This window comes from Enterocloster sp. 210928-DFI.2.20, from assembly GCF_020554465.1.
GTDB classification, from domain to species: Bacteria; Bacillota; Clostridia; order Lachnospirales; family Lachnospiraceae; genus Enterocloster; species Enterocloster bolteae.
Map to the genome: position 1 here is coordinate 115,343 of NZ_JAJCHK010000002.1, position 57,671 is coordinate 173,013.

The 57,671-nt window shown below is 50.6% G+C and carries 52 protein-coding genes and 1 pseudogene (2 of these 53 running past the window's edge); 47 read left to right on the forward strand and 6 right to left on the reverse strand.

Features of this window, described 5'->3' with window-relative positions:
• From LI015_RS03290 to LI015_RS03350, 13 genes and pseudogenes are all read left to right on the forward strand, one after another.
• Positions 1-4,494 carry the 3' portion of a hypothetical protein gene (locus tag LI015_RS03290; RefSeq protein ID WP_227124147.1) on the forward strand. It extends 789 nt beyond the left edge of the window, so the window shows 4,494 of its 5,283 coding nt (coding positions 790-5,283); the start codon falls outside the window, past its left edge; its stop codon occupies positions 4,492-4,494.
• Positions 4,495-4,546: 52 nt separating this feature from the next.
• Positions 4,547-5,377 carry a formyltransferase family protein gene (locus tag LI015_RS03295; protein WP_117625446.1) on the forward strand — a complete coding sequence of 277 codons (831 nt, stop codon included), beginning with the start codon at positions 4,547-4,549 and terminating at the stop codon, positions 5,375-5,377.
• A gap of 5 nt (positions 5,378-5,382) precedes the next feature.
• Entirely contained in the window at positions 5,383-7,032 is a 1,650-nt protein-coding gene (locus tag LI015_RS03300; RefSeq protein ID WP_227124148.1) for a PP2C family protein-serine/threonine phosphatase, read from the forward strand.
• Positions 7,029-7,436 carry an ATP-binding protein gene (locus LI015_RS03305; RefSeq protein WP_195632292.1) on the forward strand — a complete coding sequence of 136 codons (408 nt, stop codon included), beginning with the start codon at positions 7,029-7,031 and terminating at the stop codon, positions 7,434-7,436. Before LI015_RS03300 ends, LI015_RS03305 begins: the two co-directional genes overlap by 4 nt.
• A 45-nt stretch (positions 7,437-7,481) precedes the next feature.
• Positions 7,482-8,390 (forward strand): hypothetical protein, encoded by a 909-nt coding sequence (locus LI015_RS03310; protein WP_227124149.1) that lies wholly within the window; start codon positions 7,482-7,484, stop codon positions 8,388-8,390.
• Positions 8,387-9,025 (forward strand): hypothetical protein, encoded by a 639-nt coding sequence (locus LI015_RS03315; RefSeq protein WP_002575986.1) that lies wholly within the window; start codon positions 8,387-8,389, stop codon positions 9,023-9,025. Before LI015_RS03310 ends, LI015_RS03315 begins: the two co-directional genes overlap by 4 nt.
• The gene (locus LI015_RS03320; RefSeq protein WP_002568649.1) at positions 9,013-9,639 is read left to right on the forward strand and encodes a PrsW family glutamic-type intramembrane protease; all 627 of its coding nucleotides are present in this window, start codon (positions 9,013-9,015) and stop codon (positions 9,637-9,639) included. The genes LI015_RS03315 and LI015_RS03320 overlap by 13 nt, the downstream gene beginning before the upstream one ends.
• 79 nt (positions 9,640-9,718) lie before the next feature.
• A pseudogene (locus LI015_RS28680) lies at positions 9,719-9,946 on the forward strand (amino acid ABC transporter ATP-binding protein); the annotation flags it as partial.
• 556 nt (positions 9,947-10,502) lie between these two features.
• Positions 10,503-12,413 carry a hypothetical protein gene (locus LI015_RS03330; RefSeq protein ID WP_227124151.1) on the forward strand — a complete coding sequence of 637 codons (1,911 nt, stop codon included), beginning with the start codon at positions 10,503-10,505 and terminating at the stop codon, positions 12,411-12,413.
• Positions 12,414-12,695: 282 nt separating this feature from the next.
• The gene (locus LI015_RS03335; protein WP_227124152.1) at positions 12,696-13,400 is read left to right on the forward strand and encodes a DUF2848 family protein; all 705 of its coding nucleotides are present in this window, start codon (positions 12,696-12,698) and stop codon (positions 13,398-13,400) included.
• A gap of 51 nt (positions 13,401-13,451) precedes the next feature.
• A complete protein-coding gene (locus LI015_RS03340; RefSeq protein WP_002568645.1) occupies positions 13,452-13,856 on the forward strand; it encodes a cupin domain-containing protein in 405 nt (134 codons plus the stop codon).
• Between the two features lie 51 nt (positions 13,857-13,907).
• Entirely contained in the window at positions 13,908-14,672 is a 765-nt protein-coding gene (locus LI015_RS03345; protein WP_002568644.1) for a carbon-nitrogen family hydrolase, read from the forward strand.
• A 16-nt stretch (positions 14,673-14,688) separates the two neighbouring features.
• Positions 14,689-15,792 (forward strand): PTS transporter subunit IIC, encoded by a 1,104-nt coding sequence (locus tag LI015_RS03350; protein WP_002568643.1) that lies wholly within the window; start codon positions 14,689-14,691, stop codon positions 15,790-15,792.
• A 94-nt stretch (positions 15,793-15,886) separates the two neighbouring features.
• On the opposite strand, the gene LI015_RS03355 is transcribed toward LI015_RS03350, so the two are convergent.
• Positions 15,887-16,813, reverse strand: a complete 927-nt coding sequence (locus LI015_RS03355) for a LysR family transcriptional regulator (protein WP_227124153.1) — start codon at positions 16,811-16,813, stop codon at positions 15,887-15,889.
• A 113-nt stretch (positions 16,814-16,926) separates the two neighbouring features.
• On the opposite strand from LI015_RS03355, the gene LI015_RS03360 reads away from it, so the two are divergent.
• The 7 genes from LI015_RS03360 to buk are packed head-to-tail and all read left to right on the forward strand — an operon-like array spanning position 16,927 to position 23,238.
• Entirely contained in the window at positions 16,927-17,115 is a 189-nt protein-coding gene (locus tag LI015_RS03360) for a 4Fe-4S dicluster domain-containing protein (protein WP_002568641.1), read from the forward strand.
• A 2-nt stretch (positions 17,116-17,117) separates the two neighbouring features.
• A complete protein-coding gene (locus LI015_RS03365) occupies positions 17,118-18,248 on the forward strand; it encodes a 2-oxoacid:acceptor oxidoreductase subunit alpha (protein ID WP_227124154.1) in 1,131 nt (376 codons plus the stop codon).
• Positions 18,248-19,060, forward strand: coding sequence for a thiamine pyrophosphate-dependent enzyme (locus LI015_RS03370; protein ID WP_227124155.1), 813 nt, complete (start codon positions 18,248-18,250; stop codon positions 19,058-19,060). Before LI015_RS03365 ends, LI015_RS03370 begins: the two co-directional genes overlap by 1 nt.
• Positions 19,060-19,644 (forward strand): 2-oxoacid:acceptor oxidoreductase family protein, encoded by a 585-nt coding sequence (locus LI015_RS03375; RefSeq protein WP_002568638.1) that lies wholly within the window; start codon positions 19,060-19,062, stop codon positions 19,642-19,644. Before LI015_RS03370 ends, LI015_RS03375 begins: the two co-directional genes overlap by 1 nt.
• Before the next feature lie 24 nt (positions 19,645-19,668).
• Positions 19,669-21,207, forward strand: a complete 1,539-nt coding sequence (locus LI015_RS03380; RefSeq protein WP_227124156.1) for a sodium:solute symporter family protein — start codon at positions 19,669-19,671, stop codon at positions 21,205-21,207.
• Positions 21,200-22,117, forward strand: a complete 918-nt coding sequence (locus LI015_RS03385; RefSeq protein ID WP_002568636.1) for a bifunctional enoyl-CoA hydratase/phosphate acetyltransferase — start codon at positions 21,200-21,202, stop codon at positions 22,115-22,117. The genes LI015_RS03380 and LI015_RS03385 overlap by 8 nt, the downstream gene beginning before the upstream one ends.
• Positions 22,117-23,238 carry a butyrate kinase gene (gene buk / locus LI015_RS03390; protein ID WP_227124157.1) on the forward strand — a complete coding sequence of 374 codons (1,122 nt, stop codon included), beginning with the start codon at positions 22,117-22,119 and terminating at the stop codon, positions 23,236-23,238. Before LI015_RS03385 ends, buk begins: the two co-directional genes overlap by 1 nt.
• On the opposite strand, the gene sdaAA is transcribed toward buk, so the two are convergent.
• Both sdaAA and sdaAB read right to left on the reverse strand, forming a co-directional pair.
• The gene (gene sdaAA, locus LI015_RS03395) at positions 23,239-24,120 is read right to left on the reverse strand and encodes an L-serine ammonia-lyase, iron-sulfur-dependent, subunit alpha (RefSeq protein ID WP_227124158.1); all 882 of its coding nucleotides are present in this window, start codon (positions 24,118-24,120) and stop codon (positions 23,239-23,241) included.
• Entirely contained in the window at positions 24,110-24,802 is a 693-nt protein-coding gene (gene sdaAB / locus LI015_RS03400) for an L-serine ammonia-lyase, iron-sulfur-dependent subunit beta (RefSeq protein ID WP_002568633.1), read from the reverse strand. The genes sdaAA and sdaAB overlap by 11 nt, the downstream gene beginning before the upstream one ends.
• 175 nt (positions 24,803-24,977) lie before the next feature.
• Here sdaAB and LI015_RS03405 point away from each other — a divergent pair, with 175 nt between their 5' ends.
• The 6 genes from LI015_RS03405 to LI015_RS03430 all read left to right on the forward strand — a co-directional run bounded on the left by LI015_RS03405 (position 24,978) and on the right by LI015_RS03430 (position 32,824).
• Positions 24,978-25,892, forward strand: a complete 915-nt coding sequence (locus tag LI015_RS03405) for a LysR family transcriptional regulator (RefSeq protein WP_002568632.1) — start codon at positions 24,978-24,980, stop codon at positions 25,890-25,892.
• A gap of 77 nt (positions 25,893-25,969) precedes the next feature.
• Positions 25,970-27,313, forward strand: coding sequence for an ABC transporter substrate-binding protein (locus LI015_RS03410; protein WP_227124159.1), 1,344 nt, complete (start codon positions 25,970-25,972; stop codon positions 27,311-27,313).
• Positions 27,313-28,281: a cache domain-containing protein gene (locus tag LI015_RS03415; protein ID WP_227124160.1), complete on the forward strand. Its 969-nt coding sequence runs from the start codon at positions 27,313-27,315 to the stop codon at positions 28,279-28,281. Before LI015_RS03410 ends, LI015_RS03415 begins: the two co-directional genes overlap by 1 nt.
• Positions 28,282-28,450: 169 nt before the next feature.
• Positions 28,451-29,167, forward strand: a complete 717-nt coding sequence (locus LI015_RS03420; protein ID WP_054353978.1) for a 2-phosphosulfolactate phosphatase — start codon at positions 28,451-28,453, stop codon at positions 29,165-29,167.
• A gap of 25 nt (positions 29,168-29,192) precedes the next feature.
• Positions 29,193-30,641, forward strand: coding sequence for an ABC transporter substrate-binding protein (locus tag LI015_RS03425; protein ID WP_227124161.1), 1,449 nt, complete (start codon positions 29,193-29,195; stop codon positions 30,639-30,641).
• A gap of 8 nt (positions 30,642-30,649) precedes the next feature.
• Positions 30,650-32,824 (forward strand): sensor domain-containing diguanylate cyclase, encoded by a 2,175-nt coding sequence (locus tag LI015_RS03430; protein ID WP_227124162.1) that lies wholly within the window; start codon positions 30,650-30,652, stop codon positions 32,822-32,824.
• A gap of 59 nt (positions 32,825-32,883) precedes the next feature.
• Here LI015_RS03430 and LI015_RS03435 read toward each other — a convergent pair whose 3' ends face one another.
• Positions 32,884-33,774 carry a LysR family transcriptional regulator gene (locus LI015_RS03435; protein WP_227124163.1) on the reverse strand — a complete coding sequence of 297 codons (891 nt, stop codon included), beginning with the start codon at positions 33,772-33,774 and terminating at the stop codon, positions 32,884-32,886.
• Between the two features lie 292 nt (positions 33,775-34,066).
• On the opposite strand from LI015_RS03435, the gene LI015_RS03440 reads away from it, so the two are divergent.
• The 19 genes from LI015_RS03440 (at position 34,067) to LI015_RS03530 (ending at position 54,195) form a co-directional block, all read left to right on the forward strand.
• Positions 34,067-35,878 (forward strand): ABC transporter ATP-binding protein, encoded by a 1,812-nt coding sequence (locus tag LI015_RS03440; RefSeq protein WP_002590819.1) that lies wholly within the window; start codon positions 34,067-34,069, stop codon positions 35,876-35,878.
• Complete coding sequence (locus tag LI015_RS03445; RefSeq protein WP_227124164.1) at positions 35,875-37,854, forward strand: ABC transporter ATP-binding protein; 1,980 nt, start codon at positions 35,875-35,877, stop codon at positions 37,852-37,854. The genes LI015_RS03440 and LI015_RS03445 overlap by 4 nt, the downstream gene beginning before the upstream one ends.
• Before the next feature lie 140 nt (positions 37,855-37,994).
• Positions 37,995-38,444: a hypothetical protein gene (locus tag LI015_RS03450; protein ID WP_002568623.1), complete on the forward strand. Its 450-nt coding sequence runs from the start codon at positions 37,995-37,997 to the stop codon at positions 38,442-38,444.
• A gap of 115 nt (positions 38,445-38,559) precedes the next feature.
• Positions 38,560-39,945 (forward strand): serpin family protein, encoded by a 1,386-nt coding sequence (locus LI015_RS03455; protein ID WP_227124165.1) that lies wholly within the window; start codon positions 38,560-38,562, stop codon positions 39,943-39,945.
• Positions 39,946-40,088: 143 nt separating this feature from the next.
• Positions 40,089-41,195 carry a VCBS repeat-containing protein gene (locus LI015_RS03460; protein WP_227124166.1) on the forward strand — a complete coding sequence of 369 codons (1,107 nt, stop codon included), beginning with the start codon at positions 40,089-40,091 and terminating at the stop codon, positions 41,193-41,195.
• Positions 41,192-41,851 (forward strand): response regulator transcription factor, encoded by a 660-nt coding sequence (locus tag LI015_RS03465; protein WP_002568620.1) that lies wholly within the window; start codon positions 41,192-41,194, stop codon positions 41,849-41,851. Before LI015_RS03460 ends, LI015_RS03465 begins: the two co-directional genes overlap by 4 nt.
• Positions 41,848-43,260, forward strand: a complete 1,413-nt coding sequence (locus LI015_RS03470) for a HAMP domain-containing sensor histidine kinase (protein WP_227124167.1) — start codon at positions 41,848-41,850, stop codon at positions 43,258-43,260. The genes LI015_RS03465 and LI015_RS03470 overlap by 4 nt, the downstream gene beginning before the upstream one ends.
• Complete coding sequence (locus tag LI015_RS03475) at positions 43,257-44,108, forward strand: hypothetical protein (RefSeq protein WP_117625434.1); 852 nt, start codon at positions 43,257-43,259, stop codon at positions 44,106-44,108. Before LI015_RS03470 ends, LI015_RS03475 begins: the two co-directional genes overlap by 4 nt.
• A gap of 96 nt (positions 44,109-44,204) precedes the next feature.
• On the forward strand, positions 44,205-45,830 hold the full coding sequence (locus LI015_RS03480; protein WP_227124168.1) for an N-acetylmuramoyl-L-alanine amidase: 1,626 nt from the start codon (positions 44,205-44,207) through the stop codon (positions 45,828-45,830).
• Positions 45,831-46,036: 206 nt separating this feature from the next.
• The gene (locus LI015_RS03485) at positions 46,037-46,432 is read left to right on the forward strand and encodes a hypothetical protein (RefSeq protein WP_002568608.1); all 396 of its coding nucleotides are present in this window, start codon (positions 46,037-46,039) and stop codon (positions 46,430-46,432) included.
• 10 nt (positions 46,433-46,442) lie between these two features.
• Positions 46,443-46,772: a hypothetical protein gene (locus LI015_RS03490; protein ID WP_007036048.1), complete on the forward strand. Its 330-nt coding sequence runs from the start codon at positions 46,443-46,445 to the stop codon at positions 46,770-46,772.
• Entirely contained in the window at positions 46,756-47,601 is an 846-nt protein-coding gene (locus LI015_RS03495) for a CheR family methyltransferase (protein ID WP_002568606.1), read from the forward strand. Before LI015_RS03490 ends, LI015_RS03495 begins: the two co-directional genes overlap by 17 nt.
• Complete coding sequence (locus tag LI015_RS03500; RefSeq protein ID WP_002571991.1) at positions 47,594-47,959, forward strand: response regulator; 366 nt, start codon at positions 47,594-47,596, stop codon at positions 47,957-47,959. The genes LI015_RS03495 and LI015_RS03500 overlap by 8 nt, the downstream gene beginning before the upstream one ends.
• A gap of 19 nt (positions 47,960-47,978) precedes the next feature.
• Positions 47,979-49,655, forward strand: a complete 1,677-nt coding sequence (locus LI015_RS03505; RefSeq protein ID WP_002568604.1) for a methyl-accepting chemotaxis protein — start codon at positions 47,979-47,981, stop codon at positions 49,653-49,655.
• Between the two features lie 18 nt (positions 49,656-49,673).
• Positions 49,674-50,297, forward strand: coding sequence for a chemotaxis protein CheC (locus LI015_RS03510; RefSeq protein ID WP_002568603.1), 624 nt, complete (start codon positions 49,674-49,676; stop codon positions 50,295-50,297).
• Positions 50,290-50,766 (forward strand): chemotaxis protein CheD, encoded by a 477-nt coding sequence (locus LI015_RS03515; RefSeq protein ID WP_002568602.1) that lies wholly within the window; start codon positions 50,290-50,292, stop codon positions 50,764-50,766. The genes LI015_RS03510 and LI015_RS03515 overlap by 8 nt, the downstream gene beginning before the upstream one ends.
• 17 nt (positions 50,767-50,783) lie before the next feature.
• Positions 50,784-51,722 carry a GGDEF domain-containing response regulator gene (locus tag LI015_RS03520; RefSeq protein ID WP_002568601.1) on the forward strand — a complete coding sequence of 313 codons (939 nt, stop codon included), beginning with the start codon at positions 50,784-50,786 and terminating at the stop codon, positions 51,720-51,722.
• A 15-nt stretch (positions 51,723-51,737) separates the two neighbouring features.
• Positions 51,738-53,765, forward strand: a complete 2,028-nt coding sequence (locus tag LI015_RS03525) for a chemotaxis protein CheA (RefSeq protein WP_002568600.1) — start codon at positions 51,738-51,740, stop codon at positions 53,763-53,765.
• Positions 53,755-54,195, forward strand: coding sequence for a chemotaxis protein CheW (locus LI015_RS03530; RefSeq protein ID WP_002568599.1), 441 nt, complete (start codon positions 53,755-53,757; stop codon positions 54,193-54,195). The genes LI015_RS03525 and LI015_RS03530 overlap by 11 nt, the downstream gene beginning before the upstream one ends.
• A gap of 52 nt (positions 54,196-54,247) precedes the next feature.
• Here LI015_RS03530 and LI015_RS03535 read toward each other — a convergent pair whose 3' ends face one another.
• Complete coding sequence (locus tag LI015_RS03535; protein ID WP_002568598.1) at positions 54,248-54,586, reverse strand: hypothetical protein; 339 nt, start codon at positions 54,584-54,586, stop codon at positions 54,248-54,250.
• A gap of 21 nt (positions 54,587-54,607) precedes the next feature.
• A complete protein-coding gene (locus LI015_RS03540; RefSeq protein ID WP_002568597.1) occupies positions 54,608-55,381 on the reverse strand; it encodes an SDR family oxidoreductase in 774 nt (257 codons plus the stop codon).
• A gap of 336 nt (positions 55,382-55,717) precedes the next feature.
• On the opposite strand from LI015_RS03540, the gene LI015_RS03545 reads away from it, so the two are divergent.
• Entirely contained in the window at positions 55,718-56,428 is a 711-nt protein-coding gene (locus LI015_RS03545; protein ID WP_002568596.1) for a response regulator transcription factor, read from the forward strand.
• A protein-coding gene (locus tag LI015_RS03550; protein WP_227124169.1) for a sensor histidine kinase crosses the window boundary here: on the forward strand, positions 56,400-57,671 show its beginning. Its footprint extends 1,362 nt past the window's final position; the window shows 1,272 of its 2,634 coding nt (coding positions 1-1,272); it begins with the start codon at positions 56,400-56,402; its stop codon lies beyond the right edge, outside the window. Before LI015_RS03545 ends, LI015_RS03550 begins: the two co-directional genes overlap by 29 nt.

A 57,671-nucleotide genomic window follows, 5' to 3' on the forward strand; every position in this document is an offset into this window, starting at 1 on the left:
GGAGGAGAAAAGCCGGAAGGGAACCAGAGTTCGTCAGAAGGAGCGGTGCCGGAAGGCAACCAGGATACATCACATGGCGCATCAGCAGACAGTGGCAGCTCTGATGATTCCGGGGCTTCCATATCTACATCTACCGGCAATGCTGATGGCTATGACAGTACGGATAATAATGATTTTGGAGATTCTGTTGTGATTATGGGCCAGATGGTACCATGGGCAGGTCTGCCGGAGAATGCAGATACAGGTGCGGATGTTACTGAGAATGACGGTAAAACGGGAAGTATTGAAGCATATACAGAGACCGCAGCGGAAAAGGTAAATGTAAAAGACGGGAATACAGAGTCCGGGAATACAGAGAACAGTAACACAGAAGAAACGGATAACCAGTGGACTGAGATAACGGTGAAGGCGTGGGAACCGGATGAGGGAGAATACGCTTACTCCCCCGAGGATGAAGCAGGAACCACCTATTGCTACATACCCGTTATAAGCAGCCGTTATGATATGGATACAGAGCTGCCAATGATTTTTATAGAAATTACAGATGCTGTGATTATATACCCTACTTCCGCCATGGAATCTGTTTATGAGAAAATCCAAGCGCTTCCGTCAGCGGAGGAAATAGTGGAGTTGGTTGAGCGGATAAGTGTGGCCACGGCATCCCAGATTCCCGATATCCAAGGAATAATGGAGCAGGAGAAAGAAGCAAAGAAGGCATATGATGCGCTCAGCCAGGATGAGAAGGATGAATTTGATTCGGAGCTGTACCGGAAGCTGATGGACCTGGACACATTTTTCAGCAATATGAAACTGGTGAATACGATAGAGGAACAAGTTATTAACATCAGGGTTGATGGCGGTATGGAACTGACTGGAACGGGACTGGAAGACGCTTTGAAGGATCAGACTTCTGACAATATTCATTCCCTGGAGATTCTGGGAGGTACTTTTTCGGAAAGTGATTGGCATTATCTGCGGAATATGGTATCACTCCAGACATTTATTATGAGTGATTCAGTAGAAAAAGAAAAGATAGCAGATATGCCGGACGTTTCGTCTGGTTCCATCTTTCCGAAGACCATTTGTTCTGTGGAATTGGGTCAGGCAGCACGTATAGGTCAAAATGCATTTAACGCATGTGGACAGTTACATGAATTAACCGTGCCGGAGAGTGTAACCTCTATTGGGAGCAATGCACTGGGGACCGGCAGCAGGCTGGTGGTTTCTCTGCCCCGGAATACAGGGGTTCCTGAGGGGATTGCAAATAGTATCACAGGATCCGGTTCTGTTATTATCAGAACGGATCAATTGGAACTGGGCAGAGCGTTGTATGATGTATGCAAGAGTGAGTATCCCCGTATCAAAGTCACATTTTCTTCAGACCTGAGCCATGAGCTGGAACCTGTGGAGACAGAGAATGGTGTTCTATCATTCCGGCTTTCTGCATCAGCAGACAATTACGATGTACATGGAATAAAAGATGGTAAGAATGTACAAACCACCTACAGTAACAACGGATATTACCTGGGGGTCTGCGCAGGTAAGGAACCTACAAAATTTTCGGACTGCACGTCCATTAAAAATTTGGAACGTGAACCGGTTTTTGTTGAGCTGAAATCAGGAGAGATATTGGCAGCAGGGATTTCCGCTGATTTTGTGAGCGACGGAAAATATCTGAAGGTGACTCATACCCTGGTAAATGTATCAGATAAGACTATGGAACGGGTATGTATTGGGGTAAATGCAGATATTCAGATTGGAAGCAATGACGCAGCATCTATTTACAGAACCGGAACGGGATTTAGGATGGAGGATCCAGGCAGTCAGCAGCAGTTTTCACTGGCATGTAAAAAGGCGCCGGGGGCGGATGATATATCTACCATGTGGTTTGGATACTATAGCGACAGACAGAGTAATCAATTTAACGATACCAGTGCAGACGATCTAATCGGAAGTGACAGCGGCCTGGCCTTCTCATGGAAAGATATGGAGCTCTCCCCGGGCGAACGTATTACGCGTTCTGTTCTTTTCTCAGTTGGGGAAATTGCGGACCCGCCTGTACTTTCAAAAGACCCGTTCAGCTTTACGCTGGAGGCAGAAGGAAAAAAGAGCATTAAGGTAGATGCCAGGGTTACGGATAAAGCAGGGCGGACTGATTCCATTTACTATACCATTAAAAAGGACGGGCAGCCCCAGCAGGAGGAGAGGAATCTGGCCAGTGTACTGGCTGACGGCAGCGAGAAGACCATCACAGGGGTGATTGGGGAAGCCGAGTTCCCGGATGACGGTACCTACATTGTTAATGTATGGATTATGAATGACGCGGGCGCTATCAGCGAGGCTGTAACAAGAGAAATAGTCGTTGAAAACGGACAGATTACAGCGGGTATCGACGGTGCTGCGCCGATAGTGGATGTAACGGTTACCCTGTCAGCGCCTTCTGACCTGGTCTATTCAGGGGAGGAAAAGGCAGCTTCTGCTGTTTCTGCTGGGGCGGACCTGACGGAAGAAGATTACACCGTAAATTATACCCGGACCACAGACAGCGGGCAGTCCGTACCGGTCGGCCATGCGCCTGTCAGCGCAGGCTCTTATACTGCCGTATTCGCGCTTACGGAGAGCGGTGCGCAAAAATATGAGCTGACGGAGGATTCTGTCACTGCCATATCTTATATCATCAAACCTAAGCCGGTTTCCATAACAGTATCAGGGCGCAAAGTATATCAGTCGGATCCCATTGGCGACAGCGGCTTTATAGTTACATGGCCGGGAGATGAAGGCCTTACAGATGCTGTAAAAGCATCCATCAGGTCAGCGCTTATTGTTTCCAGCGAGGGCAATGCAAAGGAGGCCCCGGCGGGAAGCTATGATATAAGAATCACGCAGATTCAGGTCAATGGAGATGCGGACAATTACCAGGTAATGCCGGAAGTCATACCAGGCGGATTTTTAGTGGAGTCAGTACACAATCCTGTACTCAGCCTGTCAGCGCCCAAGGATATCACCCCAAACAGCGCCATGCTGGAGGGAATCATCTTACTGGGCAATGTACCGTTAAAAGAGGTGACGGTGAGCTATAAAAAAGCCGGAACAGAAGATGGATACCAGATTGTAAACCATGAGCTGAGCCAGGATTCGGACATGGAAACAGTCTCTGTAAAAGCAGCACTGGCAGGACTGGATCCGGAGACGGATTATCAGGTGAAGATGCAGATATCATATGAGGAAAACGGTGGGGGAGGAATAAAAACCCATGAACAATTAGTACGTTTCAGGACTGCCGCCTTAAACGGTCCCCTGGGTGAAATAAGCGGTACTGTGACGGACAACAGCGGTATGGGGGATACATTGATTTATGTAACGCTGGAGCGGGGCAATACGGTCCAGGCCGGGGCAGGTCCCCTTCAGTCACCGGGACAATTCAAATTTGAGGGACTGCCTGACGGATTCTACAATCTGGTAGCTAATAACGGATACTACCGCGTTACGCAGATTGTGGAGATAAAAAGCGGGAACAGTGTGGCCGGTATACAGATGAGCATAGGAAAGACACAAAGCATAATTGAGATTGCCACTGAGGATACTCCGGAAGTTGTGGCCGGCGGATTAAATGAGTTGTTTCACAGTGAATTGTATACACAATCTGACGCAGATGTAGTCAGGGACGGCGGTACTGTGGAGTTCAAGCTCCGGGTTGAGAATAAACCTAGAAATGAAGTGGCCCAGGATGCAGAACGCATTGCCCAGGAGATGGCTCCCGGCGGGCAGGTGGGCATGTATCTGGATTTGCAGGTGTTAAAGACCGTAAAAAATGCCGCCGGAGTGACGGCAGGGGATCATGAGACGCCTGTACCGGACCTGAAAGGCAAAAAACTCACGATTGTGATTCCGCTCCCTGAGGAGATAAGAAACAGGGCGCCCTACTTTGTATATAAGGTCCATGGGGGAACAGTATCTGCTGTGGACAATACGTATCAGGAGGAACATCATACACTGACCATAAGGGCGGATGAATTTTCAACCTACGCAATCGCTTATACCCAGGAAACAGAGGAAACAGCAGGAGCGGTACAGGCTGAACATGACTCAGGTACTGTCAGGGAAGGAAGATGGATGCAGAATGACACTGGATGGTGGTACGCCTACAGCAACGGCACATGGCCAAGCGCCCGCTGGGCATATCTGTATTACAATGGCCGTTACGACTGGTACTATTTCGATCCTAAGGGTTATATGAAGGACGGATGGATTGAGATTGGCGGAAAATGGTATTATCTGCACAAGCTGTATGACGGCAGGCGGGGATATATGTACACGGGTCTGCGGCAGATTGACGGGAAAATCTATTTCTTCGGTAGCGACGGTGTTATGTTCTCCGGCGGATGGAAGAATGTGGACGGACACTGGCGGTATTTTAACGCTGACGGTTCCATGGCAGTGAATGCCGTGGTTGGCGGCTGCAAGGTAAATCAGGACGGTATTATTATAAATTAAGAAGGATATATAAGAAGGATATTATTAAGAAGGATAAAAAAGGAAGGTTAAAGTGAAAATAGTATATTTTGGGTCAGATGTGTTTTTGGACGTTTTTGAATACCTGCATCTGAACCATGAAATTCTGGCGTTATATACATACCACATGGAGGAGGACTATTTTAATGAGCATAATATAGTCCAGCTTGCCCACATGTCAGGCATACCTGTCTGTTATGGACAGATCACAGAAGATGAGATGTTCTCCTATATGGAAAAGGAGGGCTGTGAATTGTTTTTTGTGGCGGAATACAGCCACAAAATTCCTGTGCCGGATGACAGCCGGTTTTACGGCGTCAACATTCACAGCTCCTTGCTTCCTGAGGGGCGCAGCTACTATCCCGTCGAGTGTGCCATGGAGCGCGGGCTGGGGAGAAGCGGCGTGACCATGCATAAGATTGCAAAGTCCCTGGACCGGGGGGACATCCTGGCCCAAAGGAAGTATGACATACAGCCGGGTAATGACAGCGTGGATATTTATTTAAAGAGCGGACGCCAGGCCCTTTCCATGGTAAAAGAGCTGATGGAGGATTTTGACAGGGTATGGTCAAATGCCAGGCCCCAGAAGGAGAAGCTTCCCTACTGGAACCGTCCCAAGAAGGAGGCGCTGGCCCTGAATCACAGCATGACGGTGGAGGAAGCCCGGGGGGTGTACCGGTGCTTCAATAAGATGACTACGGTGTGCATAGACGGACGTTCCTGCTATGTGGATGGATTTGCGGCAGGAAGCGTGCTTCTGGGGCAGGATGACAGCCATAATCTGTTTGTCCGTGAAAACAGGGTGCTGTACGGCGTGGCTGACGGGCATCTGCGTCTGGACCTGGTGCCGGTGTGGGAGGAATAGGCGTGATGAGAAGCAGAAAAAAAGGAAAGCTGCAGCTTAAGTTCCTTATAGGACTGATTGCAATGACCGTGGTCCTGATGATAACCCTGTGTCTTGTCATCACACGGCAGTACCGCCGCAGCATGGAATCATATTACACCAAGATGGCCTTTGACCAGGCTAAGATAGCTGCGGAGTATATTGACGGAGACACCATTAAGGACTATGCGCTGACACGAAAGACAGACAGCTACTACGACCAGGTAAGCCGTTATCTCCTGTATATGAAGGAGACTATAGGCATCAAGTATTTTTACGTGGTCATCCCCTGCGAGGACCATATGTACTATATATGGGACGTGGGAAAGACGGGGGAGGAGGGAGTATGCAGACTGGGGGATGTGGACGACTATTATCAGGGCGGCAGGGAAATCATGCGGGGCGCTTATCTGCATCCGGATGGTGAGGACACCATTCTCATAACAGATAATGAGGAGTACGGCTATCTGGCTTCCGCCTATGTGGCTATTCGGGATTCTTCAGACCGGCCAGTGGCCCTGTCCTGCGTGGATATTTCCATGGACATGATTAACAGGCAGATAGGGAGCTTCGCAGCCGCGGTGGTGCTGGTCATCCTGGCAGTCCTCCTTGTCTTTATCGTGGGATATTTTTTCTTTATCCGACAGTCGGTCTTAAGGCCCTTAAACCGCCTGAGTCAGGCGGCGAGGACCATTGTCAGCGAACAGATGGATGACCTCTCTAATTTCCATGTGGACGTAAAGACCGGGGATGAGATAGAGGAGCTGGGGGAAGCCTTCAGCCACATGGCCCATGAGCTATACAGTTATATTGAGAATCTGTCAGCTGTGACAGCGGAAAAGGAACGCATCGGGGCGGAACTGGACGTGGCCACCCATATCCAGGCCAGCATGCTGCCGGGCATTTTCCCGGCCTTCCCAAACCAGTCGAAATTTGACATCTATGCAACCATGCAGCCGGCCAAGGAGGTGGGGGGAGACTTTTACGATTTCTTTCTGGTGGACCAGGGACATCTGGCAGTGGTGATCGCGGACGTGTCGGGCAAAGGTGTGCCGGCTGCCCTGTTTATGGTCATCGCAAAGACGCTGATCAAGGACCACACCCAGGCAGGCGCCACCCCGGCTGAGGTATTCGGCGAGGTAAATGCCCAGCTCTGCGAGAGCAACGAGGAAGGGCTGTTTGTCACCGCATGGATGGGGGTTCTGGAAATTGCCACCGGGCATATGGTTTATGTCAATGCGGGCCATAACCCGCCGCTGGTGCGTCAGGCAGGAGGCAGCTTCGGATACATGAAGCTGAGGCCGGGATTCGTGCTGGCCGGAATGGAGGGAATCCGGTATAAGTCAGGTGAAATTGACCTGTCTCCCGGCAGTACGCTGTACCTCTATACAGACGGCGTCACCGAGGCCGCCAACAGGGAGAATGAACTCTACGGTGAAGAACGGCTTTTATCTGTGCTTGCCGCTCATGAGGACGCTGCGCCGGAAGAACTTCTTCCTGCTGTAAAGGCGGATATAGACGCTTTTGCAGGGGACGCGCCCCAGTTTGACGATATAACCATGCTTGCGTTAAAGCTGTCAGAAAAGTTAAAGCTGTCAGAAAAAAGGGGACAGCCAGCAGAGGAGGGAGCGCTATGATAGAGTTGACGGTACCGGCCGCATTGGAGGAACTGGAGCATGTACAGGAATTTGTGGAACAGGCGCTGGAGGCACAGGGGATTTCCATGAAGATTCAGATGCAGATTTCCATTGCAGTGGAGGAAATCTATGTCAATATTGCCCGGTATGCATACCACCCCGAAATCGGGCAGGCCACGGTGCGGTGTGCGGTGGGAGGAAATCCCCTGCAGGTAACCATTCAGTTTTTAGACAGCGGCAAGCCATTTGATCCCCTGGCCAAGCCGGATGCAGACACCACCCTTTCCGCTGAGGAACGGGACATCGGCGGACTGGGAATCCTCATGGTGAAGAAGTCCATGGATGATGTTGTTTATGAATACAGGGACGGCTGTAATATATTGACATTGATGAAACGTCTTTGACCCATTGGGCAAAGGAAGAAGGGTCATGAGAGAGGAAGATAAAATATGAAGATAAATATCAGGAAATGTCTGCTTGCCTGCATGGCATCCATGACGCTCATATCGTTTACTGCCTACGGGTCGGAACAGTCAGACCAGGATCAGATTCTAAGGGAAATAGCGGAACGCATTGCCGCCTCCGGGGATATACTGGACAAAATACAGGAAGGCGCTCCGTGGGAGGATGTGCAGAAGCTGGTGGAGGATTTAAAGCCGATGGACGTGGGCGGTCCGGGGCTTGATTCAGAGGAAGGAGAAAGCCGGGGCGCGTCCATGACCGGGGCTATGGTAGGGGCAGGTGGCACGGACTCTGGGGGAGGCAGTTCTTCCAATATAAATCTTGAGTTGGCCAGGCTACAGATACAGCTGGCCAACAGCACCAAAGATACCATGACGCCCTATATGAATGAGATAAACCGTATTCAGGAGAATCAGAACAGGGCAGGCAGCTTTTTATCCCAGGCACGGCAGATACAAAAAAGCGCAGAGAGCTCCAGAAAAAGCATTGCCATGCCGGATACGATGAAGTTCTACATGGATACCAATAAGATATCATACCCCAAGTCAAACCAGGGCCTTCTGTATTCGTCGGACCAGTGGAAGTCTGTTATACGGGGCCTGGAGGATTATATAGAAAAAACCGGCGCACAGGTTCAGTCCCTTATGGTAAAGATGCAGGAGCTTATGGGAGAGTATAACAGTTACAGCCAGGGAGCCTCCTCATCCCTTCAGGGCGGGTATAAGCCCCTCCAGGGCATTACCAGGGGACAGAGCCTTTTTTCCCAGCATGGAGGAGTTGTGAATACAGCGCCCATTGCCACCAGTATGATAATCGGCGTGTTCATCGGAATGGCTGTTATGTGGGGAATTCTCAAAAAGAAAGGTCCGGGATCCGGGAAGGAGGCCCATTCGTGACCGGCCTGAAGCTGGCAGCCGCCCTGGTGTGCGTACTCTACGGGGGATGGGAGTGTATCCGCAGAAAGCAGCCCCTCTTTTTTAAGCTCCTTCTCTACGCCATGGCCAGTTATCTGTTGGGAACCCTGTTCACAGCCGGCTATGCATTGGTCTATGGCCATGAACCGGAGGGATTTCATGTGGGAATATTGGGTTACATGGGAACCTATTTCTTCCTGCTGTCCTCCTACTATGGCGCTATCAACCGGCTGGCGGACGGCGGCGAGGCCAGATACCGGGGATACAGGCTGGCTGCTGCCTCCGGTCCCCTTCTGGTGCTGGTGCTGCTTGCCCACTCGGTGCGGACCCTGGGGGACGGGGCCTGCCTGACCTATGCCCTCCTATGCCTGCCCATTGCCCCGACCCTGTATTTTTCCATCAAGCACCTGATATTGCCGGATGTGGATTTGGGAATCATCCGGGTGATGCGCCCTTACAATGCCTGCGTCATCGTATTCTGCATGGTGCAGGTCCTTTTACAGGCCCCTGCATGTTCTGGTTTGGATATCCGGGCGGCCGGGTCTGTCCTGTCGTCGGTGCTTCTTATGACGCTGCTGCCAATGGCCGAAATGGGGGTGCGCAAATGGTTTATATAATATTTCTCTGCCTGACCATCCCCATGCTTCTGATGCTTCCGCTGCTGGAGATCAGGTCGCGCTGCATAGTGGGTTTTATGCTTCTGGGGACCGTCACAGCCCTGTCCGCCTATGAAATCAATACCATCGTGTATCCCATGACAGGACTGAGCGCCAGAAGCTTTTCCGAGCTGGTTCCGCCCATGACGGAGGAATTGCTCAAGGCAATGCCGGTGCTTTTGTACGCGGTTTTACTGGATGACCGGAGAAACAGGGTGCTCCCGATTGCCATGGCGGTGGGCGTGGGCTTTGCCATTCTGGAAAATTCCATGATCTTAATTGACAACGTGGGATCGGTAACCGTACTGTGGGCCACGGCAAGAGGCTTCTCCGCCAGCCTGATGCACGGACTGTGCACCGTGGTGGCGGGAACCGGAATCACATACGTTAAAAAACAAAAAAAGCTGTTCTACACCGGAACCTTCGGGCTTCTGTCCATTTCCATCACCATGCATGCCCTGTTCAACCTGTTGATTCAGTCAGATTATGATTATATCGGTATGGCTATGCCATTGGTACTCTATGGGCTGATTTACTGGCTGTATAAGGGGCAGAGGGTCCGTCTTCCATTTTAGGGGGGCCTGGAGTACAAGACCTGGTGAATCAGGATGCCCGGGTGCAGGTAGAATTTACCGGGAGCACGGAAGCATTCCTGACGAGCCAACATCCGTCCTGGATCCTGCCATGGCGGGTGAGGTGCTTTCCGTCATACGCGCCCTGGCAGGGGAAGGGCTCACCATGCTGATTGTTACCCATGAGATGAAATTTGTCCGGGATGTTTCCTCCCGCATCTTTTATATGGACCAGGGAGAACTATATGAGGACGGTCCTCCGGAACAGATTTTCGGCCATCCAAAAAAGGAGCGTACCAGGGCCTTTGTCAAAGGGCTCGAAGTCTTTGAACAGGAGATTACATCCCGGCGTTTTGACTACATCGAAATCAATATGGCCATTGAGGAATTTGGACGCAGGCAGATTCTTTCCCAGAGGCATATCAACAATATTGAACTTATCTTTGAGGAACTGTGTGTCCAGACACTGCTGGGGCGTATGGGGGATGAGATACGTTTGGGCTTTGCGGTTGAGGTGTCTGAGGTGTCTGAGGCGGATGAATCCTGCCTGGTGACAGTGACCTATGGCGGCAATGCATTTAAGCCGCTTATGGGCTGTTCTGATTCACTGTCCATGGTGCCGCTCTCCAGGGTGGTGCGCCAGTACAGCCATCGTTTCCAGAATGGAAACAATCAGATGAACCTGCATCTGTAAGAGAATGCATTACAGATATCATATAATTCCCACCAAGACAGCCTGATATTCCATGCCTTTTCCATTTCAGAATCACATTGCCTGAAATAAGCCGGGATGATAAAATGGAAACAGACAGGGCGAATTGGTGGGATTTAAATTGCAAAGGGGGAGCCGGAGTGAAAAGAAAGACATGAAAAGAAAAACATGGATTGCGGTTCTGGTCTTACTATGTTTCATCGCCGTATCAGACGTGAACACAGGCATACTGTCAGGTAAACCGTCCTTCTGTCTGGCGGGACCCATTGCCATTGCGAGAATCGCAGGCAAGGAGGATTTACTGAATTGGTATCAATCAGACAGTGCCAATGGAGGATTCGCCGTTCTTACCGCGGACCTGGTGATAGACGGTAAGGTGGAGCTGGGGATGGAACAGGGGAACGCAGGCCGGAGAAGGGAATTAAACACCAGGGATTTTACCATCCATATCGCTAATAAAGGGCGGTTGACAGTGGACAACCCGGACCTTTATTTTATGGGAAACAAGGAAATCATGACCGTGGAGAGCGGAGGCAGACTGTCTCTGTCTCAGGGCGGGACATATGAAAGCCTGTATTCCGATCACATCCTGGTCCAAGCGGGAGGAAAATACGAGATTTCCTCCCGTTTTCATCTGGCGGGAGGAATCAGGGATGAAAATAGAGAGCCGGAAACCTCAGATCCGCCCGGCGAAAGCTGGGGAGAGGACGTGCCTGCGGCAAGGCCGCTACTGCCCAATCCCGACAGTACTGTTCCCACTGTGGCCTGCGCGGAGGGAGAACCGCCGAAAAAGGAGGAGTACCCTGCTTATGACCTTGTGCTTTATCAGGCGGACAATGGGAAATATGAGTGGGCAGAAATACCGGTGCAGTGGGACTTGTCCTCCGTGGATTTTAACCGGGCGGGTGTGTATAGGGTATGGGGAAATTATTCCAAGGAGGCTCTGACAGACCGGAACCTGTGCAACCCAAGCGATCTGCGGGCATCCCTGGACGTGGCGGTGCAGAGCAGAACGTCAATGAAAATAGAAGCGGCAGACATTCTGTCAGCAGACGCGGACGGCTATGCAGTGATGCGGATACGGATTGCGGGAATTCCTGATAATGCAGTGGGACTGTATCTTTATTACAGTTTTGACCAGGTCAGCTATGAGATGGCAGCATGGACAGGGAAAGATGGGGAATATACGAACTACCTGGAACAAAATGCTGCTTCCGGCCAGGCCTATGATTATATTGTCTTTAAATACAACATAGGAAACCGGCCCATATGGTTTAAAACCCAGCTAAAAGTAAGAGATGGGGATGCGGTGCGCACTATGACTTCCGATCCGGTAAAATGCCAGGTCAGTCTGGTGCCGGAAGCCACAAAGCCGTCGTCTGACAGCGATGGAAGTTCCGGGGGCAACAGAGGCGGAGGCGGACAGGGAACATCCGGAAGGGGCGGTGTGGTTTCCGGGAATGCCTCAGGAGGACCTGGAGCCGGCGGGGTAAACGGCGGCGGGGTAAATGGCGCCGGCGGGGTAGATAGCGCCGGCGGAGGAGAGATGGCAGGAGACCAGGCTGGTATGGGAGAGGGCAGTCCGGGAGGAGCCGGGGTGTGGGGAGGCGGTTTTGGCATTCCTGCCACAGGGCAGCCGGACAGCATCCGGCCGGATACTGACAGGCCGGATACGGCCCGGGTAACGCAAGGGGATGCGTCTGCATCAGACCATCCTGAGGATGGACTTTTTGGGGAACGAAACAGACTGGGCAGAGACGCATATGGAAGGCGGGGGATGCCTGGAGATGAAAACGGAGACAATACGGAAGAAGCCGGTGATGCGCTCCAGGCTAATGCCGGGAAGGTTGAATCAGGGCCAGGGGGAGACGGACAGGAAGGGGGAGAAGGGGACGGTTCTTCTGCTTCCGACGGCCGGCATGGACGCGTAAAGCGGTTCGTGTATGTTTTTGCAGGCTCTGCCGGAATTCTTCTGAGCGCCAATCTGGGAGTGGGGCTGCTGAAAGGGCGCAGAGTAGAGAGTGGGGTGAAGCGTTTAGTGAGGAAATGGAGGCGGAAAGGGTAGCTGGCCGCTGTGCTCGAACGTACCCTGACGTGGGATAGAATCGACCGTAAAATATTAATAAAAGCAAGGCCCCGGGAGTTTGGCGCTCCCGGGGCTTTTGAATGTATTTGACCCAATATCTGTACTTGCAGGTGGGGGCGTTCAATCGAAAAAAATGAATTATAAATTCAAAACTATCAATTTTACAAAACTGAATATAACCGTTATACTCATATTATAGTTAGTGCAAAAGTTATAAAAAATTAAAAAAATAAAGTAAAAATTTATGGAAAGGTGATGATTATGTTGAAATTCAAAATTCTGGAAAAGGACGGCACTGAAGGAACCATCGAGTTTGAGGAGAGGTACGTTATCAATGCGGGATACACGGGCAGGGACCAGGCCGCTGTGAAAGCTCACATTGATGAACTGAAGGAAGAAGGCATTCCTGCGCCTGACAAGACACCGGTCTACTTCGTGAAGCTCCCCGGTAAAATCACACAGGAGAAGACATTTGAGGTGCTGGATGAGACAGACCACTCCGGAGAAGTGGAATTCGTACTTCTCTGTGACGGGGAATCCATCTATGTGGGAGTGGGAAGCGACCACACGGACCGCAAGCTTGAAGTGGTGGATATACCAAAGGCCAAGCAAATCTATCCAAATACCATTAGCCGTGAACTTTGGCGTTTGGAGGATGTGGCTGGCCACTGGGATGATATTATAATCCGAAGCTGGGTAATAAACAACGGAGATAAGAAGGTTCTCCAGGAAGCAAAGCTGACAGCTATGCTGGATCCGATGGATCTTTTGGAACGGGTAAAAAAGCTTCTTAAGAATCCGGATGACACACAAGGACTTGTTATTTACTCAGGAACCGTTGCAGCATTATTTAAGGCTGACTACAGCCTGTATTTTGAAAGCGAGCTGGAGGATCCGGTTCTTGGAAGAAAGCTGAACAATGTATATGAACTGAATTGTGTCTCTTCTTGGTATAAGGGCGACTGATTCAGTCAGAAATAAGAGAATAATATAAAAAAATCAAAGGAGGATTTTACTATGGCAAAACAGGAGTATGAAATCAGGGATGTGGATTTATTTGGAGAGTGGCGTTTGGTAGAGGGCGGTTATAATGGGACAATGGAGAAGATTCTCTCATATGACCCTGAGACTGGCAACTATACCCGCCTCTTAAAGTTTCCGCCTAAGACAGATATGCCGGAAGTACTGACCCATGATTTCTGTGAAGAGATTTATGTTGTGGATGGGTACCTGACAGATACCAAAAAAAACCTGACCATGTCAAAAGGCTACTATGGTTCCCGCCTTCCAGGAATGCTGCATGGTCCCTACAGCATTCCTCTAGGATGCACAACAATGGAATTCCGTTACCAGGATCCCGGCAAGCCCATTGATCCGGAATGCAGCCTCCTCAAATTAAAATTGGGTGGACCAAGGGAATAGGGAATCTGCCCGGATACAGCCGGAGAAGGGCTCAGGAGGTAAAAGTAAGGTATGAAAGTTGCAATTGTACAATTTGCGGTTAATGATGAAGAAAGTAAGGAACAAAAAATTATCCGTATGGAAGGTATCCTGGATAACTTAAAGGGAACTGACCTTATCGTCCTGCCGGAACTGTGGAATATTGGTTTCTTTGCTTATGAGGAATATGCAAAGCAGAGTGAGCTGCTTACCGGTCCCACCTTCAGCAGTCTGGCAAGGAAGGCAAAAGAATTGGGATCCTATATCTTTACAGGAAGCATTTCTGAACAGGATGGGGATAAGTGTTATAATACAGCCGGCCTGATAGACCGGGAGGGAAGACTGCTGGGTACATACCGGAAGATGCATCTTTTCGCAGCCGAACGCCAGTATATGGAACGCGGTGACAAGCCGGTGGTTATTGATACTGAATTTGGCAAAATAGGTATGAGTATTTGTTACGACATCCGCTTTCCTGAGCTCTTTCGCAAGGAGGTGGAAATGGGAGCTGAAATATTGGTTAACTGCGCAGGATGGCCATATCCCCGTGTGGAGAGTTGGAATATGCTGCATCCGGTACGGGCAATGGAAAACCAATGTTATATGCTGAGCTGCTGCTGCGCCGGTGCCAGCCGCGGCAACCCGTTTATCGGCCGTAGCATGGTGATTGATCCCTGGGGAACAGTCCAGGCGGCGGCAGGTAATATGGAAACAGTGGTAAAGAGTGAAATATTCCCAGAACAGCTGGCAGGCATCCGCGAAACCTTTACTGCGCTAAAAGACAGGCTTTTATACTAGAAGGGGGAAAATCATCTTGGAAGATTCAAAGGCATCAGCAGGTAACATTCAAACCTATTTAAAAGAACAAAACATAGAACTCACCTTTGACCGCATTGTTATCCAGGCAATGAGCGGAATGGCTCAGGGACTTTTTGCCTCTCTTCTGATTGGCACAATTATTGGTACAATCGGAAAGTTCATACCTGGGTCAGTGGGTGAATTCTGCAAGGGGATATCCGGATATACAGGGCAGATGCAGGGAGCTGCCATGGCTATGGCCATCGGTTACGCGCTGCAATGTCCGCCATATGTCCTGTTCTCCCTGGCTACGGTGGGATTTGCAACCAATGCACTGGGCGGTGCCGGCGGTCCGTTGGCAGTATACTTTGTCTCGCTGATTGCAATTTTTTTTGGAAAGCTGGTATCAAAACGCACAGCGGTGGACCTTCTGGTTACTCCAACGGTCACCATTGTTGTAGGTGTTATGGTGGCAAATTTTCTGGCGCCTCCCATTGGAGCCGGCGCATCCGCAGTGGGATATATGATTATGTGGGCTACGGAACAGCAGCCTCTGCTTATGGGGGTGCTGGTGGCAACCATTGTTGGTATTGCGCTTACGCTGCCCATCAGTTCCGCTGCAATCTGCGCAGCTCTCAGCCTTGTGGGGCTGGCCGGAGGAGCGGCGGTAGCCGGATGCTGTGCCCAGATGGTGGGACTGGCAGTATGTTCTTACCGGGAAAACCGTGTTAATGGTCTGTCTTCCATTGGATTAGGCGCTGCCATGCTCATGTTGCCGAATATTTTAAAGAAGCCTGTTTTGTGGCTGCCGCCTTTAATTACCGGGATGATTACCGGTCCTATAGCAACCTGTGTATTTCGCCTGAAAATGAATGGTACACCAATCTCATCCGGAATGGGAACATGCGGACTTGTGGGTCCAATCGGTGTGGTGACTGGCTGGTTCTCACCAGACCAGGCAGCGGTATTGATTAATGAGACTGCAATCTCACCGGTATTAAAGGACTGGATTGGACTTGCCTTGATTTGTTTTGTTCTTCCTGCCCTGCTATCCTTTGTTATCTCCGAGTTCATGAGAAAAAAAGGTTGGATACAACAGGGAGATTATACACTTATGTAGACAAGAGTGTGTTTGTGAATAAAAGAAGAGGGAAGCCCGGGAAGGTCGTAAGAACCCAGGGCTTCCTGCTTTTTGTCGTAAAGGGAATGATGCATTACGGATGCTGGCGGACCCCATCATCTAACAGGTCGATTTCAGACCAGTATTCCTGGGTCAGTTGGATGAGACCAGCCATCTGCGGCGTTAGATATTTGTTTTTGTGATAACAAATGTGTACATGAAAGGGCAGCTCATAATCTGTTATGGGAAGAACTGCCACTTTTCCGCTAAGGAAAGCGGAGCGGACAAGATGTTCCGGTAAAAACGATATGCCGAGATTTTGGCGTACTAAGTTGATGATGATGCTGGAACTTTCAGTCTGGATTACAGGGCATAGCTCTATACCCAGGCTTCGGGCCTTTTTGGTAAGTTCCTGACGCAGGAAAGTAATCTCACCGGTGAGAATCATAGGTTCCTCAAGGACTTTGGCCAGAGTGACCTGCTTCATCTGTGTTATGGGGTGCTCCGGCGCACTGATGAACACAGAGGATTCGGCATGGCTGCAGGCACACACACAATCCGACATGCTGATTTGGTCACCCATGGCAAAAATCAGGTCCACTTCATTACGGCGCAGCATTTCAAACAGAGGTCTGGTGACGGCAGGATAAATTTGGATTATCACATTTGGAAAACGTTCCCTGTATTTTTTAATATTAGTCAGAAGCAGGGAATTCATGATGGACTCCACAATACCAATCTTCAGTGTTCCATGTATTTCAGAAGGCGCTGTCAGACTGATGGAGGATATCTGCTCCTGAATCTGAAGGATTTGGTTGACATAGGGAATGACCTGCTGGCCGTAAACAGTCAAAGAGACACGGCGTCCAACATGCTCAAACAGGGAAAATCCCATCTCTGCTTCCAGCTGCTTGATCTGCGTCGTTATGGTGGACTGCGCATAGCCGAGCTCCTGGGCGGCTTTTGTAAAGCTTCCTAATTCTACCACGCGCAGAAAGCTATAGAGATTCCGAAACTCCATATTCACACCTCTATTTATCAATTTTTTTGAATTATAATTTCTATTATATCAATTTTACAAATAAAAAGCAATCACCTATAATGAAAACAAGAAATAAAAAAGGAGGCTTTAACTTGAGTACGATTACAATAAATCAGAAATGGTGCAAGACATGTGGAATCTGTATAGCGTTCTGCCCCAGGCATGTATTTAAAATGAATGAGAATGGGTATCCATATCCGGCCAGGCAGGAAGACTGTATTGGATGCAGGCTTTGTGAACTGCGCTGTCCGGACTTTGCAGTAAAGGTTGAGGAGGGATGATTATGGGAGAATTAAGGTTTATGCAGGGCAATGAGACGATGACTGAGGGAGCAATTGCCGCAGGTGCCAGGTTTTACGCCGGCTACCCAATCACCCCATCTACTGAGGTGGCTGAGACTTCGTCCATCCGCCTGCCCCAGGTGGGTGGGGTGTATATACAGATGGAAGACGAGATCAGCAGCATAGCAGCCCTGATTGGAGCGTCCTGCTCCGGAAAAAAGTCTTATACCGCCACCAGTGGTCCCGGCTTGTCGCTTATGCAAGAGAATCTGGGGGTGGCTGTGTTGGGTGAGATACCGTGTGTCATCATTGATGTACAGCGTTCAGGTCCAAGTACAGGTCTGGCCACCAAACCGGCTCAGGGGGATGTACTGCAGGCGCGCTGGGGTACCCACGGCGATCATTCCATGATTGTGCTTTCGCCATCCTCGGTACAGGATTGCTTTGACCTGATGATTACAGCTTTTAATTATTCGGAGCAGTACCGCACTCCGGTCATATTTCTTTCGGATGAGATTATCGGCCATCTGAGGGAACAGGTGATTATCCGCAGCCCGGAGGAAATCAAGGTAGTGGAGCGGAGACATCCGGATTGTCCGCCGCAGATGTATAAGCCATATGACCATACTGAGGGGCTGGCGCCTCTTGCGGCTTATGGAAGCAAGTATGTATTTAAGGTAAATGGAAGCATGCATGATGAAATGGGGTATCCCTGTGCCAGACCGGACAATGCAGACCGGATGATCCGCCATCTATCAGATAAGATTGAGTCACACCGTGATGAAATTGCTATTACCCGTAAGTATGCAATGAAGGACGCGCAGTACGTCATCATTGCCTATGGCGGCTCAGCACGTTCCGCTCTTGAGGCCATGAAGAAAGGCCGCAGTCAGGGAATACCCATTGGTGTTCTGCAGCTGGTCACAATCTGGCCGATAGCGGAAAAGGATATAAGGGAAGCTATGGAACAAGCTGAGGCGGTGGTGGTTCCTGAGCTGAACCTGGGACAGTACATTGGTGAAATACGTATGAGGAACCCGAAACATATTCCGGTGGAAGGTGTAAACCGTGTGGATGGAAAGCCCATTGAACCGGCTGACATCTTGAAGAAAATAGAGGAGGTTGCAAGATAATGCTGCAGGATTTTTTATTAGAGGAAAAGCTTCCGCATTTTTGGTGCGCAGGCTGCGGGAACGGCATTGTATTACATGCAATTCTGAACAGTATAGACAGACTGGGCTGGACCTGCCAGGACACGGTCGTTGCCACTGGTATCGGCTGCTGGGGCAAGGCGGATGACTATGTGAAGACAAACACATTCCATGGCACCCATGGACGGGCTCTGGCATTTTCCACCGGAATCAAGCTGGCTAATCCCAGATTACATGTACTTACACTGATGGGGGATGGGGACGGCATAACCATAGGAGGAAACCATCTGATCCATGCGGCACGCCGAAATGTGGATGTGACTGCCATCATGGTCAATAACTTAAACTATGGAATGACCGGCGGACAGTATTCAGGCACCACCCCAAAGAACGCAATTACAAAGACATCTCCTTACGGGCATGTGGAACAATCCTTTGATGTCTGCGATGTTGTGAAGGCGGCAGGCGGAAGTTTTGTGGCCAGGGGAACTGTGGTTGACGCGGTCCAGCTGGAACGTCTGATTGAACAGGCCATGTCCCATAAAGGGTTTTCCTTTGTGGAGGTCATATCACCCTGCCCTACGCATTACGGACGCTCTAATAAGTTGGGAAAGGCGCCTGCCATGATGGAATGGATAAAAGAAAACACAGTTTCAGATGCAAAGGCAGGTTCAATGAATCGGGAAGAACTAAAAGGAAAATTTGTGACCGGCATTATGGAAAACCGGGAACAGGAAGACTACAGCACTGCTTACCAGCATGTGATTGATGAGTTGAAGGGAGGGGAAGCGTGATGGGAAAACAGAATGAGATAATTATTAGCGGTGTAGGAGGACAGGGACTGATTCTGTGCGGGACCCTGATGGCCCAGGCAGCCGTGCTTCATGACCACAGACAGGCTACACTTTCATCCGAGTACGGTGTGGAAACCCGGGGGACCTTTGCAAAGTCAGATGTCATTATCAGTGACCAGGAGATATATTTTCCCGATGTGACAGAACCGGATATAATTGTCTGCCTGGCCCAGACAGCCTATGAGCGGTATGCAGGCAAGTATGGGCCGGAAGTCCTGATTATTTATAATCAGGATGAGGTGGCGGCGGACCCGGCGTACAGCGCTTCCCAGCAGGGAATAGATATCACAAAGATATCCAGGGAGCTGGGCAATACGGCAGTGGCCAATATTGTGACTTTGGGAATCGTGGCAGGAGTTCTGAAGGTGGTGACAGCAGAAGGAGTCTTGAACGCAATCAGGGAATTCTTCGGCAGCCGCGGGGAAAAGACAGTTGCGTTAAACATCAGGGCATTTGAGACAGGATATGAAATAGGAAGAAATATGGACGGGTGCCACAGCGGGCCGGTACCACTGTGTGGTTGAATGAAATAAGGAGGCGTTTGTATCATGACAGTCTGGACAGCGGCAGGTATTGCATTGGTCCTGTTTCTTATCGTAGGCGTGGGCCTGTTTTCCGGAAAAAGGGTAAAGGGCGCCAGTGATTTTGTGGATGGAGGTAAAAAGGCCGGTCCTTTTCTGGTCTGCGGTACCATTATGGGAAGCCTGGTCAGCAGCCAGGCCACGGTCGGGACAGCCCAGCTTGCTTTCCATTACGGCCTGGCCGCCTGGTGGTTCACCCTGGGGGCGGGAATCGGATGCCTGATTCTTGGCGTGATGTACGCCAGACCCTTAAGAGACAGCGGCTGTATCACTGAGTTACAGATTATCTCCAGATCATATGGCGCGGCTGCCGGAAGCCTGGGATCTGTATTGTGCTCCACCGGTATATTTATCAGTGTGCTGGCTCAGGTGGTGGCGTGTTCTGGTCTGACCATTACTCTGTTTCCCCACATTCCTGTTTGGGCAGCGGCTCTGGCATCTATTATTATCATGTGTTTTTATGTGATTTTTGGAGGCGCCTGGGGCGCTGGAATGGGGGGGATTGTAAAGCTGGTGCTGTTGTATGCAGCTTCTCTGGTCGGTATGGTCTATGCTCTGTCAGTCAGCCATGGGATAGGTGGGATTTTTTCGGAGCTCATAGAGCAGCTTTGCGGGACCGGACTTGGTCTGGTCCAGCAGAGTGCAAATGGTGTGAGCAACCTGAAAGATACTGCGGACCTGGCAGACCGATATGGAAATCTGGTTGCCCGTGGAGCCATGAAGGATATTGGCTCCGGTCTGTCGCTGATGCTGGGAGTTTTGTCCACCCAGACCTATGCCCAGGCTGTTTTGAGCGCGGAGTCGGACCGGAAGGCGAAACGGGGGGCGCTGCTTAGCGCTATGCTGATTCCGCCTTTAGGAATCGCTGGTATATGCATTGGGCTGTTCATGCGTTCCCACTATATGCTGCAGGCAGAAGCAGAGACCCTTAAAGCAGCCGGCATGGCAATACCGGACCTGCCGGTATTAACCAGCACCATTCAGGTGTTTCCAGCTTTTGTTCTGGACTACATGCCGCCCTTGTTGGCAGGCATTGCGCTGGGTACCCTTCTTATTACATCGGTGGGCGGCGGGGCCGGACTTTCACTGGGAATGGCCACCATTCTTATCAAGGACATCTATCAACGTATGACCACTAAGAGGATGGATGAAAAAAAGGAGCTGGCAGCAACACGGGGTATCCTTGGGGCTATCCTTGTAACCGCAGCGTGTGTTGCGTCCCTGGTTCCCGGCAGTACCATTAATGATTTAGGCTTTTTATCCATGGGGCTCAGGGGGTCCGTGGTGCTGGTTCCCATGAGCTGTGCCTTATGGCTGAAATACGATATTAACAAGAGATGGGTCCTGACGGCAATTGTATTGGCACCGGCCGCTGTGCTGGTGGGAAAGCTGCTGGCCCTGCCTATAGATTCATTGTATTTAGGCATCCTGGTTTCCGTACTGTGCTGCTGCGCCGGTGGGATTATGGGAAGGGAGCCGGGAAAGAGGAGGATTTGTGATGATTAAAACGTTAGGTGATGTTTTGAGGACTGCAGCCCAGTCAAGGCCGCTTGTCATGGCAGTCGCAGCAGCCCAGGATGAGGCGGTTCTGACGGCTGTGCATCTGGCTGCAGAACATGGTCTTGTTAAGCCGTTGCTGGTAGGTGATAAAACAGGTATCATCCATATTGCACAGAAGGCCGGAATTGAGTTGGAGCTGGGAGATGTAATTGATGTACCGGATAAGGAATCAGCCTGTATGAAGGCGGCTGAATTGGTCAGAGATAAAAAGGCCGATGTGTTAATGAAGGGCATGGTGGATACTGGGTTAATCATGCGCGCCGTACTGGATAAGGAAAACAACCTAAGAAAAAGTCCTGTAATCAGCCATGTGGCGGTAATGCAGGTCCCTGGATTTGACCGTCTGTTTTATGTGACCGATTCCGCCATGAATATCGCGCCCACATTGGAACAGAAAGCCGCAATTTTAAAGAATGCGGTGGAGGTTGCCCATGCTCTTGAAAATGAGATGCCCAGAGCTGCTGTACTATGTGCCGTGGAAAAGGTGAATCCTAAAATGCCCTGCACACTGGATGCCAAAGAGCTGGCCCGGCAAAATAAACAGGGTGATATTCCCGGCTGCCTGGTGGACGGTCCTCTGGCTCTGGATAACGCGGTTTCAATAGAGGCGGCAAAACATAAAGGGGTCGACAGTCCTGTGGCCGGTCGTGCCGACATACTGTTGGTGCCGGATATTGAGGCGGGAAATATGTTAAACAAGGCCATGGAGTATTTTGCCGGTGCAGACAAGGCCGGAGTTATGATGGGGGCAAAGGTCCCGATTATCCTGACATCCAGGGCTGCCTCGCCTCAGTCCAAATTATATTCCATTGCATTAGGCGTATTGATTGCATCTAAAACAAAGGAGCTTTTCTAATGAGTGAAGTATATCAGATTATTGCAGTTAACCCCGGATCCACATCCACCAAGGTTGCGGTGTTTGACAATGATAAAAAACGCTTTTCCGTAAATGTGTCCCATCCGGTCAGCGAACTGAAACAATTCCAGGAGATTGTGGACCAGCTGGACTACCGGAAGAAGACCATTCTCAGCGCATTGGAGGAACACCATGTGGACCTGAGAAAAACAGATGCCTTTTCCGGGCGGTGTACAGGGCTTCTTCCCATGACAGGTGGAGTGTATGAGGTAAACGACCTTATGTACCGGCACGGAAGCATGGGGATAGGAAGTAAGCATCCGGGTAATCTGGGTCCTATGATAGCCAGGGACTTCGGCTTACAGTTTGGCAGCCGCAGCTTTGTGGTCAATCCCAGCAGCACTGATGAGTTCCGCCTGGAGGCGCGTCTCACCGGGCTGGGGGATATCCAGAGAACCAGCCGGGGGCATCCTCTAAACCAGAAAGAGGTAGCCGCACGTTATGCAGCCCGGTTAGGGAAATGTTACGAGGATATTAATGTGGTAGTGGTACATATGGGCGGCGGAATATCTGTAACTGCCCATGAAAAGGGGAAGATGGTGGATACGGCTGATTCAACCAGAGGAGAGGGGAGAATGGCCCCTACCAGGACCGGCGCATTGCCGGCCGCATCTTTGGTGGAATTGTGCTTTTCCGGCAAGTATACGCAAAAGGAGCTGATGGATAAAATCATGAAGACCGGCGGCTGGACGGATTTGCTGGGAACCGCTGACGCTCTGGAGGTGGAGCAAAGGATTGGCGAGGGCGATATGTATGCAAAACTTGTCTATGAAACCACCGGTTACCAGATTGCCAAAGATATTGGCGCCTATGCCGCGGTGCTGTGCGGTGAAGTGGACGGCATACTGCTGACAGGAGGTCTGGCCCATTCCCAATATCTGGTAGAAATTATCACACAGATGACCAAATTCATAGCGCCGGTCTGTGTATTTCCCGGTGAGTTTGAGATGGAGGGCCTTGCAGCTGGAGCCCTCCGGGTACTCCGCGGCATAGAGTGTCCAAAATTCTACACCGGGAGGCCCGTGTTCCAAGGATTCCAAAAAATGAGACAGTTGGCATAATTACGGACTGCATGGACACGCCCTGCACCCCAGCGCCTTCCCTGTGGGCGTGGCCGCACATCCGCCCAGCGCTGTTTCGCGCAGGTCAGGGGACAGCTGTCTTCCCACACGGTACATGGCCGCGAGCATTTCATCAAAAGGAATCAGCTGGCGGATGCCGCTCATGGCCAGCTCCGCAGCGGTCAGCGCAACAGCGGCGCCAGCGGCGTTCCTGCCCTGGCAGGGGCATTCCACCAGACCTCCCAGGGGGTCGCACACCAGGCCCAGCAGGTTCATGAGAACCGACGAGGCGGCATTGAGACACTGTTTTGCAGTTCCTCCCATGAGCTCCACGGCAGCCGAGGCAGCCATAGCCGAGGCAACCCCCACCTCTGCCTGGCAGCCGCCCACCGCGCCTGCCACGGTGGCGTTTCTCATGGCCAGGTAACCGATGGCGCCGGCATTAAACAGAGCATCTATTACCCTGCTGTCAGGAATGCTGTATTCTTCCTGGAGCGCCAGAAGCAGGCCGGGGACAATGCCGGAGGATCCGGCCGTGGGAGCCGCCACAATGAGCCCCATGGATGTATTTGTCTCCAGGACGGCCATGGAATAGGTGATTGCCCTGGAGAGAACACTGCCGCAGATGGCGGCTCCTCTGGCCCGGTGCAGGTCTGCCAGCCTGGCTTCTCCGCCAATAAGCCCCCCTATGGATTTTTTTGGTTCCTGGATAGGAGAAGAGGCTGATTCACGCATGATGGAAAGGGCATGGTCCATCTTTGCATATATATCTTCCAGGCTGGTCTCAGCCAAGGTGCATTCCCTCTGTTTCATGATATCTGAGATAGGACAGTTCAGCTTTTGGCAGAAGTCCAGAAGCTCTTTTGCATTCTTAAAATCCATTTTCGTTTTCTCCCTTCACCGGTATAAACATAACATCCTGTACATCCGGGTTTTCGTAAATCCGTGATACCATATGGTCCGGCAGGCTTCCGTCAAATTCAATGATGCTGTAAGCCCTGTCTCCTTTTGTTTCCCGGAACAGCTTCATAAAGGCAATGTTTACATATCCCTCGCTGAGACAGCGGGTGATATGGGCCAGGACACCCAGGCGGTCGCGGTGTATGATGATGAGTGTGCTGTACTCGCCGGAAAAGTCCACGTCTATATGGTCAATGCGGCTGATCCGTACCTTCCCGCCTCCCAGGGATTCGCCCCGCACCGAGTAAGTGCGCCCGTTTAAGCAGGTTATGCGGATATCCACTGTGTTGGGGTGGGTGTCCGAATCAGTGTCATCGGTGATGAAACGGTAGGAGAGTCCCCGTTCTTCTGCCACGGAACATGCAAGGGGTATCCTTCTGTCGTCTGTGGAAAAGCCCATGATTCCTCCCAGGAGCGCCAGGTCTGTTCCATGGCCCTTATGGGTCTTTGCAAAGGACTGGTAGAGGGTAAATTCCACATGTGTAATGGGGCTGTCCGCCATTTTCCCGGCCAGCAGGGCAATGGAGCATGCGCCGGCTGTGTGGGAACTGGAGGGCCCTATCATTTCCGGGCCCAACACGTCAAATATACTGATAAATGCCATATGTAATCTCATCCTTTTCTTTTTTTGCAGATGATACTGCAGAGGCTTATCCTTGATTGAACCCAGGTAATTGACATCTGCGTAAGTGCATTGTATCATAAAGGATAAATAAATCAAATTCATGAATTTTATATATATAATAAATTAAATTCATAGATTGTCAGGAGGTAGTTAAATGGAGTTAAGACAGCTGCAGACCTTTGTGACTATCACCCAGACCGAAAGCTTTTCCAGGGCAGCAGAGGTTTTAGGCTATACCCAGTCAGCCCTGACCGTGCAGATACGCCTTTTGGAAAATGAGCTGGGAGTAAAACTGTTTGACCGTATGGGGAAACGGGTTTACCTGACAGCGCCCGGCAGGCAGTTTCTGGGCCATGCCAACCAAATTATCCGGGATATAAAATGTGCCAGGGAATTTGCAAAAAGCGAGGAGGAGCTGTGCAGCCCCCTTCATGTGGGAACACTGGAATCCCTGTGTTTTTCAAAGCTTCCCCAGATACTGAATTCCTTTCGCAGCAGCCATCCCAGGGTTCCGGTCAAGGTGACTGCTTCCACACCAAACCAGCTGATTGATATGATGGAGAGGAACCAGCTGGATTTGATATACATTCTGGACCGGCCAAGGTATAATGATAATTGGAATAAGGTCATGGAAGTCAGGGAACCCATTGTGTTCGTGGCTTCTCCCTCCTGCGGCCTTGGGGGGAACAGGGTAATCAGCCTGGAGGAAATCATGGACGAGCCGTTCTTCCTGACGGAAAAGAATGAAAATTACAGGCGGGAGCTGGATTGTTTCCTGGAATCACAGGGAATGGTCCTCACTCCCTTTTTGGAAATCAGCAATACGGAATTCATCATAAGGATGATAAGGAAGAACCGGGGCATATCATATCTTCCCCTGTTTGCGGTGCAGGAATATGTAAAACGTGGGGAGCTGGCTGTGCTTGATGTGGCTGACTTCAGGCTGGCCATGTATCAGCAGGTTATTTATAACAGGAATAAGTGGCTGACAAAAGAGATGGATGCGTTTATCCGTATTACAGCCAACCACTCAGGAACCGGGTCAATATGCGGCGGTAACGATATATAAAGCGGCAGAAGCAGCTGGATACAGGAAGGTCCGGCAGTGCGGGGCGCTTTTTAGGGGGAAATATGGGAAGGGTGCAGATGAGTACAGAAGAGAAAACCGGCCGCAGAGCCAGGGATAGAAAAAAGAAAAATTGGCGGGAAGAAAGCTTTGAAACCACAAAATCCCACAGCAGACCAGCCGTGAGCAGGATGTCAGCCAGCATCCTTCTTTTGGCTGGTCTGTTGTTTATGGTGACAGGATGCAGCCCCGCAGCGCCCCCTGGGTCCGTCAGCCGTCAGGACCCAGAGGTGAAAATACGGGTGGTCTGCTCATCAGGGGACATTAGATGGAAGAGCGGAATGGAGAATGCGGCAGAAGCTTTCATGAAATCTAATCAGGACATTAAGGTGGAGCTGTATTTCATGCCGGAAGCAGAAAACCAGACATACGCCAGGCGGCTGGAAGTGCTGGCTGCCCAGGGAGAGTTTAACGATATCGTGGAGCTGAGGGAGACGGACTCCCTTGTACAGGCAGGGCTTCTGGCCCCCATGCCGGAGGAAGTGTATTCGCTGGTGGAGAATCCCGGTACCTGCGGCGGCATATGCTATGGTGTTCCCCTTTACACCACCACCCTGGGGATGATTTATAATGCGGAGATATTTGAACGGCTGGGACTTTGCGCACCTCGCACATATGAGGAATTTCTTCGGGTGTGCGCCACCCTTAAGGCATCAGGATATGATGCCATTGCCCTGGGAGCTGCCGGCGACCGGCATATGAAATATTGGGGGAATTACCTGTTCTGCAACTACATTGCGTCAGGGGACGGACAGGCCTGCTGGACCAAAGAAAAGGCAGCGGAGATGCTGGGGGATTTCCGTGATCTGGCCAGCCGGGGATATATCAATTCCCGGTACAGGGCAGTGACAGACCGTGAGACAGCCAGGGCCATATCCACCCGGCAGGCGGTCATGGTGTATGCAGGGCCTCAGATGCTGCAGCAGATAGAGAACCTGAATCCTCAGATCCGCCTGGGCTTCTTCTTTCTTCCTGGAAAGAACGGGACTGTCTATGCAATGGACGACAGAAGTGTGCAGTGGGGGATTTCGTCGCTGACTGCCAGGGATGGAAAAAAGATGGATGCGTGTGCCCGGTTCCTTCAGTTCTGCTATTCCGAAGGCGTATATGAAACCATATTGGAAATCATGAACGGGAACTCTGTGACAGTCCGCCGGGTGAACATGCCGGACACGCCGGACAGGAAAATTATGGAGGCTGCTTATGAGGGAAGTCCTGTGCATACGGAGTTTCTGCTTAAGGATGCCCAGCCGCCGGATGGTTTTATTGAATGCTATGACCGGATGCTGGTTGAGACGCTGTGGGGCGGAACATCAATTTCATCCCTGGCAGATAATATGTTGGAACGCTGGGAGGAGCCGTGATGCAGAGAAAAGTAAACAGATTGATTCGTCTGGCCACATCCTTTGTGATTCTGGGCCTGGTGCCTCTTCTGGCTGCCGGCACGGTGTTAACGGGACATTTCAGAAGCAATATGGAACGTGTGGTGCTGGATGACATAGGGCGCATGGTGAGCTATGGGGGCAGCAATACAGAGGCGGTGTTGGAGGAATGCAGCAGCCTGACAAAGCATATCTATGACGTTTCCACGGATGATGGAATGTTCCTGTACCAGATTTTAAAATCCCCCGGTCTTGGCCGGGAGGAAAGGAAAATGGAAATTACCCTTCTTCTGAGTGATTTTCTGGACAGGGACAGCAGGCTGCGCAGCGTTTATTTTAAGGACCGGAAAGGGCAGATTTATTATGCTACCAGGAACGCGTATAAGGTACTGGATGAGGACGCGTTCCGGTATTGGACCGGGAAAGAGGATGAGAAAGGGGATTTTTCGGTCCTGCCCGCCCATATGGATGATTATTTTCAGGATTCCGGGAGTCAGGTCATTACCTTCCGGCGCAGTTATCAGGATATCACCTCCTTAAAGACCATAGGAAGCTGTCTGGGCCATTTTTATATGGACATGGATGTAAGCAGGCTGCAGTCCGCGCTTTCCGATATAGATTTGGGATTCGGCGCATCCTTTTATATTATGGATGATAGCGGAGCATGCATTTACCGTGTTGATACCGACGGGAGCGGGAATACAGCGGACAGTATGGCGTCCCTTCTCCCGTCCATGAATCAGGAGACGGGCAGCCTTCTTGGGGACGGAACCTATGTGGTGTATAAACGTCTGGAACCTTATGGCTGGACCGTGGCCGTACAGGCAGCACAGGACCGGGTCCTGGTTATGGAGAGTACCATCCGGTATACAGCAGTGTTTTTAGGCGCGGTTTTCCTGGCGTTTTTATGCCTGTACTCCTATTTCCCGGAGCGGATTCACAGACCATAGGAGTCTTTGGAGAGCGGGATGGCTGAGATCCAGAAGGGCAGCCGGGAATCCCGGTTCCATTTCCACAACTTTATTTCTTTGCATTAGCCCCGGGATGCTGTATAATGGAAAAAACAATAAACCAACAATAAACAAACAGCAGGTCAAGAGAATAGGGCGGAAAAACAGCATGGAAATCAGAATATTGGAATTGATTGAAGGAGCAAAGAAAGCAGAGGGATTAACCGTTATCATAGATGTGTTCCGGGCTTTTTCCCTGGAGTGCTATCTGTATGCCCGGGGGGCGTCTGCCGTATTCCCGGCCGGAAGCGTGGAGGAGGCCAGGCATATGAAACAGGTACATCCGGAATATCTTCTCATTGGAGAGCGCTGGGGCCGCAGGTGTGAGGGCTTTGACTATGGAAATTCACCGTCCCAGACCCGGGACGCGGACTTGTCAGGGAAAAAAATCGTACATACTACAAGCGCGGGAACACAGGGAATCGTGAATGCCGTACACGCAGAGGAGATACTGACCGGAAGCCTGGTGAATGCCAGGGCAGTTGCCGATTATATCAGCAGAAGACAGCCGGAGACAGTATCCCTGGTAGCCATGGGAAACGGAGGAGAAAGGACTGCAAGGGAGGATGTGATTTGCGCCCGGTATATCAAATGTCTTCTGGAGGGCAGACCCTGCCTTATAGACGAGGAAATACGGTCCCTGAAGACAGCCGGCGGCGAACATTTCTTTAATCCCCATACCCAGGAAATCTATCCTCAGGAGGATTTCTGGCTCTGCACAAAGCATGATATCTTCCCCTTTGTCCTTCGGGTGGAAAAGCGGGATGACGGTAGTCTGGAAAGTGTGAAGATTGATTCAGGGGAAGGACGGGACGCGGTGAGCTGAGTCTGTCAGGAATGGGAGGATTTGTATGAAAAAGAGAGAGGGAGGAATACTGGCATGGGCGGCAGCGGTATTCCTGTTAGTAGGGATGGCAGCCGGCTGTTCACGCAGTGAGGAAGCCAGGTATCAGCTGAATCCCAAACAGCCGGTTATGATTACGGTATGGAATTATTATAACGGGCAGACAAAACAGGCCTTTGACAATCTGGTGTCCAGATTCAATGAAACAGTGGGCATGGAAATGGGAATCATTGTGGACAGTGTCAGCTATGGAGATGTAAACCAGCTGGCGGAGGAGGCTTACAATTCAGCCAGCGGAAGGCTGGGAGCTGACGCCATGCCCAATCTGTTTGCAGCGTATCCGGAAAATGCCTACCGCATTGATGTGTTGGGCAAGCTTGTGGACCTGAATCAATATTTTTCCGAGGATGAGCTGAAGGTATACCGGGCGGATTTTCTTCAGGACTGCAGCTTCGGCGGGAATTATGGGCTTAAAATTCTTCCTGTTGTGCGCTCTACGGAAAATCTGTTTCTGAATAAGACGGACTGGGACAGGTTTGCAGGGGACACAGGGGTCCGGCTGGACCGTCTTTCTACCTGGGAGGGGGTGGCTGAGACAGCCAAGGCCTATTACGAGTGGTCGGGGGGCAAGGCATTTCTGGGCATTGACAGCCTGGCCAACTACATCATTGTTGCGTCCGTGCAGACAGGAAATGATATTTATAAGCTGCAGGACGGCCAGGTGACGTTTTCCTTTGACCAGGACCTGGCCAGGATTTTGTGGGATGAACTGTATGTGCCCTACGTAAAGGGCTATTATGCAAATCTGGGCAAGTTCCGTTCTGATGATGAAAAGACAGGGGATATACTGGCTTATGTAGGCTCCAGCGCAGGGGCGGTTTATTTTCCAAAGGAAGTGACCCTGAATCAGAATGAAATCTACCGGATTGAGAGCAGTGTTCTTCCATATCCCTGTTTCCGCGACGGGGACTTGTGCGCCATGGTCCAGGGGGCCGGATTCGCTATTGCACAAAGCGACAGTACCCATGAGTATGCATCGGCCGTATTTCTGAAATGGCTGACCCAGGAGGAGCAGAATCTGGATTTTGCGGTGAACAGCGGTTATCTGCCGGTGGAGAACAGTTCCCTGAACCAGGGATATGCCAAGGCTATGGCAGCCTATTCCGGTACGCCGGAATATAATCCCACGATAGGAGGGTCCGCAGAGGCTACTCTGAAAATGCTCTCTGAATACCGCTTTTATTCCAATCCTCCCTTTGAGGGAAGCTATGAGATGAGACAGTTTTACGGCGAATATATGGAGGCTTCTGTGGACAATGCACGTCTGGAGGCTGAGGATAAGATGAAGGCCGGCATGACAAAGGAAGAGGCCCAGGCCCAGGTCACGGATGAGGCCCATTTCCAGAAATGGTATGAAGGGTGGCAGGATAATGCCGCTAAATTATTAGGGAGCTGATGAGGAATATGAAACAAAAGCAGTCCATAGCATCAAAATGCTCTGCCTTTACTGCGGGTCTGGTGATTCTTCAGTCTCTGCTGGTTCTGGGGATGCTGATAGCGGGCGGAATATTGAAGCAGACCAGGGATACGGCGTACCAGTCATTTGCGTCCACTGTGACCCTCAGGGCCAGCTCCATTCAGGACCAGATTGACAACCGGTGGACCAATATTCATCCCTATGTACAGGAATTGTCCGACCGATTGTCTGAGAGCGGCTATGGGGAGGAAAAAATGGATGCGGAGTCATTTCTGATTGGCTCTGCGGATACCCTTATATCCATGCTGCATGTCAGCGGTACCACGGGCACATTTCTGATACTGGATGAACCGGGGCAGGGAAAAAGCATGCCGGCTCTGTATTTCAGGGACTATGACCCGGAGACATACAGCGCGGACAACAGTGATTTGTTCCAGGTAATGGGACCTGCAGAGATATCCAGGAGATACCAGATTCCTCTGGACAGCGTTTGGCATTACGGCCTGTCATTGAATGAAGAAAACAGGAAGTTTTTTGATATGCCGTTTCAGGCGGCCGGCCAGTCCAGGGATTATGAAAAGCTGGGATACTGGAGCCGGCCTTTCTACATGACACCTGAGGATGTGCCTGTCATCACCTACACCGTTCCGCTCTTTGACCGCGTTGGCCAGGTCCACGGTGTGATTGGGGTGGAGATATCCCTGGAGCATATAAGAAAGCTGCTGCCTGCCAACGAGCTGTCTGCCCAGGATTCACCGGGGTACATGGTTGCCGCAATGCAGGAGAACCCGCAGGAGCTGTTTGTTCTGGTCAAGAAGGGCGAGTACCAGAACAGGCTTTTTGGGGATGAACCGCTGCTCAGGATAAAGCAGGAGGACGAAACGTACTCTATCTGTCAGGTATCCAGCCTTACAGGAGAAAAGATATACGGCTGTATTAAGAGCCTGGATTTATACGGCACAAAGAATGTTCCATATGACAGCGGGAACTGGGTGGTTCTGGGATTAATGAGAGGGGATGCACTGTATGGTTTTCTTCACCGGATCATAAAGATTTTTGCAGTGACATTGATGGTATCCCTTTTGCTGGGTGCCGGGGCCGCCGGGTTCATCAGCAGGAAAATCACGGAACCTGTGGCAAAGCTGGCCACCAAAGTAAGGAATTTTGATTATACCAGAAAAATCAGGCTGGAGAGGACCGGGATAGAGGAATTGGATTTGTTGTCTCAGGCAGTGGAGATATCCAATCAGAATCTGCTGGACAACACACTTAAGATGTCTGAAATCATGGACCTTCTGGGCCTTCATATCGGTGCCTTTGAGTACAGTCCCGGCGGATATGGAGTACAGGTCACAAAACAGATCTTTCCCCTTATGGAACTTCCATGTGAGGACGAGAATCATTTGTATGTGGATGAGAAGGTATTTCTGTTCAGGCTGTCGGATATGCAAAGATGTCCGGTGCCGGAGGAAAACGGAATCTACAGAATCAGCGGAAAAACAGAGCGCTGGGTACGGATTACCCTGTCTCTGCGCCACGGCCATTCCCTGGGAATCATTGAGGATGTGACCGGTGATATGATGAAAAAACAGAGAATTAAATATGAGAGGGACCATGACAGCCTGACCAGGATTTACAGCCGGGCAGCTTTCCAGCGGGAGGCAGAGGCCATACTGGAACAGGCGGGAGAAATGCCGGGACAGACAGGAGAAATGCCGGGCCTGAGCGGAAACGGCCCTGTCAATCTGGGAACCGCCGCAATGGTTATGCTGGATTTAGATGGCCTTAAGTCAGTAAATGATACCTACGGCCATGAAAGCGGCGATATCTATATCAGAGAGACCGCAGTATGCATGAAAGGGATACCGGAGGACCATGCCATAGTTGGCAGGCGTTCCGGGGACGAGTTTTTCATTCTGTTGTTTGGCTATGAGGACAGGAATGGCGTCAGGAAACAATTGAGGGATTTCTATGATATTCTGGATAAACACCCAGCCGTTCTGCCTGACGGAATACAGCTGAAAATCCAGATTTCGTCAGGCATTGCCTGGTATGGAGGTGAACTCTGTACATTTGAGGAACTGGTAAGATGTGCGGACATTGCCCTGTACGAGGCAAAGTCCACCATGAAGGGACAGACCGTGGAGTACAGTAAAGGATGAGGCTTCTGCGGTTTTTCAGGGGGAACATGCAGAGTCCTGCTGAAAAACATGCAGGGTTGTCATGCCCGGAATTCACCGGCAGCCACCTCCTCATCCAATAGCCGGATGAATTCTTTTAGTATGGTATTTCCCTTTACTCCTTTATGATACAAGCCAAAAGCAAGGGGAGGTATTCCCGTTACCGGGATATAACAGAGCCCTTTCTTATCACTGCCCGGATAGAAGGGGAGAAGGCTGTATCCAAGGCCTGCCCTTACCAGAGCCAGTATGCTTTCATAGGTATCCACAAAGAAAAGCTCCGAAGGATGGCAGGAGGAGGAAGCACGGATTTGAGACTGGAGTACGGTGGCAGGCAGCCTGTGGGGCTCACCCAGGACTATGGGCCCCTCCAGCTCATCCACATTCAGGCAGGTGCGCCCGGCGTAGGGATGTCCGGCACTGCACACGCAGGCCAGCGGTATCCGGGCCAGCTCATGGAATAAGCCAATGGGTTTCTTCTGCTCATCCTGCTGGAAGCCGAACATGACGTGGATGCGCTCTTCATCCAGAAGATTGGCCATGGACTTAAACGGAATCAGTTTCACAGTGGGGTGGAGGGTGGGGAAACGATCTGCCAGTCTGCGTATGACAGGGGGAAGAAGCTCTAACTCTGACTGGTTATGGCACCCCACGGTGAGAAACAGAACGTCATTGCTTCCTATGCCCAGCCGTTTTTTAGCGCCGCAGGCAATCTTCAGGATGCTGGATGCATCCTCCATGAACATGAGCCCGGCTTCAGTCAGGTTTACATTTTTACTGGTACGCACAAAGAGCCTGGTCCCCAGCTCGTCCTCCAGGGATGTAATCTGATGGCTTACAGCCGGCTGGGTAATTTTTAAAAAATCAGCTGCCTTGGAAAAATTCAGATATTCCGCCACGGCCAGAAAACATTCTAACTGCACTGTATTCATAGGAATCGCCTCCTGAATTTCCTTTGAATTTCTGTTGCTGTTTCTTTTCAATCTTTGTTAATCTTCTTTTGTTCGATTGACTCTAAAAACAATACTAATAGTAAACAATAAAATATTTTTATAGATTATAACATATTTGAATTTCACATTCAACAGGATATGAGGTATAAATATAGGGAGCTAATTATTAGCTAGTTAACTATTTTGTGCGTGTTCAGAACCGTTACCGGCTAATGGCACAGTCAGTTGCAATACCTAAAAAATAAGGAGACACTATATAAGGAGACAGAATATGAGAACGATTTTAGCACAGCTTAAACAGTATAAAAAAGATTCCATTCTGACCCCTCTCTTTACCGCCCTGGAGGTAATTATGGAGGTCATGCTTCCCTTTATCACAGCGCTGATTATTGATGAGGGAATCCAGGAAGGGAATATGAGAAAGGTATATACCTATGGAGGAGTCATGATTGTCATGGCTTTTATCAGCCTGATATCCGGGGCTATGGCAGGAAAGTACGCGGCCAGCGCATCCTCCGGTCTGGCCTGTAATCTGAGAAAGGGAGTCTATGACAAGGTGCAGGACTTTTCCTTTTCAAACATTGATAAGTTCAGCACGGCAGGTCTGGTGACCCGTATGACCACGGATGTAACCAATATCCAGAACGCATATCAAATGTGCATCCGGGTGGCTGTCAGGGCGCCCCTCATGCTGGTATGCAGCATGGTCATGTCCTTCATGATTAGCCCCCGGCTCAGCATGATTTTCCTGGGAGCCATTCTGTTTTTGGCATGTATACTGGGAATCATCATGATGGCGGCCAGGAAGATATTCAACGTTGTTTTCACAAAATATGACGACCTGAATGCAGGGGTCCAGGAAAATGTTTCCGGCATCCGGGTGGTGAAGGCCTATGTGCGGGAGGATTATGAGAACCAGAAATTCACCAGTGCAGCAGAAAACCTCTGCCGCCTGTTCGTAAAGGCAGAAGGCACCCTGGCATTTAACAATCCAGCCATGATGCTGGTGGTTTACGGCTGTATACTGGCCGTATCCTGGTTTGGAGCCAGGTTTATCGTCATTGGAACTATGAGCAGCGGCGAGCTGACCTCCCTGTTCAGCTATATCATGTCAATCATGATGTCTCTTATGATGCTGTCCATGATATTTGTCATGATTGCCATGAGCGCTGCCAGCATAAGGAGAATTGAGGAGGTATTTAAGGAAGAGCCGGATATCCGCAACCCGGAACGGCCTGTCATGGATGTGGCAGACGGAAGCGTTGATTTTAACTGTGTATGTTTTTCCTATGGGAAGGGTAAGGAGGACGCTGGGGGAACGGATAAGGGAATGGACAAAGGCAGAGGCGGGCAGGCGCTGTCCGATATTGAGCTGCATATCCGGTCCGGTGAAACTGTGGGCATCATAGGAGGCACGGGAAGCGGCAAGTCCAGCCTGGTAAATCTAATCAGCCGCCTCTATGACGCGGACAGCGGCAGCGTATGTGTGGGAGGCAGGGATGTGCGGGAATATGATTTGGAAACGCTCAGGGACTCCGTGGCAGTGGTTCTGCAGAAAAATGTACTGTTTTCCGGTACGATTCTGGAGAATCTGCGGTGGGGAAATCAGGATGCCACGGAAGAAGAATGCCGGGAAGCCTGCCGGGCGGCCTGTGCCGACGAATTCATAGAGCGTCTACCCCACGGATACCATACCTTCCTGGAGCGGGGAGGAACCAATGTGTCAGGCGGTCAGAAGCAGAGGCTGTGTATTGCCAGGGCGCTGTTAAAGAACCCCAGGATCCTGATACTGGACGATTCCACCAGCGCGGTGGATACGGCGACAGATGCCAGAATCAGGGAAGCCTTTGGGGCGGCAATACCGGGAACCACCAAAATCATCATTGCCCAGCGCATATCCAGTGTGCAGCATGCGGACCACATACTGGTGATAGAGGACGGGCGTATAAACGGATACGGAACCCATGACCAGCTGGTGAGGTCCAATGAGATATACCGTGAAATATACGAGTCACAGAGCAGGGGCGGAGGGGACTTTGACCAGGTTCAGGCAGAAAACGCAGGAAAGGAGAGTGTGGCATGATGGAAGACAGACAGAGCAGCCTGAAAAAACAGAACAGCGGACAGGCGCAGAGCAGCCGGAAAGAACAAACCGGCAGACAGGCGCAGGCCAGGGAGACAAAGGAAGCCCTCAGGGTCCTGGGCCGCGTCATCCGGTATATGGCTGCCAATTATAAACTTGCGGTGACCGCGGTGCTGGCCTGTATCATAGTGTCCGCCGGGGCTACCCTGAAGGGGATGGTGTTCATACAATCCCTGGTGGATGACTATATCCGGCCGTTGGCCCAACAGGCGTCAACGGGGAATACAGCGCCGGATTTTTCTCCCCTGGCAGGGGCGCTGTGCAGGATGGCAGTCCTTTACCTAATAGGCATTCTGGCGGCCTATGCGTATAACAGAATCATGGTCACAGTAAGCCAGGGCACCATGAAGCGGCTGAGGGTGGAACTGTTTACCAGGATGGAATCTCTGCCCATCAGATATTTTGATACCCACGCCCATGGCGATATCATGTCAGTATATACCAATGATGTGGATACCCTGCGGCAGCTCATGAGCCAGAGTGTTCCCCAGGTAGCCAATTCTGCGGTCACACTGGCGGCAACCGCTGTTTCCATGCTGATTTTAAATATACCTCTGTCCATACTTACCTTTGCTATGGCCTGTGTCATGCTGTTTGCCACAAAATGTCTTTCAGGCAAATCTGCCTCCCATTTTGGAAAACAGCAGAACTCCCTGGGAGAGGTGGACGGATATATAGAGGAAATGATGGACGGACAGAAGGTGGTAAAGGTATTTTGTCATGAGGAACAGGCCAAAAAGGAGTTTGAGGTGCTGAATGAAAGGCTTCGGGACAACGCTGATAAGGCTAACCGGTACGCCAACCTCCTTATGCCGGTCAATGCCAATATCGGCAATCTGAGTTATGTTCTGTGCGCAGTGGCAGGAGGAATCCTGGCATTAAACGGCATAGGTGGAATTACAATCGGCACCATCATTGCCTTCGTGGGACTCAATAAAAATTTCTCCCAGCCGATTACCCAAATCAGCCAGCAGATGAACTCTGTGGTCATGGCAGCGGCAGGCGCCGGAAGGGTATTTGAGCTTCTGGACCAGAAGCAGGAGGAGGACAATGGGTATGTGGAATTTGTGAATGTCCGGGAACGGAAGGACGGCACACTGGAAGAGACAAAAGAGCGCACCGGTGTCTGGGCCTGGAAACACCCCCATAAGGCAGAGGGGACTGTTACCTATAAGAAAATGGAAGGCGGCATTGTTTTTGACGGAGTGGATTTCGGCTATGACCCATCCAAGATGGTGCTCCATGACATCAAGCTGTTTGCCGAACCCGGTCAGAAAATTGCATTTGTAGGATCTACCGGGGCGGGCAAGACCACCATCACCAACCTGATTAACCGCTTCTATGACATACAGGACGGAAAAATCCGATATGACGGAATCAATATCAATAAAATTAAGAAACCGGCCCTCCGCCGCTCCCTGGGCATCGTGCTCCAGGACACCCACCTCTTTACAGGTACTGTCATGGACAATATCCGATACGGAAAGCTGGACGCTACAGATGAGGAATGCGTCAATGCAGCAAAACTGGCCAACGCAGACAGCTTCATAAACCGTCTCCCCCATGGCTATGAAACCGTCCTTACAGGGGATGGAGGCAGTCTGAGCCAGGGCCAGAGGCAGCTTTTAGCCATAGCCAGGGCAGCCGTGGCAGACCCGCCTGTACTGATTCTCGACGAGGCCACCTCATCCATAGATACCAGGACGGAATCCCTGGTGCAGGCCGGCATGGATGCCCTGATGAATGGGAGGACCACCTTCGTCATTGCCCACAGACTGTCTACTATCCGCAATGCAGACTGTATTATGGTCATGGAACAGGGAAGAATCATCGAGCGGGGGTCCCATGAGGAGCTGATTGGAAGGAAGGGAAAATACTATCAGCTGTATACAGGGAATTTTGAGGAAGCGGGTTAAGGAAGCAGGACAAAAGAAAGAGGTGTTGCGACAGTTAAGGAATCCCGGACCAGTTTATATAAAGTTAATGTTTATGAGGTATACTGGTGTATGGTTAAAAATATTTTTAAGACTTGCGCTGGAACAGGAGGCGGGATCGAATGAAAATAAGACACAGATTGGCTGGGGTTGCGGTCATGGTATCCATACTGGGCTGTACATTTCCGGCCTGGGCAGGGGAATGGATACAGGAGGAGAGCGGACAGTGGGTCTACGAAGAAAATCAGGAGCTCCTAAAAGGCTGGAACCGGATTGACGGAATCTGGTATTGCCTGGATACAGAGACAGGCGTATGGATTGAGAAGCCGTCCATGACATCGGAGGCAGCCTGCCGCCTTCTGGAAAATAAGCTTCTGGAGATGGGAATGTACCAGGACGAAGAAGAACCCCTGCAGTTTAAGGTGGATTATGAGAACAATCAAATGGTCCAGGTTTCAGTTGGATATGAGGATAAGCCGGATGTGTTCCACCGGATCAATACATATGAGATAGACAAGAAGAAGGGAACCGCGGACCCTGTGGTGGGAGATAAGGAATTCTCCCTTTGGTAACAGATAACGACCGCATTAATTAAGAAAATAGAAACATCTTCCTGATGATATTCTGGTAAAATAAAATCAGAAGCAAATTGTTTTGGTTTTTCAGTCATTACAGGGGGAATGAATCATGAAACGCAATATAATATCCATTGCCGCCGCAGGCGTTCTGGCCACGGCCATATCCGTACTGGCCGCAGGAAGTCCTGCGGCCTTTGCCGCGCCTTTTAACGGTGTATCAGGAGAAGGTTATCAATGTGAATCCGGTTCCAGGGACCCGGATCCCATACCGTACAATGATTCAGGCAGCATGCGCGCCATAGCCCAGAACAACACGGTGAATCCGGAGTTTACAGATGGAATATCCCGGTTTTCCTATAGGGTGTTCCTGCCGCTTTTGAGGGACAGCCGGGAAAATATGAATTTTTCGCCGGTGAGCCTGTACTATGCCCTGGCCCAGGCATCCGAGGGCGCAGAGGGAAACACCAGGGCCCAGATGCTGGCGCTTATGGGAATCGGCAGTCAGACACCTGACGGGTCTCAGTCTCCGGAACCGGCCCAGGCTTTGCACACGGCACAGCCTCCGGCCGGCCTGGCGGCTTCCTGCGGACGTCTGTACCGGCAGATATTCAGGAACAATGAAAAGACAAAATTGAAGCTGGTAAATTCCATGTGGCTGAAGGAAGGGGCCCCGCTGAACGACTCATTTAAGAGAACATCGGAAAACGAGTACTATGCGTCTGTTTTCCGGGTGGACTTTGGAAATCCGGACCTGCCGGCCATTATCAGACAGTGGATTGGCTGGCAGACGGATCAGGCTATTTCCATGGACGTGGCAACCGCTTCCGGTGAAAGCATGAAACTTGTGAATGCAGTGAATTACCAGGCCCAGTGGACAGGAGGTTTCAGGACTGAGGACAATATAACAGATGTGTTCCATTCTGCCGATGGACAGGATATAACCTGTCAGTATATGACAGGACATTGGAACGGCACTTATTACCGGGGCCAGGGATTCCTGCGCGCATCACTCTCCCTTACGGATAACGCGTCCATGATAGTTGTTCTGCCTGACCAGGGAGTGACAATCCGGGAACTGCTCACCTCAGAACAGTATACCAGGGAAATGTTTGGCAGGATTGATGAGCTTGAATCCTACGGCGGAATTTACTGGAAGATTCCTAAATTCCAGACCGCCACCACGGCGGACCTGGGTCCTTCGCTGGCCGGTCTGGGGCTGACCGGTGCATTTGATGTCAGCCGGGCTGATTTTACAGGTATTACAGGCGAAAGCCTTTCACTTTCCGGCGTGATCCAATCCACCGTGTTCAGTGTCAATGAAAACGGTGTGGGTCCATTTTCAGAGAACGGAGAAGCCGGATTTGCTGGATTGTATTCAGGTGAGCCAGTTTTGCAGATGAACCTGGACAGGCCCTTTTTATATGCGGTCACCGGATATATGGGAGCCCCGCTGTATATAGGGGTGTGTAATCGTCCCGCGGTGAACAATCCTTAAGTTTCTTTTTTCGGGCAGCTTTTGAGTACCGGCGGCATCCCCTCAAATATTTTGTTTGGCACAGGCCATGAATATGTTTGAATTCCCATCTTTATTTGATATAATCGGAATAGTACATTAAGAAAAGCTGGTGCATGCCATTGATGAATCAAACATATTCTGCCTTTTCGTTCCGGACCATCCTGTTTCTGATCACAACAGCTGTCTTATGCCTGGGCTTTCCTGGGGCATCCAACGGTGCTCCGGATTCCCAGGCTGTTTCCCGTTCATACAGTGAATACAGGCAGCGCCTTAACGCGGTCGGTCAGACCGGGGATATTGAAAGGGAAGGATTTGAGGCGGTGGACAGCCAGATATTCCCCATGACCATGAAGGGAGAGGGGGAGGTGTCCTTTATACCGGCCTTTGACAGGGAGTCCAACCGGCTGGTGCTGTTTTTTGCCAGGGCGGACGGGACCATGGCATATAAGACAGACCAGCTGGAGACCAATAACCGGATAAGAGGTCAGCTCAGGCAGCCCGACAGCCGGGTGGCCGCCGTGTCCTTTCAGGATATGGACGGGGACGGATGGCAGGATATCGTGCTCATAACCGCCTGTGCCAATGAGGGAGCCGGTAAACCGGGAAAGCCATACAAGGTGGGGGATGTGCTGTTTCAGAAAAATGACGGTTTTTACAGGGATTACAGACTCTCAGAAAAGATGAACCGTTTTGGCATGAATAAGAGCATCCGTTTCATCACATCTTTTGTCCGGGACGGATACTCTACCGAGTTTCTGTATACATCCACTGCCCAGGATGAGCTTTTGTCCCACGGGATGACGGTCATTTCGGAGCAGAGCCGTTCTATCCGGTTTGAGAAGTTCGGCCGCCTTTTGGTTGTCCCGGGCACCTACCGGATGGCGGAGTACACGGTATTCATGCTGTACCTGGTAAATGAACAGGGCTATATTGTCTGGAGCTTCCAGCCCATGGGAGAATATGAACATCTCTATGCGTTAAAGGGCGTTACCTGCCAGGATATAGACGGGGACGGACTTAAAGACATTGTCATACTGGCGGATTACAGCTATGAGGGAAGTGACGGCGGGACGGTCGTGGAGGGAAGCTACGCCATTTACTATCAGCGGACCGGCGGATTTTTTGAAGATACGGACATGAAACAAACACTTATATTAGAGGAAGGCGATACCCTGTCAGGCTTGACGGACAGGGCCCGCGCATATTGGGGGTGGAGGACAGAACCATGATAAAAGTACTGATAGTAGATGATGAAAAACCAATTTGTGATTTGATTGATTTAAACCTGTCGGCCAGCGGTTACCATTGTACGTCTGTCCAGGACGGGGCGGAGGCCCTCCGGCTCATAGAGAACCAGTTTTTTGACCTGATACTGCTTGATATCATGCTGCCGGGAGTGGATGGCTACGATATCATGAGCTACATCCGCCCCATGGATATACCGGTGATTTTTATAACTGCCAGACATGAGGTAAAGGACAGGGTAAAGGGACTGCGCCTGGGCGCGGACGACTATCTGGTGAAACCCTTTGACGTGGTGGAACTGGTGGCCAGAGTGGAGGCTGTTCTCCGCAGATACAATAAGACGGAGCGTCTGCTGACAGCCGGCGACGTGACCGTGGATGTGGAGGCCCGCAGGGTTACCAGGGCAGGCAGGAATGTGGAACTGACCAACAAGGAATTCGGCCTTCTGGTACTCTTCATACAAAATAAAAATGTGGCTCTTTTCAGGGAGACCCTGTATGAAAAGGTGTGGGAAGGGGAGTACTCCGGGGACAGCCGCACCCTGGACCTGCATGTGCAGCGGCTGAGAAGAAAACTGGGATGGGAAAATAATCTGGTGGCAGTCTACAAGGTGGGATACCGCCTAGAGGTAGTTCAATGAAATTTTCGTTCAAACTCCTGCTGTGGACCATGATTGTCATGGCCCTGGGTTTTGGGTTCAGCGGATATTATTTTGTCAATTACGTGTTTCAGACCTCCATGGACCGGGAAGTAAACCAGGCCATGGATGAGAGCAGCATTCTCTGTTTTGCATTTGAGACAGCTGCCCTCAATGTGCCGGCCAAGTATGATGTGCTCCAGGATACCACGGTGAGTCAGATAGCATCCAATCTGGAGTCGGGAGGCAGGAGCTCCGGCCGCCTGCTGCGTATTTGTGATGAGCAGAAAAATGTGCTCTATGCCAGCACCGGATTCGGCGGGGGAGACGGGCTTTTGGACCGGACAGGCCAGGATACCAGGACATACAGAGTCATAGAACAGGATGGAGCATACTACATACAGACAGGTACGGCTGTCAATGCCCTGGACCGGGTGCTGTATCTGGAGACCATGAAGGACGTGTCAGAGGTGTTTCGGGACAGGTCCCTGGGTTTCTCTGTCTACCGCAGGGTGACTGTGGCCATGCTGCTTTGCGGTACGGCTGTTATGTATCTCATTGCGTCCTTTCTGACCAGGCCCATCCGTCTGCTGACCAGGGCCACCAAGCGCATGGCCTCCGGGGATTATCACCACAGGGCCAGGAAAGTCAGCAGCGACGAACTGGGACAGCTCACAACGGATTTTAACCAGATGGCCAATGCCCTGGAGGATAACATCAATCAGCTGGAAGATGAGATTCAGGCCAGGGAGGACTTTGTGGCTGCATTTGCCCATGAGCTTAAGACGCCGCTGACCTCCATTATCGGTTATGCGGATGCCCTGCGCTCCCGCAGGCTGGATGAGGAAAAACAGTTTATGTCCGCCAACTATATTTACACGGAAGGGAAACGCCTGGAGGCCATGTCCTTCCGCCTGTTAGACATCATGGTCACCAGGAGGGGAGAGGTGGAATTTACCATGGTGTCGGCCGAATCCCTGTTTCTGTACCTGTATGACATGTACGTGATCAACAAAAGCATGAAAATATATTTTAACTATGATGACGGCATGGTGAGGGCGGAGGCCAATCTGATTAAGTCTGTTCTCATGAACCTGCTGGACAATGCGTTCAAAGCTTCCGAGGCGGACGGCCTCATTGAGGTCTACGGCCATCTGATGAAGGACGGATACTGTTTTGAAGTAAAGGATCACGGAGTGGGCATACCGAAGGAGGAACTCCACAAGATTACCAAGGCATTTTACATGGTTGACAAGTCCAGGTCCAGAAGCCGCAACGGGGCAGGGCTGGGACTGGCTCTGTGCGCGGAAATACTGGAGCTTCACAAAAGCCGCCTGAACATAAGGAGCGAGCTGGGGAAGGGAACCACCATGAGCTTCACCCTGCCCCTCTGGAAGGAGGACCAGTTATGAGAAGAATGGCAGCAAACCTGTTATTCCTGTTGTTTGCGGGGCTGATTATGGCCCTGTCCATCTGCGGTCCTGAGATGCTGACCAGATACAGGGACAGGACCATGTTGGGGGAGATACATGCCATGACAGCGGATACGGAGGGGGAGGGATACCGCTATACATTAAGCGCCGCTGAAAAGCTCCACATATTGTCAGAAAGCCTGAGCAGCCAGACCTTTCCCGAAACAGGACAGGCTCTGATATCTGAAACAGGGCAGGCGTTGACGGCGGCAAACGGCAGCCAGGCGGAATATGAGAGTCTGGAGGGGGCTTATGCATTTGTGATGAATCACAGAGGGCCTTCCGGCCAGGAAATCACGGACTCCCAGATTTATGAGACATGCAACCGGGGGCTGGAGGAACTGAAAACACTGGGAATCCTGCCTGAATCCGTTCGGCCAGTGGAAAAGGATGAGTATGACGCTGTCCTCTATTCAGCCATTGATGTGCTGGAGCCCAGGAATAATGTGGCGGTCTGGAAACTGAGCCTTATAAACAGCCAGAAAAATACGGACAAGGAAAACCGTCTCATGGAAGCCTATATAGATGGAGATAACGGAAGGATTTATGAATTCTATGCCAGGTCGTCCAGGCTGTGGGATGACATGGATCCGGAGCAGATTGTGGGTACGTGGAGTTCCTATATGGGGTTAGAGAAGCCGGCGGCCTTCGGGGACCAGAATCCGTTAATGGAAGCAACCCCTTACTTTGAAAAATATGTTATCAGCCAAGGGGAGGAGGAAGAAACCATAGTAACAGTTGGTTTTTATGAAGGAATCAATGAATTGTTCCTGAAAATTTCCAGATGATGCAACTTTGATGCAAAAATGATGATAATTTGATGCCGCTCTTGTGTATGCTGATTGCAGTACACAAGAGCTTTTTATATGCAAAGGACAGGCGTCATGGACAGAATAGAGATAAAACCGTATGATTATGGCAGACAGACAGAGCGCAGAAGGCAGGCCAGGCGCAGGGCCAGGAGAAGGGCATTTTTTCTGGCCGCCGCAGAATTGGCCGCAGGCGTATGCATGACCATGGCAGTGATGGCCATGGTCATACCGGAGAAACGGGAATTGGGAATGGCAGGAACAGAGCAGGGACGGATAAAGCAGGAAATAACAGAGCAGGGACAGATAAAGCAGGAAATAACAGAGCAGGGACAGATAAAGCAGGAAATAACAGAGCGGGGACAGATAAAGCAGGAAATAACAGAGCGGGAAAGGATAGAGCGGCAATTTACAGGACGGGGAGGGACAGAAATTCTGTCCCGTATATTGGAAGACACACATGTCCTGCAAAGTTCCATAAAAGGCCAGGGGGAATCCCTCCTTTCTTTTGGCAGTCAGAATTCTTTATATACAGGTCCCCCTGTTATTGCGGTGGATGCAGGCCATGGCGGTGAGGATGAAGGCGCCAGCCAGGAAGGCATAATGGAGAAGGACATTAACCTGGCCATTGCGGAGCGGCTGAAGGTGAAACTGGAGGATATGGGATATATTGTTGTGATGGTGCGGGAGGGCGACGCATACCGTTCAAAGGAAGAACGGGTGGAGGCAGCACACAAGGTCCGGGCCGGCGCTTATGTCAGCATTCATCAAAATACATGGGAGGACGCGGCGGCAAGGGGAATAGAGACCTGGTATTCCGGAAAGGACGGGGCTTCGAACAGCAGGCGTTTAGCCGCGCTGGTCCATAAGGAAGCAGTCAGAAGTACAGGGGCAGTGGCCCGCGAACTGAGAGGGGATGCAGAATTTACAGTCACCGGACAGACCTTTGTTCCATCATGCCTGATCGAGACGGGGTTTCTGTCTAATCCCCGTGAAAGAGAACGGCTGACAGACCCGCAGTACCAGGAAAAACTGGCAGGGGGCATTGCCAAAGGCATTGATCTGTATTTTAATCCCAAAACCATGTATCTCACTTTTGACGACGGTCCTTCTGCTGAAAATACCAGTGCGGTGCTGGATGTGCTGAAAGCCAGGAATATAAGAGCTACCTTCTTCGTGGTGGGAGAAAATGTCAGGAAACACCCCGATGTTGCAAAAAGAATCGCGGCAGAGGGACACACCATTGGTATCCACTGCAACCGCCATGACTATAAGGAACTCTACGAAAGCAGGGACAGCTATCTGGCGGATTTTGAGGAAGCTTACAGGGCTGTTCTGGAAGTGACCGGGGTAAAGCCTGTTCTTTACCGGTTTCCCGGAGGCAGCATCAATGGCTATAACCGGAAGGTTTACAAGGAAATCATAGCCGAGATGGACGCACGGGGATTTGTCTATTTTGACTGGAATGCCAGTCTGGACGACGCGCTGAAAAAGTCCCGGCCCCAGGAGCTGATTGACAATGCCATGAAAACCATTCTGGGAAGGCAGCAGGTAGTCCTTCTGGCTCACGACATGGTCCACAGTACATCTCTTTGTCTGGATGGTCTCATTGACCAGTTGCCGGAATACAGGATGGAGCCGCTGACGCCGGAGGTGGCGCCAGTGAGGTTCAGGGAGCAGGACAGTGCTGGTGTTTACTGATTTTTAGTCCGGATGCCTGCCAAGCTGGGGATTGATTTTTCAGAAAAAATAAAGAAACTGTTTTTTAATACGGACTAGAAAAGGTTCCGGGATATGCTCCCGGACCTTTTTTGAATTTTCCAATAGTAAATAACTCCCATATATGGTAGAATATAAACAAAATGTTAAGGGCTCAGAATAACTCAAATCATGGGGAGGGAAAAAGGATGGCTGACGGTGTGAATTCCTACCTGCTCTTTTTTTCAGCGGGTTCTCATTTCCTTCTTCCGCTTTCCTGTGTAAAGCGGGTGACGGACATGAAAGAACGGGAGCCGGAGATGGCCCTGGCTGACTTTTTGGAGCTGCCGGAGGCTGGAAATTTGTCAGACCAGGCCTATCTGATTATTGCAGACTGCGGTGACAGGGAAATTGGTATAAGGGCAGAGGTAGTGACTGGTCTGGTACAGGTGGAGGAAGAACAGATATATGCCATTCCTGAGGCGGTGAGAAGCAGCCGGAACCAGTATATGGATCGCATGGCGGCATTGGATGCGGAAGAGGAAAAAGGAAAACTGGCGTTTATAGTGGTCCCGTCTCTTCTTATACCACGGCCGGTGCTGTGAAGGAGACAGAATGATGGAGCTGGTGACCGTAAAAGACGGAAGCTGTACCGTGTATGTGGAAAAAAATCTTATCAAGCAAGTGGTGATACATCCGCAGATACAGCAGGTGCCTGGCGCGCCTGACCATATCTGCGGAATCATGCTGTATGAAAGGACTCCGGTTGTGTTCTGCCGGCTGGGAGACAGCGGCGGCTGTACCTGTGGATTCATCCTGGGACTCAGGGACGGGACTATGATAGGAGTCATCGGGGAACCGGGAGCTGAAGATAGCGGGGAACCCGAGAAGATGATGGAAGTCATGCCGGGAATATGGGAGAAAAAATGTGATACGATTGAATGACAGGGAGTTCTGTGAGATTGTGGGATACATCCGGGACAATTATGGTATAAATCTGGAAAAAAAGCAGGTGCTGATCGAGTGCAGGATGGCCAGGGAGCTGGAAAAAAGGGGATTGACCTCCTTTGCCCAGTATATGGAGCAGATGAGAAAGGACAGGACCGGTGAGATGGCTGGTGAGATGGTGAACCGCCTGACCACCAATTATACTTATTTTATGAGGGAGCCGGCCCATTTTTCTATCCTGAATAATAAAATATTGCCGGAGCTGTTTGAGAACCGGAAGATGGGGGGCTGCAGCATATGGAATGCAGGATGTTCCACCGGGGAGGAGGTCTACTCCATAGCCATGCTGATTCAGGATTACGGGGATAGGTTTGAGCGTATGCCGGCTGTCCGCATTCTTGCCACAGACATATCCGCAGAAGTATTGAGAAAGGCAGAAAAGGGAATATATCCGCTGAAGGAAATGGAGGATCTTCCGGAGCTTTGGAAGAGAAAGTACTGTACGGTGGAGGACAACCATACATTCCGGGTGGATGAGAAATTAAAATACAATATACGTTTCAGAAGGCATAATCTGATGGAGATGCCTCCTGGGCCGGAGAAATTCGATTTGATATTATGCCGGAATGTTATGATTTATTTTGACCGGATATCCAGGGAGAAGCTTATAAAGCAGCTGGAACGCTGCCTGAGTCCGGGCGGTTACCTTCTGGTGGGCCATGCAGAGCTTTTGTCCAGGGAGGAGACCAGGCTGGAAGCAGTTTTTCCGGCTGTATATAAAAAACCTGTCAAAGAGAATGAGGATAGAGGGGGACTATATGGATAAGAAGATTCTGGTAGTAGACGATGCCATGTTCATGAGGAGCATCATTCGCAAGATACTTAAGGAGGACGGATATACCCAGGTGTGGGAGGCCCAGGATGGGGAAAAGGCCATGGAGCTGTTTCGGGAAGTCAGCCCGGATCTGGTGCTTCTGGATATCACCATGCCGGGACGTTCCGGCCTGGAGGTGCTGGAGGAGATGCTGAGCCTGGTCCCCAATATCAGGGTCATTATGTGCTCTGCCGTTGGGCAGGAGATGATGATTCAGAAAGCCCTGACCATAGGGGCTGCTGATTTTATCGTAAAACCATTTAAGGCGGATGAGTTCTCCAGGATAGTCAATCGCTGCCTGGAACAGTAGAAAAGCGGGGAAACAAAGGATGAGAGAGCGGTTCAGGAACTATAAGACAGGAAGGAAGATGGTCATTGCATTTTTTTCCATTATCCTTTTGTATGTAGTGACAGTGACAGTGGCCATTGTCAACGTGGAAACGATATCGTCGCGTATGGAGGCCATTTACGCTGACCAGTTTGCCAATGTGCAGTCATCCCTGCGGATGACTGCCAGTCTGCGGGCAGTTGGGAGAAATATCGCTATTTTGGCTGCCACGGAGGGGCTGGTGGACGAGGATGAATACCTGCAGAATACCAGGGAGCTGATCCGGGATGAACAGGCTGCATTGTCCGAGCTGTCCACCGGATATATTACAGCGCCGGAAAAGGTGGAGGAGCTGAACGAAAAGTTTCAGATACTGGCAGAGACAAGGGCCAGGATAATGACCCTTCTGGAAGCGGGCGAGGATGAGAGGGTGCTGTCCTTATATGCAGACGAGTATCTGCCCCGTTCCAATGATGTAAGGATAGTGCTCTCGGAAGTGGCGGACCTGTCAGCTGAAGAAACAGCTGCAAGCATAGAAACAGAGCACCACAGCAACCATCGGGTCATAATCATGCTGGTTATACTGTCGGCGGTATGTATAGCAGCCACCATCCTTATATGCTCCATGGTCACCAGAAATATCGTGCGCCCCATCAATGAGGTGAAAGAGGCTTCAAATACCATATCCAACGGCCGTTTGAATATTGCCCTTGGGTACAGGTCCAAAGATGAGCTGGGTCAGCTGGCAGATGACATCCGCCGTACTGCAAAGGTTCTGAACAGCTATGTGTCTGAGATACAAAGCGGACTGACCGCCCTTGGAAATGGCCGGCTGAATTACCGCTCTGAAGTGGAATTCAAAGGGGATTTCGTGGCATTGGGCAATGGGCTTAAGGAAATCAGCCGTCTGCTGCGCAATTCACTTCAACAGATTAACAGCAGTGCGGAGCAGGTGTCACTGGGAGCGGAGCAGGTATCAAACAGTTCTCAGGCTCTGGCCCAGGGAGCATCTGAACAGGCGGGTTCCATAGAGGAGCTGGCGGTCAGCATCAACGAGATTGCGCAGAGCGTAAAGGATAATGCTGACAGCGCCGTGGATTCCAGCAGGCAGGCGGCTCTGGTGGGACAGAAGCTGGAGGAATGTGATGGGCAGATGGAAACCCTGATGAAGTCCATACATGAGGTCAAGAACAATTCAGGAAAGATTACCGGCATAGTCAGACAGATTGAGGACATTGCTTTCCAGACCAATATACTGGCGCTTAATGCTGCTGTTGAAGCGGCCAGGGCAGGAGATGCAGGCAGGGGATTCTCTGTTGTGGCAGAGGAGGTAAGGCGGCTGGCCACCAAGACCGCAGGTGCATCCAAGCTGACAGCTGAATTAGTTGAAAAGAATTCCGATGCGGTAAGCGACGGCATGGATGCAGTGAATTTAACAGCACAAACCCTGAAGACTTCCGTGGAAGGCGCCAGACAGGTGAGCCATAAGATGGATAAGATCTCAGAGACATCTGTACAGCAGGCGGATGCCATTACACAGATAAGAAAGAGCGTGGAACTGATTTCTGAGATTGTTCAAGGAAATTCAGCTACATCCGAGGAGAGCGCGGCAGCTAGCGAGGAGCTGTCTGCCCAGGCCCAGTTGTTGAAGGAGCTGGTGGAAAGGTTTGAATTTTAATCACGGGAGATACAGGGAATGGATGGTTATGTACAGTTGGATGAGATATCCAGGGATATATTAAAAGAAATAGGAAATGTGGGGACGGGAAACGCAGTGACTTCACTGTCACAGATGATGGAACAGCCCATTGAGTTGGATATGCCTTCCCTAAAAGTGGTAAAGTACTATAAGATGCATGAACTCCTGGAACAGCCGGAGGAATTGCAGACAGGCATTCTGATTGAAGTTACGGGTCAGCTAAAGGGGATTTTCCTGTTTATGCTGAGCGAAGCCTTTACCAAGACCGTAATAAATACCATTTTGGGGGAGGAGGAACGGAACCTTACGTCTCTGGATGATATGGAGTGTTCTTTGATCAGCGAGCTGGGGAACATCATGTGCGGTTCCTACATACGGGCCCTGTCCCAGCTGATGGACATGGATATGGATGTGTCGGTGCCGGAGCTGTGCATTGATATGGGCGGGGCAATTCTCACCTATCCCATGTCCAAGTGGGTAATTGTAAGCGATGACATACTTCTCATAGAAAATATATTCCATATGTCCGGGGAAATCTTTAAAGGACGTATTCTTTTCCTTCCGGAGCAGGAAGATTTGGGAACTATGCTTTCACGGCTCAGGGAGCAGCGCTATGGATAAAATCATTGTGGGAATCGCGGAAGGAAAGGTTGCCAGGGAAAATCAGGTGCTTATATCCTATGCCCTAGGCTCCTGTGTGGGGATTTGTCTCTACGACCGCAGGGAGCGCATAGCGGGCATGGCCCATATTATACTTCCGGAAAGGAAGTATTCAATCCATTGGGATAACGCCTACAAGTTTGCCGATGAGGGCGTACATGAGCTGATAAATCAGATGAGAGAGCAGGGAGCGCGGCCCGCAGGTCTGATTGCAAAGATTGCCGGGGGCGCCAGAATGTTTGGTGCGCCGTCCGGAATGTTGGATATAGGACAGCAGAATGTAGTGGCCGTAAGGGAATGCCTTGCTCAGGAGGGGATTCGTCTGGTAGCCCAGCATACAGGTCAGAATTACGGCAGGACCATACTATTTTACGCAGAAAACGGAAGGCTGGAAGTGAATACGGTCAGGCATTCAGCCGTCGTATTGTAAGGCCGGGAGGGGAAATAATGTCCATGGATGAAAAACAGACAATACTAATTGTGGATGACAGTCTTTTGATTTGTGAACAAATCAAGACAGCGCTGAAGGAGGAGAGTATCATAATCTGTGAGGCTCACAGCGGACTGGAGGCTCAGGAGCAGCTGAGACAGTGCCAGCCGGATTTGATCCTTTTGGATGTGGTCCTGCCGGATGCCGACGGATATGAACTGTATAAAATATTACAGGACTTAGACCATAAAAATGCCGTCATTATTTTTCTTACATCCAGGTCCAGCGACGAGGATGTGGTAAAAGGCTTTTCTATGGGGGCATGTGATTATATCAAGAAGCCTTTTGTGAAAAAGGAGCTTCAGTCCAGAATCCGTGCGCATCTGATACAGAAAAAGCAGAGGGACGACCTGGACCGCCAGAACAGGGAGCTTCGCAATAATATGGAGAAGCTTAACTATATGGCCTACAGGGACGGGCTTACGGGGCTGTATAACCGGCGGTATGTGGTGGGAGATCTGATGGAGGATATGCGTTCCTGCGGTCAGGATGAGGTAAAAACCGTATTTATCATGGCGGATATCGACGACTTCAAGCAGGTGAACGATACATACGGCCATGACGCGGGAGATATGGCGCTGGTATGCATTGCCAATATCCTGGAATCAAACTGCCGCAGACACAGAGTGGTCCGGTGGGGCGGCGAGGAGTTTCTTTTAATTCTTTTTAATGTGACAAAGGACGAGGCATATGAACTCAGTGAGAAGGTGCGCCGGCAGGTGGAACAATTTGTGATACCTTACGGCGATAAGGGCTTTTTCTGTACCATGACTCTGGGACTTCACATCTTCCATGAGCAGGAAGGGCTGGAGGAAGGAATTGGCTGTGCGGACAAGGCACTGTATTATGGCAAACGGCATGGCAAGAACCAGAGCGTGTGGTATAAGGAGCAGTAATGGACGGAGTGTATTATGGGATATTTTGAGTCAGATGCCCTGGAGATGCTGGAAGTATACCTGTTGGAGACCAGGCAGTTAAACGGCCAGCTGTCAGAGATACTTTTAGAGGCTGAGAGAGCGGGCAGATTTAACGAAAGCAGTATTCACAGTATTTTCAGGGTCATGCATACCATCAAGAGCTCCTCCGCTATGATGGACATTAACGGTCTTTCTTCCCTGGCCCATAAGCTGGAAGATTTGTTTTCTTACTACAGGGAAAATATGGACAAGCTGGAGCATCCGGAACCGGACCTTTTTGACCTTTTGTTTGCTGCCTCTGATTTTATTGCCCAGGAACTGGAACAGATGAACAGGGAGGATTATGCGCCCGGGGATACGTCTGTGCTTGAGCAGATGACGGATGACTTTCTGGGGCATGTCAGCAGGGAAGAGGAGAAGGACAGCGGGAAGGGCGGGAAGACGCAGGGGGAGGAAGAGGGAAAAGAGGAACTGCCTGTCATACCTGAACTATTTGTCTCCAAAAGCGGAACCGTAGTCAATGTGACGCTGGAGGAAGGCTGCCGCATGGAGAATATACGTGCTTTCATGCTGGTGCGATCCATTACCGGTCTCTGTACCCTGGTGGAGACTTATCCGGAAAACCTGGAGAAACAGGGTGAAAGCGCGCAGTACATTGAAGGCCATGGTGTGTTCATCCGTTTTGAGAGCGGCGATAAGGAGAAGGTGCTGGAGACTCTGAGGAAGGGGCTTTTTGTGGCACAGTGCAGGGTATTGGCTGACAGCCAGCCTCAGGATACGGCTGCGGCTGCCCAGAAGGCGGCGCCTGAGCGGGAAAATACAGATTCCAGGGAAGGCGAATTTATGGAGGTTCGGACAGAGCGTCTGGACTATCTGCAAAACCTGGCTTCAGAGCTTCTGCTGCAGATGCAGGTGCTGGAAAATGAACTTAAACGGAATGGGATGGAGGATTTAGAGAGCGGACTGGGCCATCAGATCAGCCTTTTGGTGGGACAGATTGAGCGGTCCGTGATGGAGATGCGCCTTGTGCCTGTGTCCAGAATTGTGCCAAAGCTTAAGAGGGCACTGAGGGATATTTGCCGTGACCAGAAAAAGGAGGCTGACCTGGTGGTCAGATGTTCGGACGTGGAAGCGGATAAGAGTGTGGTGGATTATGTATCAGAAGCACTGCTGCATATTCTGCGCAATGCGGTGGACCATGGAATCGAATCCCCGGAGGAACGGCTGGCTGCCGGTAAGGACAGGAGAGGAAAGATTACCTTTTCGGCTGATAATGTGGCCGGGGAACTTAGAATGACCATCAGCGACGATGGAAAAGGCATTGACGAGGAGCGGGTCAGGGAACGGGCCAGGCAAAAGGGGCTGTTTGCCAGTGCGGACGAGGAGTATGACCCCCAGAAAATCAGGGAGTTTATCCTATATCCCGGCTTTTCCACCAATGAAAAAGTTACTGAATATTCCGGCAGGGGCGTGGGGCTGGATGTGGTAAAGAACATTATGGAAGACGTGGGGGGAAATCTTTCCATCCGCAGTACTATTGGACAGGGAAGCGCCTTTTCCATATCAGTTCCCTTGAATCTGGCATCTATCGAGTGCGTGCGTTTCCGCGTGGGCCAGTACCGCTTCTCCATACCGGCCCGGCATGTATATCATTTTCTGGAGTATGAGTCCTTCCGGGGACAGATTCGTGAAATTAACGGACGGGATTACATCCTGTATGAAGACAGGATGATGCCTCTTATTAATCTCCGCAGGTTCTATTCCCTGGGAGGGGAGATTCCGGAGCGGGCCATTCTGGTGTATGTGAAGGGTGCGGAGAAGGAAGGCTGCTTTTTCATAGATTCCATCTATGAACAGAAGCGCATTGTGGTGAAGAATCTTCCTGCACTTCTGGGAACAGGATTTCGGTCCAGGACAGGCATCTGCGGCTGCAGCATCATGGGCAGCGGCCGTATCTGCGCAGCGCTGGATACGGAAATTATCATAAGCAGATATGAGAAGGAGGGAAGGTATGGCGGATGAGGCGTTAAAGACATTGCTCTGTTTACCGGGAAAGCACAGGAATTACGCTGTTGAGTTTCCCTATGCGGAGGAAATCTGCAAGGATATGATGATATCCCTGATGCCATGTCTTCCGGGACATTTTGCAGGCGTCTGCAACTATAAGGGGAGCATTGTGCCGGTGGTTTGTCAGGAAGGCTCTGCGTCCGGCGGAGAAGAGGCAGAAGTCAGGCAGATGGTACTGGTCCTCCGTCATCAGAAATATTTTCTGGGCATCCTTCTGTATCAGGAGCCATATCTGACTCAAATTGGCGTGGATGAACAAATCAAGGGGCCGGAACAGCAGGAGTCAGGTTTATGGGTTGAAAAAGCATATTTTATGTGGAATGGCAGCCTGTATTCCCTGATAGATGTGGAAAAAACACTGGAGAAACTGGTCATCTTTGAATAGAACGCAAACCGGAGCTGGGAAATAAACGATTTCCTCCAGCTCCGGTCCTTTTTTATAGCGGATAGATATTAAGCCGCAGGATTTTGCCGTCCTCATCCACCCCGGACAGGAAGGCGGTTACAGGAACCACATGCTCGTTGTAGGTGATGAAATACCATACCGTATTGCCGTCCAGATATTTTACGCTGTGTATGGGAAAGGGACCTCCGTTAAAGCCGAACTTGTGGTGAAACATCATTTCCACTGCCATTCTGCCTTCCAGGTGGAGGGTATCCATACCTGCCTTAATGAGAGACGAGTCATGAAGCACTCCGTATTCGTTGAACAAATCCGCCAGGGCCGCTTCGTCGCCTCTTTGCATACAGTCAATATAGCTTTCCAGAATTGTCATATCCATATCCTCCATTTTCATTTAGAAACGTTCGGACCGGAGCAGCGCGTCGATGCCTCCGTCCACGAACAGTATGACCCCGTTGATGCCGCTGGCCATGGGTGACGCCAGGAAGGTGATGCCGTTGGCAATCTCTTCCGCGTCAAGGAATTCCTTGCGTCCATAGCGGGTAGGAATGGGAATCAGCAGTGCGGATTCCATCTGGGCATCGGTCATGTTCTGTGTCATGGGCGTAGTGGTGTTGCCCGGAGCAACGGAATTAATGCGCAGTCCGTCCACTGCCCAAGATGGTGAAACCCGGCGGACCCACCGTGCCAGGGCATGCTTGGAGGAGCTGTAACAGGATGCGGCCTGGGTACGGGGAATGTCTTTTACAAATTCCAGGATGCGTTCTTCATCCATAACGTTGGACAGCATATCCACCCAGTCCATGCGCACCGTCATGTTGGTGATGGAGTTGGAGGAGGTTACCACACAATTGCCTTTCTTTTTCTTTAACAGGGGACGCAGTGCCTCGGCAATCTTGACGCTGGCAAAGAAATTCAGCGCAAATATCATCTGGGGCGGAGCCGTGGGTCCTACGCCGGCATTGCATATCAGTACGTCAATGCCGTCGGGATAGCGGCGGAATACCTCGTCAATAGCGCCCTGGCGTCCTTGCGGAGCGGACAGATCCGCAAGGCAGTCCCCTCCCTTAAAATCAATGTTAAACACTTCATGGCCCTGGGACAGGAGCAGCTTGCGGGTGGCAGCTCCTATGCCGGTAGTGCCGCCTGTAATCACGTATGTACTCAATGTAATTCCTCCCTTTTAATTGAAAATAATTTGTTAAATATTGATAATTCTGAATAAAAAATTTACTACAACAATATCATGAGTAAATTGCTTTGTCAATTTAAATAAATAAATAACAATATCGCACAATTTTTAACAGATAACACCTATATTGACAGTGATTTTCAGCCCATTATATACCGCTGCCTGGGGCAAAGCAGCCGGATCAGACAGCTATCCCCCGTTGAACAATGTGTTTAGGAATGTTACAATAAGACTTTAGATATTCTTTTGTTTTTTATGAAGGTTAAATTTTGTTTTAGTTGTTAGTATAAATAGCGTAAGGAGGAAATGAACATGAATGGGGACCGGATTTTACTGGTAGAGGATGACAAAGAGATACGGGAAGGCGTGGAAATATTCTTAAAGAGCCAGGGATATGCAGTATTCCAGGCAGCAGACGGAGTGGAAGGGCTTAAGGTGCTGGAGGAAAGAGAGATTGATCTGGCCATTGTGGATGTGATGATGCCGCGTATGGACGGTATTACTATGACAGCAAAACTCCGTGAAAAATATGACTTTCCCGTTATTTTCCTGTCAGCCAAGTCAGAGGAAGTGGATAAGATACTGGGCCTGAACATGGGGGCGGACGATTACATCACAAAGCCCTTTACTCCAATGGAACTTATGGCCAGGGTCAACTCACAGCTGCGGCGTTACCACCGGTTTCTGGATCGTTTGAACTCAAAGCAGACGGAGAATCCGAAGGTGCACAGGCTGGGAGGTTTGGAGGTCAACGAGGAGACGGTAGAGGTGACCGTGGATGACAAAACGGTTAAGGTAACCCCTATCGAGTTCAAAATCCTTCTTTTATTGATACAGAACCCGGGGCGTGTATTTCCCGCAGAGGAAATCTACGAACGGGTGTGGAACGAGAGGGCAGTGAATACGGATACGGTCATGGTACACATACGTAACCTGAGGGAAAAGATAGAAGTGAATCCCAGGGAACCCAAATATGTAAAGGTGGTGTGGGGAGTTGGATACAAAATTGAAAAGCAGCCATAGGCTGGGAATATTGATTATTATTCTGGCATTGCTTTTGGCATCAGCCGGAACCATAGGATTATACCCCTATATGAAAACAAAGGCGGAGAGCTACCACAACAGGAGGTCCGTCCGCCAGGTTGAGGAGAGCAGTAATTTTGGAAACCTGGCAACCCAGGTTATGAATTTCAGTTATGAAATCTGGCATCAGAAAATGCAGGAGGATACGGGACGGCGTCTGACCTATGCCCAGACATTCCTGCCGGGGCTGGAGGAAAAGATCCGCCAGCAGCAGCCGGAAGACGAAGCCGCGGTACAGATAGAGTATGGGGAAGATGGGGAACAGACCATGGTCTACGACAGTGGGGATCCCTATGACATTTACTATTACCAGTCCATGCAGCAGACCATTGACAGCGCGGGAAGCGAATGGGAAAGCCTCTACAGGCAGTATTATTCCAGCTTGTCCTATGGGATCTGTGAGCAGGATGGGACCTATGGACGCAGCAATGTGACGGATCCAAAGACATTTTTCCAGGAACCCCTGAAGGATGACCAGATTCAGTTCACCATAAACTTTAATTCAAACGGCATACTGAAGGTTCTGGATATAAAGGGAAACAGGGATGATGATATTACGCGCATCAAGGAGTCATTGACCAGATTTGAATTTTACGATCCGCTGGAGGTAAGACTGGACGAGAACTATCGCTACAGCGGCGTGGAATTCCAGGGACCCAAGGACATGACAGTGGTGTTCCGGTGCAGTCCATCCCAGATGTTCGGCTATACGGATGTCAGGTCTAACAGCGCGGATCAGCAGCTTACTATCCGGGATTACCGTTTCAGCAACGGCTATTTTGCCATAGGCGCATCTGTACTGGGACTTCTGACCGTGCTGGCCCTGGCTTTGCCGGCTGTGAAACGGTTTGAGATTGGTAAGAGCGCACTGTGCAGGCTTTCATTTGAGCCGCTGAGCTGTATCGGAGTGGCCTGGCTGGGTATTATTGGTGAGGGAACCATACCCATGGCGCTGATTGCTTCTACCATGGACGGCAGCTTAAAGAGCGAACTTATGAGAGCGGAATTTCTTCCCTGGTCCGCGGATGTGATGGCAGTGGTCATTAATCTGGCGTTCTGGATGGTGAGCTACGGAATGTTTTACTGGGGAATTACCTGTTACAGGGCTATCTTTTCCCTGGGCCCCTGGCGCTATTTCAAAGAGCGCACATGGCTGGGACGTTTCCTGCGCTTCATCAAGCGC

What these genes read in the sequence shown, in the direction of transcription:
- LI015_RS03375 (WP_002568638.1), top strand. Translation starts at nt 19,060, where the DNA reads ATGGGAAAACAGAATGAGATAATTATTAGCGGTGTAGGAGGACAGGGA.
- LI015_RS03415 (WP_227124160.1), top strand. Translation starts at nt 27,313, where the DNA reads ATGCAGAGAAAAGTAAACAGATTGATTCGTCTGGCCACATCCTTTGTG.
- LI015_RS03345 (WP_002568644.1), top strand. Translation starts at nt 13,908, where the DNA reads ATGAAAGTTGCAATTGTACAATTTGCGGTTAATGATGAAGAAAGTAAG.
- LI015_RS03405 (WP_002568632.1), top strand. Translation starts at nt 24,978, where the DNA reads ATGGAGTTAAGACAGCTGCAGACCTTTGTGACTATCACCCAGACCGAA.
- LI015_RS03465 (WP_002568620.1), top strand. Translation starts at nt 41,192, where the DNA reads ATGATAAAAGTACTGATAGTAGATGATGAAAAACCAATTTGTGATTTG.
- sdaAB (WP_002568633.1), bottom strand. Translation starts at nt 24,802, where the DNA reads ATGGCATTTATCAGTATATTTGACGTGTTGGGCCCGGAAATGATAGGG.
- LI015_RS03365 (WP_227124154.1), top strand. Translation starts at nt 17,118, where the DNA reads ATGGGAGAATTAAGGTTTATGCAGGGCAATGAGACGATGACTGAGGGA.
- LI015_RS03520 (WP_002568601.1), top strand. Translation starts at nt 50,784, where the DNA reads ATGTCCATGGATGAAAAACAGACAATACTAATTGTGGATGACAGTCTT.
- LI015_RS03340 (WP_002568645.1), top strand. Translation starts at nt 13,452, where the DNA reads ATGGCAAAACAGGAGTATGAAATCAGGGATGTGGATTTATTTGGAGAG.
- LI015_RS03485 (WP_002568608.1), top strand. Translation starts at nt 46,037, where the DNA reads ATGGCTGACGGTGTGAATTCCTACCTGCTCTTTTTTTCAGCGGGTTCT.
- LI015_RS03475 (WP_117625434.1), top strand. Translation starts at nt 43,257, where the DNA reads ATGAGAAGAATGGCAGCAAACCTGTTATTCCTGTTGTTTGCGGGGCTG.
- LI015_RS03335 (WP_227124152.1), top strand. Translation starts at nt 12,696, where the DNA reads ATGTTGAAATTCAAAATTCTGGAAAAGGACGGCACTGAAGGAACCATC.
- LI015_RS03445 (WP_227124164.1), top strand. Translation starts at nt 35,875, where the DNA reads ATGATGGAAGACAGACAGAGCAGCCTGAAAAAACAGAACAGCGGACAG.
- LI015_RS03410 (WP_227124159.1), top strand. Translation starts at nt 25,970, where the DNA reads ATGAGTACAGAAGAGAAAACCGGCCGCAGAGCCAGGGATAGAAAAAAG.
- LI015_RS03455 (WP_227124165.1), top strand. Translation starts at nt 38,560, where the DNA reads ATGAAACGCAATATAATATCCATTGCCGCCGCAGGCGTTCTGGCCACG.
- LI015_RS03500 (WP_002571991.1), top strand. Translation starts at nt 47,594, where the DNA reads ATGGATAAGAAGATTCTGGTAGTAGACGATGCCATGTTCATGAGGAGC.
- LI015_RS03355 (WP_227124153.1), bottom strand. Translation starts at nt 16,813, where the DNA reads ATGGAGTTTCGGAATCTCTATAGCTTTCTGCGCGTGGTAGAATTAGGA.
- LI015_RS03490 (WP_007036048.1), top strand. Translation starts at nt 46,443, where the DNA reads ATGATGGAGCTGGTGACCGTAAAAGACGGAAGCTGTACCGTGTATGTG.
- LI015_RS03470 (WP_227124167.1), top strand. Translation starts at nt 41,848, where the DNA reads ATGAAATTTTCGTTCAAACTCCTGCTGTGGACCATGATTGTCATGGCC.
- buk (WP_227124157.1), top strand. Translation starts at nt 22,117, where the DNA reads ATGAGTGAAGTATATCAGATTATTGCAGTTAACCCCGGATCCACATCC.
- LI015_RS03545 (WP_002568596.1), top strand. Translation starts at nt 55,718, where the DNA reads ATGAATGGGGACCGGATTTTACTGGTAGAGGATGACAAAGAGATACGG.
- LI015_RS03385 (WP_002568636.1), top strand. Translation starts at nt 21,200, where the DNA reads ATGATTAAAACGTTAGGTGATGTTTTGAGGACTGCAGCCCAGTCAAGG.
- LI015_RS03420 (WP_054353978.1), top strand. Translation starts at nt 28,451, where the DNA reads ATGGAAATCAGAATATTGGAATTGATTGAAGGAGCAAAGAAAGCAGAG.
- LI015_RS03525 (WP_002568600.1), top strand. Translation starts at nt 51,738, where the DNA reads ATGGGATATTTTGAGTCAGATGCCCTGGAGATGCTGGAAGTATACCTG.
- LI015_RS03530 (WP_002568599.1), top strand. Translation starts at nt 53,755, where the DNA reads ATGGCGGATGAGGCGTTAAAGACATTGCTCTGTTTACCGGGAAAGCAC.
- LI015_RS03480 (WP_227124168.1), top strand. Translation starts at nt 44,205, where the DNA reads ATGGACAGAATAGAGATAAAACCGTATGATTATGGCAGACAGACAGAG.
- LI015_RS03460 (WP_227124166.1), top strand. Translation starts at nt 40,089, where the DNA reads ATGAATCAAACATATTCTGCCTTTTCGTTCCGGACCATCCTGTTTCTG.
- LI015_RS03535 (WP_002568598.1), bottom strand. Translation starts at nt 54,586, where the DNA reads ATGACAATTCTGGAAAGCTATATTGACTGTATGCAAAGAGGCGACGAA.
- LI015_RS03370 (WP_227124155.1), top strand. Translation starts at nt 18,248, where the DNA reads ATGCTGCAGGATTTTTTATTAGAGGAAAAGCTTCCGCATTTTTGGTGC.
- LI015_RS03330 (WP_227124151.1), top strand. Translation starts at nt 10,503, where the DNA reads ATGAAAAGAAAAACATGGATTGCGGTTCTGGTCTTACTATGTTTCATC.
- LI015_RS03505 (WP_002568604.1), top strand. Translation starts at nt 47,979, where the DNA reads ATGAGAGAGCGGTTCAGGAACTATAAGACAGGAAGGAAGATGGTCATT.
- LI015_RS03320 (WP_002568649.1), top strand. Translation starts at nt 9,013, where the DNA reads ATGGTTTATATAATATTTCTCTGCCTGACCATCCCCATGCTTCTGATG.
- LI015_RS03310 (WP_227124149.1), top strand. Translation starts at nt 7,482, where the DNA reads ATGAAGATAAATATCAGGAAATGTCTGCTTGCCTGCATGGCATCCATG.
- LI015_RS03430 (WP_227124162.1), top strand. Translation starts at nt 30,650, where the DNA reads ATGAAACAAAAGCAGTCCATAGCATCAAAATGCTCTGCCTTTACTGCG.
- LI015_RS03425 (WP_227124161.1), top strand. Translation starts at nt 29,193, where the DNA reads ATGAAAAAGAGAGAGGGAGGAATACTGGCATGGGCGGCAGCGGTATTC.
- LI015_RS03515 (WP_002568602.1), top strand. Translation starts at nt 50,290, where the DNA reads ATGGATAAAATCATTGTGGGAATCGCGGAAGGAAAGGTTGCCAGGGAA.
- LI015_RS03300 (WP_227124148.1), top strand. Translation starts at nt 5,383, where the DNA reads ATGAGAAGCAGAAAAAAAGGAAAGCTGCAGCTTAAGTTCCTTATAGGA.
- LI015_RS03435 (WP_227124163.1), bottom strand. Translation starts at nt 33,774, where the DNA reads ATGAATACAGTGCAGTTAGAATGTTTTCTGGCCGTGGCGGAATATCTG.
- sdaAA (WP_227124158.1), bottom strand. Translation starts at nt 24,120, where the DNA reads ATGGATTTTAAGAATGCAAAAGAGCTTCTGGACTTCTGCCAAAAGCTG.
- LI015_RS03450 (WP_002568623.1), top strand. Translation starts at nt 37,995, where the DNA reads ATGAAAATAAGACACAGATTGGCTGGGGTTGCGGTCATGGTATCCATA.
- LI015_RS03440 (WP_002590819.1), top strand. Translation starts at nt 34,067, where the DNA reads ATGAGAACGATTTTAGCACAGCTTAAACAGTATAAAAAAGATTCCATT.
- LI015_RS03380 (WP_227124156.1), top strand. Translation starts at nt 19,669, where the DNA reads ATGACAGTCTGGACAGCGGCAGGTATTGCATTGGTCCTGTTTCTTATC.
- LI015_RS03510 (WP_002568603.1), top strand. Translation starts at nt 49,674, where the DNA reads ATGGATGGTTATGTACAGTTGGATGAGATATCCAGGGATATATTAAAA.
- LI015_RS03305 (WP_195632292.1), top strand. Translation starts at nt 7,029, where the DNA reads ATGATAGAGTTGACGGTACCGGCCGCATTGGAGGAACTGGAGCATGTA.